Origin of the sequence: Paraburkholderia saeva (assembly GCF_907164555.1) — a bacterium.
In the GTDB taxonomy this organism is placed as follows: Bacteria; Pseudomonadota; Gammaproteobacteria; order Burkholderiales; family Burkholderiaceae; genus Paraburkholderia; species Paraburkholderia saeva.
The window spans coordinates 165633-221033 of sequence record NZ_CAJQZC010000006.1 but is presented as its reverse complement, the minus strand read 5'-3'; the positions used below and the strand labels follow the sequence as shown (position 1 = coordinate 221033).

Annotated in this window: 57 protein-coding genes and 5 tRNA genes (2 of these 62 running past the window's edge); 42 read left to right on the top strand and 20 right to left on the bottom strand. The window is 62.4% G+C overall.

What is annotated here, in order from left to right:
• Together LPA36_RS18100 and LPA36_RS18095 are read left to right on the top strand one after the other, a co-directional pair.
• A protein-coding gene (locus LPA36_RS18100; protein WP_228879490.1) for a lactate utilization protein B crosses the window boundary here: on the top strand, positions 1-666 show its 3' portion. It extends 726 nt beyond the left edge of the window; only the last 666 of its 1392 coding nucleotides appear in the window; its start codon lies beyond the left edge, outside the window; its stop codon occupies positions 664-666.
• Positions 653-1249, top strand: a complete 597-nt coding sequence (locus tag LPA36_RS18095) for a LutC/YkgG family protein (RefSeq protein WP_228879487.1) — start codon at positions 653-655, stop codon at positions 1247-1249. Before LPA36_RS18100 ends, LPA36_RS18095 begins: the two co-directional genes overlap by 14 nt.
• Before the next feature lie 103 nt (positions 1250-1352).
• Here LPA36_RS18095 and LPA36_RS18090 read toward each other — a convergent pair.
• The 3 genes from LPA36_RS18090 to fdxA all read right to left on the bottom strand — a co-directional run bounded on the left by LPA36_RS18090 (position 1353) and on the right by fdxA (position 2028).
• Positions 1353-1428 (bottom strand) — tRNA-Asn (locus LPA36_RS18090).
• A 76-nt stretch (positions 1429-1504) separates the two neighbouring features.
• Positions 1505-1580: transfer RNA gene (locus LPA36_RS18085), tRNA-Asn, on the bottom strand.
• Positions 1581-1704: 124 nt separating this feature from the next.
• The gene (gene fdxA / locus LPA36_RS18080; protein WP_228879485.1) at positions 1705-2028 is read right to left on the bottom strand and encodes a ferredoxin FdxA; all 324 of its coding nucleotides are present in this window, start codon (positions 2026-2028) and stop codon (positions 1705-1707) included.
• A 317-nt stretch (positions 2029-2345) separates the two neighbouring features.
• Between fdxA and pncB the strand changes: the two genes are divergently transcribed.
• The 5 genes from pncB to LPA36_RS18055 all read left to right on the top strand — a co-directional run bounded on the left by pncB (position 2346) and on the right by LPA36_RS18055 (position 8330).
• On the top strand, positions 2346-3542 hold the full coding sequence (gene pncB / locus LPA36_RS18075; protein ID WP_228879740.1) for a nicotinate phosphoribosyltransferase: 1197 nt from the start codon (positions 2346-2348) through the stop codon (positions 3540-3542).
• A gap of 112 nt (positions 3543-3654) precedes the next feature.
• A complete protein-coding gene (locus LPA36_RS18070; RefSeq protein WP_228879481.1) occupies positions 3655-4317 on the top strand; it encodes a LutC/YkgG family protein in 663 nt (220 codons plus the stop codon).
• A gap of 43 nt (positions 4318-4360) precedes the next feature.
• The gene (locus tag LPA36_RS18065; protein ID WP_228879478.1) at positions 4361-5791 is read left to right on the top strand and encodes a sodium:proton antiporter; all 1431 of its coding nucleotides are present in this window, start codon (positions 4361-4363) and stop codon (positions 5789-5791) included.
• 68 nt (positions 5792-5859) lie between these two features.
• Entirely contained in the window at positions 5860-6849 is a 990-nt protein-coding gene (locus LPA36_RS18060) for a 2-hydroxyacid dehydrogenase (RefSeq protein ID WP_228879475.1), read from the top strand.
• The gene (locus LPA36_RS18055) at positions 6846-8330 is read left to right on the top strand and encodes a DNA recombination protein RmuC (protein ID WP_228879474.1); all 1485 of its coding nucleotides are present in this window, start codon (positions 6846-6848) and stop codon (positions 8328-8330) included. The genes LPA36_RS18060 and LPA36_RS18055 overlap by 4 nt, the downstream gene beginning before the upstream one ends.
• Before the next feature lie 81 nt (positions 8331-8411).
• On the opposite strand, the gene LPA36_RS18050 is transcribed toward LPA36_RS18055, so the two are convergent.
• The 6 genes from LPA36_RS18050 to LPA36_RS18025 form a co-directional block, all read right to left on the bottom strand.
• A complete protein-coding gene (locus LPA36_RS18050) occupies positions 8412-8909 on the bottom strand; it encodes a GNAT family N-acetyltransferase (RefSeq protein ID WP_228879470.1) in 498 nt (165 codons plus the stop codon).
• Positions 8909-9184: a hypothetical protein gene (locus tag LPA36_RS18045; RefSeq protein WP_090529165.1), complete on the bottom strand. Its 276-nt coding sequence runs from the start codon at positions 9182-9184 to the stop codon at positions 8909-8911. Before LPA36_RS18045 ends, LPA36_RS18050 begins: the two co-directional genes overlap by 1 nt.
• A gap of 46 nt (positions 9185-9230) precedes the next feature.
• Positions 9231-10526, bottom strand: coding sequence for a molybdopterin molybdotransferase MoeA (moeA, locus tag LPA36_RS18040; RefSeq protein WP_228879467.1), 1296 nt, complete (start codon positions 10524-10526; stop codon positions 9231-9233).
• A gap of 90 nt (positions 10527-10616) precedes the next feature.
• Positions 10617-11231, bottom strand: coding sequence for a molybdenum cofactor guanylyltransferase MobA (mobA, locus tag LPA36_RS18035; RefSeq protein WP_228879465.1), 615 nt, complete (start codon positions 11229-11231; stop codon positions 10617-10619).
• A 13-nt stretch (positions 11232-11244) separates the two neighbouring features.
• On the bottom strand, positions 11245-12354 hold the full coding sequence (moaA, locus tag LPA36_RS18030) for a GTP 3',8-cyclase MoaA (RefSeq protein ID WP_228879462.1): 1110 nt from the start codon (positions 12352-12354) through the stop codon (positions 11245-11247).
• A gap of 203 nt (positions 12355-12557) precedes the next feature.
• Positions 12558-15806: an Rne/Rng family ribonuclease gene (locus tag LPA36_RS18025; protein ID WP_228879459.1), complete on the bottom strand. Its 3249-nt coding sequence runs from the start codon at positions 15804-15806 to the stop codon at positions 12558-12560.
• 746 nt (positions 15807-16552) lie between these two features.
• Between LPA36_RS18025 and LPA36_RS18020 the strand changes: the two genes are divergently transcribed.
• The 4 genes from LPA36_RS18020 to LPA36_RS18005 are packed head-to-tail and all read left to right on the top strand — an operon-like array spanning position 16553 to position 19651.
• Positions 16553-17602, top strand: a complete 1050-nt coding sequence (locus tag LPA36_RS18020; RefSeq protein ID WP_228879456.1) for an RluA family pseudouridine synthase — start codon at positions 16553-16555, stop codon at positions 17600-17602.
• The gene (locus LPA36_RS18015; RefSeq protein WP_228879453.1) at positions 17583-18242 is read left to right on the top strand and encodes an HAD-IA family hydrolase; all 660 of its coding nucleotides are present in this window, start codon (positions 17583-17585) and stop codon (positions 18240-18242) included. Before LPA36_RS18020 ends, LPA36_RS18015 begins: the two co-directional genes overlap by 20 nt.
• On the top strand, positions 18239-18631 hold the full coding sequence (locus tag LPA36_RS18010) for a Rieske (2Fe-2S) protein (RefSeq protein ID WP_228879451.1): 393 nt from the start codon (positions 18239-18241) through the stop codon (positions 18629-18631). Before LPA36_RS18015 ends, LPA36_RS18010 begins: the two co-directional genes overlap by 4 nt.
• Before the next feature lie 18 nt (positions 18632-18649).
• Positions 18650-19651 carry a S49 family peptidase gene (locus LPA36_RS18005; protein WP_228879448.1) on the top strand — a complete coding sequence of 334 codons (1002 nt, stop codon included), beginning with the start codon at positions 18650-18652 and terminating at the stop codon, positions 19649-19651.
• Positions 19652-19779: 128 nt separating this feature from the next.
• Here the strand turns inward: LPA36_RS18005 and LPA36_RS18000 are convergent, their stop codons facing one another.
• Together LPA36_RS18000 and LPA36_RS17995 are read right to left on the bottom strand one after the other, a co-directional pair.
• Positions 19780-20499 carry an SAM-dependent methyltransferase gene (locus LPA36_RS18000; RefSeq protein ID WP_228879446.1) on the bottom strand — a complete coding sequence of 240 codons (720 nt, stop codon included), beginning with the start codon at positions 20497-20499 and terminating at the stop codon, positions 19780-19782.
• Positions 20496-21116, bottom strand: coding sequence for a Maf-like protein (locus LPA36_RS17995; RefSeq protein ID WP_228879444.1), 621 nt, complete (start codon positions 21114-21116; stop codon positions 20496-20498). Before LPA36_RS17995 ends, LPA36_RS18000 begins: the two co-directional genes overlap by 4 nt.
• 209 nt (positions 21117-21325) lie before the next feature.
• On the opposite strand from LPA36_RS17995, the gene LPA36_RS17990 reads away from it, so the two are divergent.
• From LPA36_RS17990 to nagZ, 22 genes are all read left to right on the top strand, one after another.
• Positions 21326-21979: a DUF177 domain-containing protein gene (locus LPA36_RS17990; RefSeq protein ID WP_228879738.1), complete on the top strand. Its 654-nt coding sequence runs from the start codon at positions 21326-21328 to the stop codon at positions 21977-21979.
• A 106-nt stretch (positions 21980-22085) separates the two neighbouring features.
• Positions 22086-22265 carry a 50S ribosomal protein L32 gene (gene rpmF, locus LPA36_RS17985; protein ID WP_076785234.1) on the top strand — a complete coding sequence of 60 codons (180 nt, stop codon included), beginning with the start codon at positions 22086-22088 and terminating at the stop codon, positions 22263-22265.
• A 138-nt stretch (positions 22266-22403) separates the two neighbouring features.
• Entirely contained in the window at positions 22404-23534 is a 1131-nt protein-coding gene (gene plsX, locus LPA36_RS17980; RefSeq protein ID WP_228879442.1) for a phosphate acyltransferase PlsX, read from the top strand.
• Complete coding sequence (locus tag LPA36_RS17975; protein WP_228879440.1) at positions 23534-24523, top strand: beta-ketoacyl-ACP synthase III; 990 nt, start codon at positions 23534-23536, stop codon at positions 24521-24523. The genes plsX and LPA36_RS17975 overlap by 1 nt, the downstream gene beginning before the upstream one ends.
• A gap of 111 nt (positions 24524-24634) precedes the next feature.
• Positions 24635-25567, top strand: coding sequence for an ACP S-malonyltransferase (fabD, locus tag LPA36_RS17970; RefSeq protein ID WP_228879438.1), 933 nt, complete (start codon positions 24635-24637; stop codon positions 25565-25567).
• A gap of 94 nt (positions 25568-25661) precedes the next feature.
• Positions 25662-26411: a 3-oxoacyl-ACP reductase FabG gene (gene fabG, locus LPA36_RS17965; protein WP_228879434.1), complete on the top strand. Its 750-nt coding sequence runs from the start codon at positions 25662-25664 to the stop codon at positions 26409-26411.
• A 150-nt stretch (positions 26412-26561) separates the two neighbouring features.
• Positions 26562-26801: an acyl carrier protein gene (gene acpP / locus LPA36_RS17960; protein WP_014897657.1), complete on the top strand. Its 240-nt coding sequence runs from the start codon at positions 26562-26564 to the stop codon at positions 26799-26801.
• A 114-nt stretch (positions 26802-26915) separates the two neighbouring features.
• A complete protein-coding gene (gene fabF / locus LPA36_RS17955; protein ID WP_228879431.1) occupies positions 26916-28154 on the top strand; it encodes a beta-ketoacyl-ACP synthase II in 1239 nt (412 codons plus the stop codon).
• A 103-nt stretch (positions 28155-28257) separates the two neighbouring features.
• Positions 28258-28647, top strand: a complete 390-nt coding sequence (locus LPA36_RS17950) for a hypothetical protein (protein ID WP_228879428.1) — start codon at positions 28258-28260, stop codon at positions 28645-28647.
• 95 nt (positions 28648-28742) lie between these two features.
• Positions 28743-29342: an RNA polymerase sigma factor RpoE gene (gene rpoE, locus LPA36_RS17945; protein WP_096717241.1), complete on the top strand. Its 600-nt coding sequence runs from the start codon at positions 28743-28745 to the stop codon at positions 29340-29342.
• A gap of 81 nt (positions 29343-29423) precedes the next feature.
• The gene (locus LPA36_RS17940) at positions 29424-30050 is read left to right on the top strand and encodes a sigma-E factor negative regulatory protein (protein ID WP_228879736.1); all 627 of its coding nucleotides are present in this window, start codon (positions 29424-29426) and stop codon (positions 30048-30050) included.
• 3 nt (positions 30051-30053) lie between these two features.
• Positions 30054-31097, top strand: coding sequence for a MucB/RseB C-terminal domain-containing protein (locus tag LPA36_RS17935; RefSeq protein WP_228879426.1), 1044 nt, complete (start codon positions 30054-30056; stop codon positions 31095-31097).
• Positions 31098-31116: 19 nt separating this feature from the next.
• Positions 31117-32646, top strand: a complete 1530-nt coding sequence (locus LPA36_RS17930) for a DegQ family serine endoprotease (RefSeq protein WP_228879424.1) — start codon at positions 31117-31119, stop codon at positions 32644-32646.
• Positions 32643-32915: a glutaredoxin family protein gene (locus LPA36_RS17925; RefSeq protein WP_228879421.1), complete on the top strand. Its 273-nt coding sequence runs from the start codon at positions 32643-32645 to the stop codon at positions 32913-32915. Before LPA36_RS17930 ends, LPA36_RS17925 begins: the two co-directional genes overlap by 4 nt.
• A gap of 171 nt (positions 32916-33086) precedes the next feature.
• Complete coding sequence (gene lepA, locus LPA36_RS17920; RefSeq protein WP_228879420.1) at positions 33087-34880, top strand: translation elongation factor 4; 1794 nt, start codon at positions 33087-33089, stop codon at positions 34878-34880.
• Between the two features lie 18 nt (positions 34881-34898).
• The gene (gene lepB / locus LPA36_RS17915; RefSeq protein ID WP_228879417.1) at positions 34899-35792 is read left to right on the top strand and encodes a signal peptidase I; all 894 of its coding nucleotides are present in this window, start codon (positions 34899-34901) and stop codon (positions 35790-35792) included.
• A 153-nt stretch (positions 35793-35945) separates the two neighbouring features.
• Positions 35946-37118: a ribonuclease III gene (rnc, locus tag LPA36_RS17910; RefSeq protein WP_228879415.1), complete on the top strand. Its 1173-nt coding sequence runs from the start codon at positions 35946-35948 to the stop codon at positions 37116-37118.
• A 66-nt stretch (positions 37119-37184) separates the two neighbouring features.
• Positions 37185-38084 (top strand): GTPase Era, encoded by a 900-nt coding sequence (gene era, locus LPA36_RS17905; RefSeq protein WP_228879414.1) that lies wholly within the window; start codon positions 37185-37187, stop codon positions 38082-38084.
• Complete coding sequence (recO, locus tag LPA36_RS17900; protein ID WP_228879412.1) at positions 38071-38955, top strand: DNA repair protein RecO; 885 nt, start codon at positions 38071-38073, stop codon at positions 38953-38955. The genes era and recO overlap by 14 nt, the downstream gene beginning before the upstream one ends.
• A complete protein-coding gene (gene pdxJ / locus LPA36_RS17895) occupies positions 38952-39716 on the top strand; it encodes a pyridoxine 5'-phosphate synthase (RefSeq protein WP_228879410.1) in 765 nt (254 codons plus the stop codon). Before recO ends, pdxJ begins: the two co-directional genes overlap by 4 nt.
• Positions 39717-39756: 40 nt before the next feature.
• Entirely contained in the window at positions 39757-40167 is a 411-nt protein-coding gene (gene acpS, locus LPA36_RS17890; protein WP_228879407.1) for a holo-ACP synthase, read from the top strand.
• A 63-nt stretch (positions 40168-40230) separates the two neighbouring features.
• A complete protein-coding gene (gene nagZ / locus LPA36_RS17885) occupies positions 40231-41259 on the top strand; it encodes a beta-N-acetylhexosaminidase (RefSeq protein WP_228879405.1) in 1029 nt (342 codons plus the stop codon).
• 95 nt (positions 41260-41354) lie between these two features.
• Here nagZ and LPA36_RS17880 read toward each other — a convergent pair whose 3' ends face one another.
• From LPA36_RS17880 to earP, 4 genes are all read right to left on the bottom strand, one after another.
• Positions 41355-42737 (bottom strand): sigma-54-dependent transcriptional regulator, encoded by a 1383-nt coding sequence (locus LPA36_RS17880; protein ID WP_228879401.1) that lies wholly within the window; start codon positions 42735-42737, stop codon positions 41355-41357.
• Positions 42738-42910: 173 nt separating this feature from the next.
• Positions 42911-43120, bottom strand: a complete 210-nt coding sequence (locus LPA36_RS17875; RefSeq protein WP_228879395.1) for a CsbD family protein — start codon at positions 43118-43120, stop codon at positions 42911-42913.
• Positions 43121-43383: 263 nt separating this feature from the next.
• The gene (gene efp / locus LPA36_RS17870) at positions 43384-43941 is read right to left on the bottom strand and encodes an elongation factor P (RefSeq protein ID WP_228879392.1); all 558 of its coding nucleotides are present in this window, start codon (positions 43939-43941) and stop codon (positions 43384-43386) included.
• Between the two features lie 223 nt (positions 43942-44164).
• Positions 44165-45349 carry an elongation factor P maturation arginine rhamnosyltransferase EarP gene (gene earP, locus LPA36_RS17865; protein ID WP_228879390.1) on the bottom strand — a complete coding sequence of 395 codons (1185 nt, stop codon included), beginning with the start codon at positions 45347-45349 and terminating at the stop codon, positions 44165-44167.
• Between the two features lie 110 nt (positions 45350-45459).
• Between earP and uvrC the strand changes: the two genes are divergently transcribed.
• From uvrC to LPA36_RS17820, 9 genes are all read left to right on the top strand, one after another.
• Entirely contained in the window at positions 45460-47580 is a 2121-nt protein-coding gene (gene uvrC / locus LPA36_RS17860; protein WP_228879387.1) for an excinuclease ABC subunit UvrC, read from the top strand.
• A gap of 134 nt (positions 47581-47714) precedes the next feature.
• The gene (gene pgsA / locus LPA36_RS17855) at positions 47715-48308 is read left to right on the top strand and encodes a CDP-diacylglycerol--glycerol-3-phosphate 3-phosphatidyltransferase (protein WP_228879384.1); all 594 of its coding nucleotides are present in this window, start codon (positions 47715-47717) and stop codon (positions 48306-48308) included.
• Between the two features lie 125 nt (positions 48309-48433).
• Positions 48434-48509, top strand: a tRNA-Gly gene (locus LPA36_RS17850).
• Between the two features lie 64 nt (positions 48510-48573).
• Positions 48574-48649: transfer RNA gene (locus LPA36_RS17845), tRNA-Gly, on the top strand.
• A gap of 112 nt (positions 48650-48761) precedes the next feature.
• Positions 48762-48835: transfer RNA gene (locus LPA36_RS17840), tRNA-Cys, on the top strand.
• Positions 48836-49023: 188 nt separating this feature from the next.
• Positions 49024-50184 (top strand): site-specific integrase, encoded by a 1161-nt coding sequence (locus LPA36_RS17835; protein WP_228879379.1) that lies wholly within the window; start codon positions 49024-49026, stop codon positions 50182-50184.
• Between the two features lie 125 nt (positions 50185-50309).
• Positions 50310-51047, top strand: a complete 738-nt coding sequence (locus LPA36_RS17830) for a hypothetical protein (RefSeq protein WP_228879377.1) — start codon at positions 50310-50312, stop codon at positions 51045-51047.
• Positions 51044-51679 carry a hypothetical protein gene (locus LPA36_RS17825; protein WP_228879374.1) on the top strand — a complete coding sequence of 212 codons (636 nt, stop codon included), beginning with the start codon at positions 51044-51046 and terminating at the stop codon, positions 51677-51679. The genes LPA36_RS17830 and LPA36_RS17825 overlap by 4 nt, the downstream gene beginning before the upstream one ends.
• 10 nt (positions 51680-51689) lie before the next feature.
• Entirely contained in the window at positions 51690-52385 is a 696-nt protein-coding gene (locus LPA36_RS17820; RefSeq protein WP_228879371.1) for a hypothetical protein, read from the top strand.
• A 76-nt stretch (positions 52386-52461) separates the two neighbouring features.
• Here LPA36_RS17820 and LPA36_RS17815 read toward each other — a convergent pair whose 3' ends face one another.
• The 5 genes in view from LPA36_RS17815 to LPA36_RS17795 are tightly spaced (at most 10 nt apart) and all read right to left on the bottom strand, a layout consistent with a single transcriptional unit that may run on beyond the window.
• Complete coding sequence (locus LPA36_RS17815; protein ID WP_228879370.1) at positions 52462-52782, bottom strand: helix-turn-helix domain-containing protein; 321 nt, start codon at positions 52780-52782, stop codon at positions 52462-52464.
• A complete protein-coding gene (locus LPA36_RS17810; RefSeq protein ID WP_228879366.1) occupies positions 52779-53129 on the bottom strand; it encodes a hypothetical protein in 351 nt (116 codons plus the stop codon). The genes LPA36_RS17815 and LPA36_RS17810 overlap by 4 nt, the downstream gene beginning before the upstream one ends.
• Positions 53130-53139: 10 nt before the next feature.
• Complete coding sequence (locus LPA36_RS17805; protein WP_228879364.1) at positions 53140-53598, bottom strand: hypothetical protein; 459 nt, start codon at positions 53596-53598, stop codon at positions 53140-53142.
• Entirely contained in the window at positions 53595-54881 is a 1287-nt protein-coding gene (locus tag LPA36_RS17800) for a transcriptional regulator (protein ID WP_228879735.1), read from the bottom strand. Before LPA36_RS17800 ends, LPA36_RS17805 begins: the two co-directional genes overlap by 4 nt.
• A protein-coding gene (locus tag LPA36_RS17795) for a hypothetical protein (RefSeq protein WP_228879362.1) crosses the window boundary here: on the bottom strand, positions 54871-55401 show its 3' portion. 144 nt of this gene lie beyond the right edge of the window; only the last 531 of its 675 coding nucleotides appear in the window; its start codon lies beyond the right edge, outside the window; the stop codon is at positions 54871-54873. The genes LPA36_RS17800 and LPA36_RS17795 overlap by 11 nt, the downstream gene beginning before the upstream one ends.

The following is a 55401-nucleotide window of genomic DNA, read 5'->3' as shown; positions in this document are numbered from 1 at the left end:
ATTCCCCGGATTTCCGATCTGGGCATATTCGTGCGAATGCTCTCGCGCAGCGCGCTGGGCTCGCCCATCACGCAGTACACGTCGCACTTTCGCGCGCCGCGTCCGGGTACGGAGATGCACTTCATCCTCGTGGACCACGGCCGTATCGAACGGCTGGCGATGGAGGACTTCTGGTACTCGCTCAAGTGCATCCGCTGCGGCGCCTGCATGAATACGTGCCCGGTGTACCGGCGCAGCGGCGGGCTCTCGTATGGCGGCACGTATTCCGGGCCGATCGGCGCAATCATCAACCCGACGTTCGACCTCAAACGCTATAGCGCGCTGCCGTTTGCATCGACGTTAAACGGCAGCTGCACGAACGTGTGCCCGGTGAAGATCAATATCCACGAGCAGATCTACAAGTGGCGCGAAGTGATTGCGGTGCGCCACGAAGTGCCGTTCGTGAAGAAGGAAGTGCTGAAGATGGCGGGGCGGCTGCTTGCGAGCCCGACGCTCTACCGTGCGACGATCGCATCGCTGGGCGGCGCGCTGAGACGCCTTCCGAATTTCGTCCTGTATAACCCGCTCAATATCTGGGGCCGCCAACGTGAACTGCCGGACGCGCCAAACATGACTTTCCACGAGTGGTACAAGAAGAATCGCGGAGGCCGTGATGGCAACGCGTGACGATTTCCTCGCGAGGGTGCGCGCGGCGCAGCCGGCCGGCCGGCCGCGACCCGACGTACCGCTCTTCACGTCGCCCGGCGGCGACTTGCGCGAGCGTTTCACAGCGGCGCTCGCCCTGATGGGCGGAACCTGTGTAGAAGCGGCAACGGCTGCGGACGTACGCGCGCTGCTCGCCGGGCGTTTCGGCACGGACGCGGTGATCTGCAGCGCAACGCCCGAAGTGCAGGGCACGCGTGCGATGGACGCGGACACGCCGCCGGCTTCGCTGCAGGACGTCGACGTGGGCGTTGTGCGCGCCCGGTTTGGCGTCGCGGAAACGGGCTCGGTCTGGTTCAGCGAGAAAGAGTACGTGGTGAATGCGCTGGGTTATCTCGCGCAGCATCTCGTCGTGCTGCTCGACCCGGCACGGATCGTCGACGGCCTTCAGGACGTCTACCGTCAGCCGGATTTTCGCGACGCACGGTACGCGGTGCTCGTGACCGGCCCGTCGGCGACGGCGGATATCGAAGGCGTGCTGATCCGCGGCGCGCAGGGTGTGCGGTCGCTGACGGTGGTGTGGCTTGGCGGGGGTGCGTCGGATTGAATGTTCCGCCGCGCCCGGCAAGACCGGCGCGCGCGAAAAGTCCGAAGCGCAAACGGAGAGTGCCAAAACAAAAAGGCCCGCAAGAATGCGGGCCTTCGAATTTTGGCTCCCCGACCTGGGCTCGAACCAGGGACCTACGGATTAACAGTCCGGCGCTCTACCGACTGAGCTATCGGGGAACAGCAGTACAACCTGTTGCTGCGGTGCTACTTTACGTAAAAAAGCCCGTTATGGTTAACGGGCCTTTGCAATTCTTGGCTCCCCGACCTGGGCTCGAACCAGGGACCTACGGATTAACAGTCCGGCGCTCTACCGACTGAGCTATCGGGGAACAACAACAGCAGAGAAGCGAAATTGTATGGGGTGCTTCAGGGCCTGTCAATAGCTTTTGCTTATCCCGGTCGCGCGTCCGCTACGCGTCGCGTGCGGCGCACCGGGTCGCAGACCCGCGCCGCTCAACGCTCGAGCATCGCCAGCTTTTCTTTTATGTCCTTGAATTCGTCGGCTTCCGGCAGCGGCGCCCTGGTCTTCGTGATGCTCGGCCAGCCCTTCGCGAGGTCGGCGTTCAGCGAAATGAAGTCCTGCTGGTCGCCCGGCACGTCTTCCTCGGCGTAGATCGCGTTCACCGGGCATTCGGCGACGCAAACAGCACAGTCGATGCACTCATCGGGGTCGATCGCGAGGAAGTTGGGACCTTCGCGAAAGCAGTCCACCGGGCACACATCGACGCAGTCGGTATAGCGGCACTTGATGCAGCTTTCGGTCACAACGTGAGTCATTCAGGCAGCTCCTGCATGCGGTATCTGGGGAGGCGAAACGCCAAAAGCGCTATTGTAGCGTAACGTCAAGAGGCGCATAGGCTGGCGGACAATGGGGTTTATATCGTTTCGTGATTAGTTTATGAAGCGCGACGCCTGTCGCGCCCGCGAGCCCGGCCGCCCGCAGCCGCATGCTGGCCATCCGGCCGAGGCCCTTTGCCCCGTGTCGCGACGCGCATTCGGGTAACATGCGACAGGTCGGTCCGTCCGGGGCATACCGCGTTATGAAGCGCCGCCTCGCGGCCTTCTCCGATTACTGGCAGTCCGGCTTGCACAACATGATTATTAATTCGCTGCTCGATACTGATCTGTACAAGTTCACGATGATGCAGGTTGTTTTGCATCATTTCCCCGCTGCGAATGTGGAATACAGGTTCCGCTGCCGGACGCCAGACGTCGATCTCGTACCGTACATCGACGAAATCCGCGACGAGGTTCGCCAGCTCTGCCATCTGCGGTTTTCGGACGACGAGCTCGACTACCTGCGCCGCATGCGTTTCATCAAGGGCGACTTTATCGAGTTTCTCGCGCTTTTCCATCTGAGCGAAAAATACATTTCGATCAGGCCTTCGGAGAAGGGCAACGGCGAGATCGACATCGAGATAAAGGGGCCGTGGCTGCATACGATCCTCTTCGAGATTCCGATGCTTGCGATCGTCAACGAGGTGTACTTCCGCAACACGCAGCAGAAGCCGGATTACACGGTAGGCCGTGAGCGCCTGCGCGAGAAGATCCAGCTGCTGGGCGCGCGTCCGGAATTCTCGGATTGCAAGATCGCGGATTACGGCACGCGGCGCCGCTTCTCGAAGCAGTGGCACGAAGAGGTCATCCTCACGCTGAAGGATGGTCTCGGCGATCAGTTCGCGGGCACGAGCAACGTGTTCTACGCGTTCAAGCACGGCTTGACGCCACTCGGCACAATGGCGCATGAATATCTGCAGGCTTGCCAGGCGCTCGGGCCGCGGCTGCGCGATTCGCAGATCTTCGGCTTCGAGATGTGGGCGAAGGAATATCGCGGCGATCTGGGCATCGCGCTCTCCGACGTGTACGGCATGCAGGCATTCCTGCGCGACTTCGATATGTACTTCTGCAAGCTGTTCGATGGAGCGCGCCATGATTCAGGCGATCCGTTCGACTGGGGCGAGCGCCTGCTGAAGCACTACGAAGCCAACCGCTGCGACCCGCGCACGAAGGTTCTTGTGTTCTCCGATGCGCTCGATATCCCGAAGGTGCTTCAGTTGTACGAACGCTTTCGCGGGCGCTGCAAGCTTGCGTTTGGTGTCGGCACGAACCTCACGAACGATCTCGGCTATAACCCGCTGCAGATCGTGATCAAGATGGTCCGCTGCAATGGTCAGCCCGTCGCGAAACTCTCCGATTCGCCGGGCAAGAACATGTGCGACGACAAGGCCTATCTCGCCTATCTGCGGCAGGTGTTCGGCATCGAGTCGCCCGAGGAAGAAGCCGCGAAGTAACGCAGCGTCGACGTGCGCGACCATGGCCATCCGGCCAGGTGTTCGCGCAAGGGGCGGCCGGTATAATTCTCCCGATACCGCAAGGTCATGGTCATCGTTACGAGGATTGCACATGGACACATCGGTTGCCCGTCGCAACATTCTGGCTCGCATACGCGCCGCGCAGGGTCGTCCAGCCGAACCCGCCGCATCCGAGCGCGAAGCGGTGACAGACTATCTCGAACGCCATCCTGAAGGTCCGCGGCCGCCCATGCCGGGTGACCTTGTCACACGCTTTGTCGAAGAAGCCCGCAGGATGTCGAGCACGGTCGAAGAAGTCGCGACCTTGAGCGACGTGCCCGCGGCGGCACATCGCTATTTGCTGGAACACAATCTTCCGGTGCGGGCCATCGCGTGGGAAACGCTACGTGAGTTCGCGTGGGCGGAAGCCGGCATCGCGGTCGAATTCCGCAAGCCCGTAGACCTTGATCCTGTCGGAATCACAGGCTGCTTCTGCGCGACTGCCGAGACTGGCACGCTGGTGCTGCTGTCGGGTCCGCAGACGTACGCATCCGCTGCGTTGCTGCCGGAAACACATATCGCTGTCGTGCCCGTATCGCGCATCGTCGCGGGTCACGAGGATGCGTTCGGCCTGATCCGCACTGAACGCGGCGAGCTGCCGCGCGCGGTCAATTTTGTCTCCGGACCTTCGCGTACCGGCGATATCGAACAGACCATCGTGCTTGGCGCGCACGGTCCCTATCGGGTTCATGTGATCGTCGTTCGTGGCGCGTGAGGTGCCACGCGACCGGTCGCTCATCTCAATTCCGGAATCCCTGATGAAACGACATACCGCGTCTCGCGCGGGCATGGCACTTGTTGCCTTGCTGGTGGCAACGTGCCCACAACTTGCCGCCGCTGCCACACTCGACGGTGCAACGCTTTCCGCGTTATGGGGCGTGCCTTTTGCGGGCATGCTCCTTTCGATCGCGATGTTTCCGCTCGTCGCGCCCGCGTTCTGGCATCACCACTTCGGCAAGATCTCGGCGGCGTGGGCAGCCGTATTTCTGGTGCCGTTCGCCGTCGTTTTCGGCGCGGATGTCGCGTTCGGTACATTCGGGCATGCGCTGTTCGAGGAATACGTTCCGTTTATCGTGCTGCTGACCTCCCTCTATACGGTGGCGGGCGGCATCTGTGTGCGCGGCAATCTGCACGGATCGCCGCGCCTTAACACCGGCATTCTCGCGCTCGGCACCGTACTCGCCAGCATCATGGGCACCACGGGCGCTGCGATGCTGCTGATTCGCCCGCTTTTGCGCGCGAACGACAACCGGAAGCACGTGGTTCACGTCGTCGTGTTCTTCATCTTTCTGGTCGCGAATGCGGGCGGCTCGCTGTCGCCGCTCGGCGATCCGCCGCTCTTCCTCGGCTTTCTCAACGGCGTGAGCTTCTTCTGGACGACGACGCATCTCGCGCTGCCCATGTTGTTTGTCTGCATCGTGCTGCTCGCTATCTTTTTCGCGCTCGATTCGTACTACTTTCACCGTCGCGAAGAATCGCGCTCTGCGTTTCTGGATCCGACGCCCGATTTCGCGCCGTTCGGACTCGACGGCAAGATCAACTTCGTGCTCCTCGGTGTGGTGATCGCGCTCGTGCTGATGAGCGGCCTGTGGAAACCGGGCATCGAATTTGACCTCTTCGGTACGCACGTCGCGCTGCAAAACGCTGTTCGTGACGCGGCGCTGATTGTCGTGACGCTCGTATCGCTCGCCGTCACGCCGCGCGCCGCGCGCGAGGGTAACGACTTCAACTGGGCGCCCATCGAGGAAGTGGCGAAGCTCTTTGCCGGCATCTTCGTGACAATCGCACCCGTTATCGTGATCCTGCGTGCAGGCCAGGACGGCGCGTTCGCGGGTATCGTGCATCTCGTCAATGACGCTTCTGGCCAGCCGCACGATGCGATGTATTTCTGGGCGACCGGCATCCTGTCGTCGTTCCTCGATAACGCGCCAACCTACCTCGTGTTTTTCAACCTGGCCGGTGGCAACGCGCAGACGCTGATGACCACGGGCGCCACGACGCTCGCGGCCATTTCCGCGGGCGCGGTATTCATGGGCGCGAACAGCTATATCGGCAACGCACCGAATTTCATGGTCAAGGCGATCGCGGAATCGCGCGGCGTGCGCATGCCGGGTTTTTTCGCGTACGTCGGCTGGGCGCTGGTCGTGTTGATGCCAGTATTCCTCGTGAGCACGTGGCTGTTTTTCTGACCGTATAGAGACGTAACGAGGCCAATGCCGCGCGCAGACTGCGCGGGCGGCAAATCCGGAGAATGGCAATGCAAAAAATCCTGGTAGCACGTCCGATCTTTCCGGATGTGATCGATCGGCTCAAGCAGTATTTCGATGTGGACTGGAACAACGGCGACGTGCTCAGCGCTGAGGAACTCGCACGCCGCCTCGCCGACAAGGATGGCGCGCTGACAGCCGGCGACCCGGTGGGAGCTTCCACGCTGGCCGCCGCGCCGCGACTGCGGGTGGTGGCGAACATGGCCGTCGGCTATAACAACTTCGATATGGCCGCGTTCAATCGCGCGAACGTCCTCGGCACGAATACACCCGACGTGCTGAACGAGTCGACAGCCGATTTCGGCTGGGCGTTGATGATGGCCGCCGCGCGTCGCGTCACGGAATCCGAGCACTGGCTGCGCGCGGGCCACTGGCAGAAGTGGAACTACGACAGTTTTCTCGGCGGCGACGTGTATGGATCGACGCTCGGGGTGATCGGCATGGGGCGCATCGGGCAGGCGCTGGCACGTCGCGCGCGAGGCTTCAACATGAAGGTGATCTATCACAACCGCACGCGCGTCGCGGAGCAGATCGAGACCGAACTCAACGCACAGTACGTGTCGAAAGAAGACCTGTTGGGCCGTGCCGATCACGTCGTGCTCGTGCTGCCCTATACGAAGGACAGTCATCACACGATCGGCGCGGCCGAACTTGCGCTGATGAAGCCGACGGCGACGCTCACGAATATCGCGCGCGGCGGCATTGTCGACGACGCTGCGCTCGTCGAGGCATTGCGCGCGAAGCGCATCGCCGCGGCAGGCCTCGATGTATACGAAGGTGAGCCGAATCTGAATCCCGACTTGCTCACCGTGCCGAACGTGGTGCTGACGCCGCACATCGCGAGCGCGACGGAAGCCACGCGTCGTGCGATGGCGAATCTCGCGGCGGACAACCTGATCGCGGCACTCGGCGCGGGTCCGCGTGCCGGCCAGCCACCCAATCCGATCAATCCTGAAGTGCTGGGGAAAGCGCGTACATGACCACTCTTTTGCTCGCGGCCGTTGTCATTCTGGCGGTCGCGCTTGTCGTTGCCTTACTCGTGCTGATGCGTGGCCACAGCGGTACCGATACGCACGAATCGTTCACCGAACTCGGCAACCGGATCACCGACACCGCCGGCGCGCAGGCGCGCGCCTACGAACGGCTCGAACGGGAACTGCGCAGCGAGATCACGGAAACGGCACGCACGTCGCGGCTGGAACTGGCGGGCGGCTTCGCGCAGTTTCAGACAACGCTCGCGTCGCAGCTCACGAGTATCGCCACGGTCCAGAACAACCAGATCGACGGTTTCGCGCAGCAGCTCGTGAAGCTCACCGAGTCGAACGCGCAACAGCTCGAAGCGGTGCGTCAGAGTTTGCAGCAGCAGTCGTTGCAGGCGCGGGAAGAGCAGGGCGTGACGCTCAAGCGTTTCGGCGAAACGCTTACGATGCAACTGGCACAGCTGACCGAAGCGAACGACCGGCGCTTCGCCGAAGTGCGTGCGACGATCGAGCAGCGCCTGAAGGACATCGAGGCTAACAACTCGGCGAAGCTCGAGGAAATGCGCCGCACGGTCGACGAGAAACTGCACGCGACACTCGAGCAGCGCCTCGGCGAATCGTTCAAGCAGGTCTCCGACCGGCTCGAGCAGGTGCATCGCGGGCTGGGCGAAATGCAGACGCTGGCGGCGGGCGTCGGCGATCTCAAGAAGGTGCTGACGAACGTCAAGACGCGCGGCACGTGGGGCGAAGTGCAGCTGGAGGCACTCCTCGAACAGTTGCTGACGTCGGACCAGTACGCGAAGAACGTCGCGACGATTCCAAAGAGCGGCGATCGCGTGGAGTTCGCGATCAAGCTGCCGGGGCGCCACGATTCCGCCGACGGCGTCGCGATTCCGGTGTGGCTGCCGATCGATGCCAAGTTTCCGCGCGAGGACTACGAACGTCTGATCGAAGCGCAGGAGCGCGCCGATCCGGTGGCGGTCGAAGACGCGTCGCGCGCACTGGAAGCGCGTATCCGCGCGGAAGCACGGACGATCGCGGAGAAATACGTCTCGCCGCCGCACACGACTGATTTCGCGTTGCTGTTCCTGCCGACCGAAGGGCTCTATGCCGAGATTCTGCGCCGGCCAGGCCTGACCGATATGTTGCAGCGCGACTACCGCGTGACGATTGCCGGCCCGACCACGCTGACTGCGCTACTCAACAGTCTGCAGATGGGCTTCCGGACGCTGGCGATCGAAAAGCGCTCGAGCGAAGTCTGGCAGGTGCTGGGCGCGGTGAAAACGGAATTCGGCAAATTCGGCGATGTGCTGTCGAGAACAAAGGCGCAGCTCGAAACGGTCACGCGTTCGATCGAACAGGCTGAAACACGTACACGCGTGATGAACCGCAAGTTGCGCGATGTCGAGGCGTTGCCGGGCGAAGCGGCAAGCGGATTGCTTGGGGACACGCTCTCAGGCGCGGATGCAGACGAACCGTGATGTGGCATTTACACGCTGCGTCCGTTTGAAAACGCGCAGCGTGTGCAACCTGATTGACGTGGGCCGATACAGCCGGCCAGCTCAATCCGTCTTGATGCGACCCGGTGCGGCGAGTTTTTCGAGCGCGTCGCCCGTGATACGCACAATGCGCCAGTCGGGCATCACGCTCGCGCCCATCTTCTCGTAGAAATCGATGGCCGGCTGGTTCCAGTCCAGCACCGACCACTCGAAGCGCCCGCACTGACGCTCGACGGCCAGCGCGGCGAGGCGTTGCAGCATCGCCGTGCCGAGACCCGTGCCACGCTGCGACGGCTGAACGTAGAGATCTTCGAGATACAGCCCGCGGCGGCCGAGGAACGTCGAAAAGTTGTGGAAGAAGAGCGCGAAGCCCACGACGCGTCCGTCCGCTTCGGCCACGAGCGCTTCCGACGAAGGCTTCTCGCCGAACAGCGCATCGTGCAGGCCTTCTTCGGTTGCGACGAACAGATGCGTGAGCTTTTCAAACTCGGCCAGCTCGAAGATCAACGCAAAAATCGCGCTGATGTCGCTGGGCGTCGCTGAGCGGATGGTGGCAGCCATCACGCTTCTTCCGGTGCGTCGGAAAGGTGGATTTCGATGCCGCCGAAGCGCGACGCAACCCAGTTATACGCGTGGCACGCGATCCACAGCAGGATGAAACCGAGGATCGCGTTCAGCAGCAGGGCACTGAACACAGTGCTCAGTTCGACGGAGCCGTAGCGGAAGAAAGCGACCAGCACGCCCAGCAGCACGATCGGCACGCTGAACGTCAGATAAACCAGAATCAGCGCCTTGGCGGTCTGACCCGGCGCGATGAAGGAGATCTGCTTTTTCATTTGAATCAAACCTGCTAGTCGTGATGGTTTCGTTGATATGGAGTGTTCAGACGAGTCCGTCGAACAGCATGATGTCGACAGTGTCGCCTTCATCGATGTCAGCCTGCTCGTGCACGAGCACGAGGAAACAGTTCGCTTCGCTCATCGAACTGAGCACGCCGGAGCCTTGTGACCCGGTTGGTGTGACGCGCCACTGCCCGTGCGCGTCGCGCGTCGCGACACCGCGCTGGAACTCCGTGCGGCCAGCGCGTTTGCGGATCGCCTGCGTGCTGGTCGCCGAAATGACCGGTTGCGGTGGAACCGTTGCGCCGGACATGACGATGAGCGCTTCGCGCACGATCTGGTAGAAGGTCACCATGACCGCAACCGGATTGCCCGGCAGGCCGAAGAAGAGCGCAGGATGACCGGCGCCGGGCCGGCCGCCGGACCACACGCGGCCGAATGCCAGCGGCCGGCCGGGGCGCATCGCAAGACTCCAGAACGCGACGTCGCCGAACGTCCGCACGAGTTGCTTCGTGAAATCCGCTTCGCCGACCGACACACCGCCGGACGTCAGCACGACGTCCGCGCTTTCGGCGGCATTGCGTAACGCGGCTTCGAGCGCGGCGGGTTCATCGCGCACGACGCCAAGATCCAGCGCGGCGATGTTCATCCGGCGCAGCATCGCAAACAGCGTGTGACGGTTGCTGTCGTACACGCAACCCGGCTCGAGCGGTTCGCCGAGTGAACGCAGTTCGTCCCCGGTGGAAAAAAAAGCGACGCGCAGGCGTCTGCGTACCGCCACTTCGCCGATACCCAGAGACGCAAGCAGACCGAGATCGGACGCACGCACGATGCGACCCGCGCGCAGCGCGGGCTGGCCCTGAGCCAGGTCCTCGCCGGCGAGACGTCGGTTGGCGCCTCGCGTCAATGCGCCTGCGGCGAAATGAACCGTGTCGGCTTCGCGGGTGACGGCTTCCTGCGGCACGATCGTGTCGCAACCCGGCGGGATCAGCGCGCCGGTCATGACCCGCACGCATTCGCCGGCCTTGATCGCCCGCTCGAACGCATGACCTGCGAGCGCCTTGCCCGCCACCCGCAGCGACACCGTGCCGGCCTGTGCTTCGAGCGATGCGCCGTCGAACGCATAGCCGTCCATCGCCGAATTGTCGTGCGCCGGCACGTTGATCGGCGAAACGATGTCATCGGCCAGCACGCGGTCGAGTGCGTCGTGCAGCGGCACACGTTCGACTGCCGTCACCGGGCTCGCCCATTCGCGCACGATCGCCTGAGCCGAGGACACCGGCAGCGCGTGAGGGTCGTACTGGACGATACAACGGGAAAAGTCGTTAAGCGTGGTCATGGGTGGAGATGCGTCGCGGCCCGGATGCGTATCCGGCGACCGTCTCGTGACGCATGCGACCGGAGGCGGCTGTGGCCGCTGCACAAGGTCTTATGCCCGTTCGAGATCGGCGAGTTCCTGCAAGGAGTTGGCATTGTAAAACGCGCGCCCGTCGGTAAAGTCGACTTCAACGCTCTTGTGGCGCGCGTACCACGTGCGGACCTTGCGTTCGCCGGCCGCGAGGTATGCCGCGAGATCGTCGGCCAGCGATGTGCGCAACAGCGCGATAACCGGATGCAGCACGGCTTCCCCGTTGGCGTCGCGTGTCGTGACGGTCGCGATGTCGGCCGCATTCGCTTCGAGCGCGTCGATCAAATGCTGCGCGAGGTCTGCGGGCAGATTCGGCGTGTCGCACGGTGCGCTCAGCACAAAGCCGGTTTGCGCCGCGCGCAGTCCAGACAGCAGCCCGGCCAGCGGGCCCGCAAAGCCGGGCAGGGAATCGCCGATGACCGTTGCGCCGAACGCGGCGCCGAGTTCGGTGTACCGCTCGACGTGACGGTTGGCGCTGATCAGGACGGGCCCGGTCTGCGGCGCGAGGCGCCTCACCACATGCAGCGCCAGCGGTTCGCCGCGCAGCAGCTGCAGCCCTTTGTCGAGGCCACCCATGCGCGTGCCGCGTCCGCCTGCGAGCACGAGTCCGGTGATCTGTCCGATGGGGATCGACATGAACGCGACGGCCTCAGCCGCCGATGTACGACATTTCGACGCGCCGTTCTTCAGCGGCGTTGGGCGTCGCGCCCGCGCTGCCGCGCAACTGCGAGTAGCGATCGGCGCGCGTGTGCCAGATGCGGGCGACGGCGGTGGCGATCTCGGCATCGCTTGCGCCGTTGCGCACGAGCGCGCGCAGATCGTGCCCGGACGAAGCGAAGAGGCACAGATACAGCTTGCCTTCGGTCGAAAGCCGGGCGCGCGTGCAACTGCCGCAGAACGCCCGGGTGACGCTGGAGATCACGCCGACTTCGCCGCTGCCGTCGGCGTAACCCCAGCGCTGGGCGGTTTCGGCGGCACTGTGGGCTTCGAGCGGTATGAGCGGGAAATGCGCGGCGATACGCGCGATGACGTCCGCTGAAGGCAGCACTTCGGTCATGTTCCAGCCGTTCGACGTGCCGACATCCATGTATTCGATGAATCGCAGCACCGCGCCCGTGCCCTTGAAGTGCCGTGCCATCGGGACGATTTCGGTGTCGTTCGTGCCGTTTTTCACGACCATGTTCACCTTGACCGGCGCGAGTCCGACGTCGTGGGCGGCTTCGATGCCTTTCAGGACGTCGTCGACCGCGAAATCCGCGTCGTTCATCCGGCGAAACAGCGCGTCGTCGAGCGCATCGAGGCTGACCGTCACACGCGTCAGGCCGGCATCCTTCAGGCTGCGCGCCTTGCGCGCGAGGAGCGATCCGTTCGTGGTGAGTGTGAGGTCGAGCGGCCGGCCGTCCGCGGTTTTCAGCACGGCGAGGCGTTCGATCAGGAATTCGAGGTTCTTGCGCAGCAGCGGTTCGCCGCCGGTCAGGCGGATTTTCTCGACGCCATGTTCGACAAATACGCGCGCGAGGCGCTCGATTTCCTCGAACGTGAGCAGGGCGCCGTGGGGCAGGAACGGGTAGTCCTTGTCGAACACCGCGCGCGGCATGCAATAGACGCAGCGGAAGTTGCAGCGATCGGTCACCGAGATGCGCAGATCGCGCAACGGACGGGCGAGCGTGTCCGTCAGCTCGCCGCGCGGCGCGTGCGCGGGACCGGAGTAATCCGGCATCGCGCTGATATCGGCAACAGGGATGATGCGTCGGGACATGATCGCGTTTGTGTCGTCTGGATGTCCATTCTAGCGGAAAGACAGGTGCCCGCCGCCGCCGATCCGCCCGACTTCGGGACATACCTGGTATGGTCGCGGCGCCACTCGCTGGCGCCGTGGAACGGCGAGGGGTCTCCAGAAACAAAAAGCCCGCCGGTGAGGGCGGGCTTTTTGCTGCTTTTTGCCGCAACAGCCAGAATCGCTTACTGCGAATGCTTTGCCGTTTCGACCTGCTGCATCGGCGCGCTGTCAGCCGGCGGAAGCGGCTTGCGCTCACGTACGACGCGTGCCGGTTTGACGGATTGAGCGGCGGCTTCCTGAGCGGCGCGCAGCTTCTCTGCGTCGGTGTTCACCCACACGAGGCCGGCCTGTTCGAGCACCGGCTGGAGGGCTTCGGCGGACAGACCGTTCGGGCGCGATGCTTCGCGTGCCGCGGCCGGGGCCGCTGCGACAACCGGCGCTTCGACAGCGGCAGGTTGAGTCTCAGCGCGGGTCTCAGCCGGAGCTTCAACTTGCACTGCCGGTGCGATCGTCGCTTCGACAGCCGGCTCGTATGCCGGTGCCGGCGTCGGCTCGACTTGCGCTTCGACAGCGGGCGCAGCCGTGTAGGCCGCCGGTTCGACCTGCGTGGCCGGCTCACTGACAGCCGGCGTGACCGGTTCGACAGCCGCAACCGGTGCGAGAGGCTCCGCCGGGGTTGCCACAACTGCCGGTGCCACTTCCACAGGCGCCGTTTCGACGTATGTGGCAGCCGGCGCCTGAACTGCGGGCGCAGCCTGCGCGACGGGCGCTTCATCGACCGGGACGATCGTTTCCGACTTCGCTGCCTTTTCGACGGCGAGAGCGGGCGTTTCGGCCGAAGCATGCAGTTCGCTGACGACAGCCGTTTGTGTTGCAACCGCGGCAACCACCACTTCCACCGGTGTCACGTCCTTTGCTTCGCTACGTTCCACGCGCGGTTCCGGCGCACGCACCGGTGCGTCTTCTGCGACATTCGCGGTATCGCCTTCTGCTTCGGCAACGTCCGCAGCCAGGTTGACGTTCGAACCGTCTTCCTCACGCTCGCGACGACCACCACGACGGCCACGACGGCGACGACGGCGCTCTTCACCTTCACGTGCAACCGCTTCCTGATCGGCGGGCGTAACGCCTTCAGCGATACCTGCCTGAACCGGCAGCGCCGCTTCAAGCGCTGCTTCCTGATTCAGCGTTTCGCCTTCCTGCGGCTGACGGCTACGACGCTCGCCACGCTCTCCGCGCTCACGACGCTCGCCGCGTTCCTGACGCTCACCACGCGGTGCACCTTCGTTGGCTTCCACGCGTTCGCCACGTTCCTGACCACGTTCGCCACGTGCATCACGACCATCGCGGCCTTCACGGGCCTCACGCGGCTCGCGGGCATTGCGGGGTTCACGTGCCTCACGCGGTTCGCGCTGCTCGCGCGGTTCACGTTGTTCACGCGGCTCGCGTGCTTCGCGGCCTTCGCGTGCTTCACGCGGCTCACGACCTTCGCGTTCCTGACGTTGCGACGGTTGACCCTGACGGCTGCCGTTCGTACCTTCGGTGCGGCCAGCCGCATCGCGACCGCCTGCGCCGCCACGACGGTTACGGTTGCGATCGCCGCCGCGTTCGCCGGTACGTTCGCCACGTTCCGTGCGGTCGCCGCGTGCAGGACGCGCAGGCTTTTCGGCCTGGACGGGTGCCGGCGCCGGCGCCGCGGGCGCCACGCCGAACAGGTTTTTCAGCCAGCCGATGAATCCGCCGCCAGCCGGCGTCACCGCGACCGGCGCGGGCGTTGCTGCAGCCGGCTTCACCGGTGCGCTCGGCGCCGGCTTTTCGGGCGTGATGCCCTTGACCGCCGCTTCCTGCTTCGGCTTCACTTCTTCGGTGCGCTTGCTGTAACCGGTTTCCGATTCCAGTTCGCGAGCCGCTTCTTCCGCCATCTTCCACGAAGCACGCGGATCGTCGAGGCGCGCATCGTCGTGACGCAGGCGCTCGAGCTTGTAATGCGGCGTGTCGAGGTGCTTGTTCGGGATCAGAACGACGTTCACCTTGAAGCGCGATTCGATCTTGTTGATTTCCGCACGCTTTTCGTTCAGCAGGAAGGCGGTCACTTCGACCGGCACCTGGCAATGAATTGCCGCGGTGTTTTCCTTCATCGCTTCTTCCTGAATGATCCGCAGCACTTGCAGCGCGGACGATTCGGTATCGCGGATGTGCCCCGTGCCGTTACAGCGCGGGCACGTCACGTGGCTGCCTTCCGACAGGGCCGGACGCAGACGTTGACGCGACAGTTCCATCAGGCCGAAACGCGAGATCTTGCCCATCTGGACGCGCGCACGGTCGTGCTTCAACGCATCTTTCAGGCGCTGCTCGACTTCGCGCTGGCTCTTGGCCGATTCCATGTCGATGAAGTCGATCACGATCAGGCCGCCCAGGTCGCGCAGACGCAACTGGCGGGCCACTTCGTCGGCGGCTTCGAGGTTCGTGCGTGCCGCCGTTTCCTCGATGTCGGCGCCCTTGGTGGCGCGTGCCGAGTTCACGTCGATCGCGACGAGCGCTTCGGTGTGATCGATCACGATGGCGCCGCCCGACGGCAGCGGGACGGTGCGCGAATACGCCGTTTCGATCTGGTGTTCGATCTGGAAGCGCGAGAAAAGCGGCACATCGTCGTGATACCGCTTCACCTTGCTGACATTGTCCGGCATCACGATGTCCATGAAGGCGCGTGCCTGGTCATGGATTTCGGTGGTGTCGATCAGGATTTCGCCGATATCTGGCTGGAAATAGTCGCGAATCGCGCGGATAACGAGGCTGGATTCGAGATAAATCAGCATCGGCTGACCCGACGAGCCGCTTTGCGACGCGGCTTCGATCGCGCGCCACAGCTGCATCAGGTAGTTCAGGTCCCACTGCAGTTCTTCGGCCGAACGGCCGATGCCGGCAGTACGCGCGATGATGCTCATGCCTTCCGGCAGTTGCAGCTGCGCCATGGTTTCGCGCAGTTCCTGACGGTCGTCGCCTTCGATCCGGCGCGACACGCCACCGCCGCGCGGGTTGTTCGGCATCAGCACGAGGTAACGGCCGGCGAGCGAGATGAACGTGGTGAGGGCCGCGCCCTTGTTGCCGCGCTCTTCCTTTTCAACCTGAACGATCAGTTCCTGGCCTTCCCTCAGCGCATCCTGGATGCGTGCCGTGCGCATGTCGACGCCGTCACGGAAATACTGGCGGGCGACTTCCTTGAACGGGAGAAAACCGTGGCGGTCTTCGCCGTAGTTGACGAAACAGGCTTCGAGCGACGGCTCGATGCGGGTGATGACACCTTTGTAGATATTGCCTTTGCGCTGTTCGCGCCCGGCGGTCTCGATGTCGATATCGATGAGTTTTTGCCCATCGACGATGGCGACGCGCAGTTCTTCCTGCTGCGTCGCATTAAACAGCATGCGTTTCATTGAACGGCTCCAGAGCGGCTCTGCCTGCCCGCGTGCCGGTTGTCAGCCGGTACGTCGAGGACAGCGGCATGCCGCGCCTTATTGTGTTTTCACAAGCACGCTGGAGCGGGAACGATGGTGGGAGAATTGCCAGATACGGGGCCGGTCCGGCATACGGACACGGTGCCGCTGGGCACACGCGAATACGGCTTCAAATAACGGCACGACACGCCGCGGGTTCTGGCAGTCCGACCTGCATCGCCTTCATGTGTCCTTCCGGCGCGCCAGCTGTGCGCAGGACCATCCGGACGAAGGCTGCGGCCATGCCGCAGCGGGAAGCTTGCTCAAAACGCCCGACTTCCCACTCGGGGTGTCTCGCCTCATTTTGACGTCGCCATGTCCCGCACTATCTGCGGGACGCGCTCGGGCGCACGCCGTATATTCGCAACCAGGAGCATCACGCGGGGCCATCAGACTGCCCGCGACCTACGCTCACCGGATAAATTCTTTTTTGCCAACATTCCGTTACCGTCGGAACCGACCATGACCGAACGCGCCTGTGGGCGCCGTCCCTGCCGGGTGCGGGTTCCGTGCGTGCAACTCGCTGCATCTCATTTTCAGGGTGAGCAGCCAGACCCCGGCGCAAGTAAAATAACGGTTTATCGCTTGCACCTGCGCAATCCGCCCGCATTCCGGTGTGATACACCAGTTAAATGCACCGGTCCAATGCGCCGGCCTTGCAGACTGCTGGGCAAATTATATTCATAATGAAAGAGTTAGGCAAAATATCCCAGAAATCGCTCAATAGCGCGGTCGCAAGCGACCAGGTCTCGATGATCGAGATCGACGACGGCGCGGCCGGACAGCGTATCGATAACTTCCTGTTACGCGTCTGCAAGGGCGTGCCGAAAAGCCATGTCTACCGGATCCTGCGCAGCGGTGAAGTGCGTGTAAACAAGGGTCGGGTCGACGCGCAATATCGCCTGCAACTGGGCGATCTGGTCCGCGTGCCACCCATCCGGATCGCGCAGGGCACGGAAGCCGCCGCGCACGTGCCGATGCCTGCGGTCGACTTCAAGATCCTCTTCGAAGACGATCACATGCTCGTGATCGACAAGCCCGCCGGCGTTGCCGTGCACGGCGGCAGCGGCGTGGCGTTCGGCGTGATCGAGCAGATGCGTCAGGCGCGTCCGCAGGCAAAATTCCTCGAACTGGTGCATCGGCTCGATCGCGAGACATCTGGCGTGCTGATGCTGGCCAAAAAAAGGGCGGCATTGGTCAATCTGCACGAACAGATCCGCGAGAACCAGATGGACAAGCGTTACTATGCGTGCGTCCATGGCGACTGGGCGAGCGACTGGGGCCGTCGGCGGGCGGTGAAAGAGCCGCTGCACAAGTATCTGACCCCCGAAGGCGAGCGGCGCGTGCGGGTGCAGCCGGACGGGCTCCCGTCGCACACCGTGTTCAACCTGATTGACTGCTGGCCTTCATACGCGCTGCTTGAGGCGGAGCTGAAAACGGGACGCACCCACCAGATTCGCGTTCATCTGCAGCATCTGGAGCTGCCGATCGTCGGTGACGCAAAATACGGCGACTTCGCGCTGAACAAGGCGCTGGCGCGCGCGAATGCGAATCCGGGGTTAAAACGCATGTTCCTGCACGCTTACCGGCTGAAACTGCAGCATCCGGCCACCGGCGACGTCCTTCAGTTCGACGCGCCGCTGCCGGCAGAATGCCGGCGCTTCGTCGACCAGCTCACCGCATTACGAGATCAACCCCAACACGAGACGAACCCGCATGGCCCGAGAGCAATTTGACCTGATCGTATTCGACTGGGACGGCACGTTGATGGATTCGACCGTGCACATCACGCGCAGCATCCAGGCCGCGTGTCGCGACCTCGGCCTGCCCGTGCCCGCCGACGAGGCAGCGAGCTTCGTGATCGGTCTCGGCCTGCGCGACGCGCTTCAGATCGCCGCACCGACGCTCGATCCGGCCGACTATCCGCGGCTTGCCGAGCGCTATCGCTTCCACTATCTGGTCAAGGATCAGACGACCGAGCTTTTCGCGGGTGTGCGCGAGATGCTTCAGGAACTGCGCGATACGGGTTATCTGCTGGCCGTCGCGACCGGCAAGAGCCGCGTGGGGCTGAACCGCGCGCTCGACCAGAGCCGCCTGACGAGCCTCTTCGACGGCACGCGCTGCGCCGACGAAACGTTCTCGAAACCCCATCCCGCGATGCTCCACGAACTCACCCGCGAACTGGGGCAGGATCCGGTGCGCACGGTGATGATCGGCGATACGACGCACGATCTGCAGATGGCGATCAATGCGGGCGTGGCGGGCGTCGGCGTGGGCTACGGCGCGCATCCGGCCACTTCGCTGACGGCGCTGACGCCGAAATTCGTCGCGGACAGCGTGGGCTCGCTGTCGTCGTGGCTGCGTGAGAACGCATGAGCGACGCGACGCACGAAGCGGTCCGCATCTGCGCTTCCAGTGATCTCGTGGACGGCGGCGCCGGCGTGCGCCATGCCGCGACGTATGGCGGCGGCGAGGCGGTTGTCTTTTTCGTCCGCTACGATGGCCGCGCGTATGGATACCTGAATCGCTGCGCGCACGTGCCGATGGAGCTCGACTGGTCGGAAGGCCAGTTCTTCGAATCGTCGGGTTTATACTTGATGTGCGCTACGCACGGCGCGATTTATGCGCCGGATACCGGTCGCTGCGTCGGCGGTCCGTGCCGTGGCGGGAGGCTGCGTCCCGTCGAGGTCGACGAGCGCGATACGCCTGAAGGCCGCGCCGTGTTCTGGCTTCCGGACGAGGAACTGTGTCCGGTCACCCCTTGATTCTTCATTCTCCGACGCATGGCCGACAATCAAAATCCTGATCCCATCGAACCCACCGGTTCGAACCGCCGTCTGCCTGAATCGGAGTCGGGCTGGGAGCGCGCGGCGCTCGAACGCATCGCGCTCGCCGCAATCACCGAGCAACGCGCGGCCCGGCGCTGGAAGATCTTTTTCCGCTTCGTGTTTCTGGGTGTCCTCGCGCTGCTGGCATGGGGCGCGTTCGACTTCAGCGGCGAGCACGTGACGACAACCGGCCGCCACACAGCGCTCGTCACGCTGGACGGCGAGATCGCGTCGGATACGAACGCCAACGCGGACGACATCAATAGCGCGCTCGACAGTGCGTTCGACGACGACGGCACCGCCGGTGTGATCCTGCGCATCGACAGCCCGGGTGGCAGTCCGGTGCAGGCTGGCATCATCAATCGCGAGATCCGGCGTCTGCGGGGCAAATATCCGTCGATTCCGCTTTACGTCGTGGTCGACGACATGTGCGCTTCGGGCGGCTATTATGTCGCCGCTGCGGCCGACAAGATCTATGTCGACAAGGCGAGCATCGTCGGTTCGATCGGCGTGCTGATGGACGGTTTCGGCTTCACAGGCCTGATGGACAAGCTCGGCGTGCAGCGCCGCCTGCATACGTCGGGCGAGAACAAGGGCTTCTTCGATCCGTTCTCACCGGAAACGCCGAAGATGGACGCGCATGCGCAACAGATGCTCGACCAGATCCACGCGCAGTTCATCGATGCCGTGCGTCAGGGCCGCGGCAAGCGGCTGCATGAGACGCCGGAGATCTTCTCAGGTCTCTTCTGGACCGGCCAGCAGAGTATCGATCTGGGCCTCGCGGACGCACTGGGCGACACTGATTACGTCGCCCGCGAAGTGATCAAGGCGCCCGATATCGTCGACTACACAGTGAAGGAAAGCATCACCGACCGCGTCGCGAAGAAATTCGGTGCGGCAGTGGGCGCGGCAGGCGTGCACGCGATGATCGCCGGCGGCAAGTTCAACCTGCGCTAACGCCACGCGGCCGCTGGGGATTGACGCGGCAACGCAGTGCCTTGATGCGGCGTGACAGTTCGGGTCCAGCCCGCGGTAGTCATGCCGGGCTGGACTGAGCGGCACCATTGGCCGCTTTGACCTCTTGCCTAAACCGCCAGCAGCAGGAAAATCGCCGGCCGCTTGTGCAGGTCGAGGGCTGACGCCTTCTTCCAGTCCGCTACCGAGCGACTTGCGATGGTTTCTTCCGGCAGCGTCAGATCGACCGCGACGCAGACGAGGGTCGACGGCGCGCAGGTCGCGATCAGCGTATCCAGCAACGCGCGGTTACGGTACGGCGTCTCGATGAAAATCTGGGTCTGTTTCGCTTTGCGCGACTGCTGTTCAAGCTCGCGCAGGCGCTTCGCGCGCTCGGCTGCGTCGACCGGCAGATAGCCGTGAAACGCGAAGCTCTGGCCGTTCAACCCCGACGCCATCAAGGCCAGCAGGATCGAGCTTGGCCCGACGAACGGCACGACCTTGACGCCGCGCTCATGGGCGCGCCGTACAAGCAGTGCGCCCGGATCGGCAACTGCCGGACAACCGGCTTCCGAAACCAGTCCGGCATCCGTGCCAGCGAGGATGGGCGCAAGCAGCTTTTCGACTTCGCCGGGCGGCGTGTTTACGTTGAGTTCCCGAATCTCGATTTCCTGGATCGGTCGTTCGGTGCCGATCTTCTTCAGGAACGCCCGCGTCGTCTTGGCGTTTTCGCCGATGTAATAGTGCAGCGCCGCGGCCTGCGCCCGGACCGGCGCGGGCAGGACGGCGGCGAGCGCATCCGCGTCGCCTTCGCCGAGTGTGTTGGGAATCAGGTAGAGAACGCCGCTCATCGTGTGCCAAAAAGTGGGTAGCCGGCCGCCAGCAGCATGCCGGTGAGCGCGATCAGCGGCAGGCCGATCAGCGCGGTGGGGTCGTCTGAATCGATTGCTTCAAGAAGCGCAATGCCGAGGCCTTCCGATTTTGCGCTGCCCGCGACGTCGTAGGGGGTCTCTGCAAGCAGATACGCCTCGAGGTCGGTGTCCGGCAGGTTGCGAAAGCGCACGCGCGTGACGACATCGACGGCCTGGGCTGTGCCCGATCCGCTGTCGAAGAGGCAAAGCGCGCTATGAAACAGCACGTCGCGACCGCGCATGGCCTGCAGTTGCGCGAGCGCTTTTGCGTGCGTGCCCGGCTTGCCGATCTGCAGGCCATCGTAAGTGGCGACCTGATCGGAACCGATGACAAGCGTACGCGCCGCGGCCCCCGCCCCGGAGCCGGCGACGGCGCGAGCCTTGGCTTCGGCGAGCCGCAGGGCGGTGGTTTCGGGGCTTTCGCCCGCGAGCGGAGTCTCGTCGATATCCGGCACGACGACGTCGAACGGAATCCGCAGACGCTCGAGCAGCTCGCGGCGATAGCGCGAACTGGAGGCGAGAATCAGGCGGGGCGGGTGATCCGGGGAATCTGGCATGGTCGACCGAAGGCTGGAAAGGCGGGCCGCAAACCGGTTTTCGGATGCGGACTTAAGTGTTTGACTCGAAAAGACAAAACGGATATGATTTCGGGCTTTTCATCGGTATGTTATTTGCGCGCGCACCTTATTGCCTGGTATTGCATGGGTTCGCGCTGCACGACATGCCGGATCTTCCCGGTCGAAAGCCCGCCGACGCAGGAGCGCACATGACTGAACATCCTGGCAAACCTGCTGGTCCTGCTGCCATTCTCGACCCTCGCGAACTCGATCTGTTCGAATTTGCTCGAAGTGGCCGGCAGGCGGCGGGCGTGGTGCGCGTGTCGCAACTGTCGCGCATGTTAAACGAAGTCCCGGCCGAGGCGCCAGACCGCGATACCGCGTTCACCTGGCAGGCTGAAGGGTCGACCCAGCCTGAATTGCAGGATGACGGCACCGAGGGCCCGCAGCCGTATCTGCGGCTCGCGCTTCACGGTTCGGCCTGGCTTTTGTGTCAGCGTTGTCTGGCTCCGTATGATCAGACGTTTAACGTCGACGCGATATACCGGATAGTCAACACTGAGGAAGAAGCGGAAGAATTTCCGCTGGATGAGGATGAAGTCGAGGTGATCGTGGGCTCACGCCAGTTCGATCTCGTCGAGTTGATCGAAGAGGAATTGCTGCTTTCGCTGCCACTGGTGCCGAAGCACGATGTTTGCCCCGAGGTTCACGAAAGTCTCGTCTCGGGCGTAAGCGGTGCGGAAGGCGAGGGCGAAGAAGCGGCGCCGGGCGAAGCTGGTGAGGGTGGCGAACCCGCGCGGCCGAATCCATTTGCGGCGCTCAAAGGGCTCAAGCAGGGCGGCCCGGGCGGCGAAAAGCACTGAACAGTTGCATGGGAGCGCGACGGTAATTCGGCGTATCTGGCCAGTCGGCCAGTGGCGATTGCGCTGTCGGGCTGTGTTAGAATTCGGAAAATTTTTAGGAGTTATCATGGCAGTTCAACAAAACAAGAAGTCGCCGTCGAAGCGCGGCATGCACCGCTCGCACGATTTCCTCGGCGCAGCACCGCTGGCTGTCGAACCGAGCACGGGTGAAGTGCATCTGCGTCACCACATTAGCCCGAACGGCTATTATCGCGGCAAGAAAGTCGTCAAGACGAAGAACGACTAATCGTTCCCGACTCGTCGCTTCACCGCGTTGCGTTCAATGACGTGTCGCGTGGCGATCAGCTCGCTTGACATTTTCCCGGCTCGACAAAAAGGCGGCATTCAACTGCCGCTTTTTTGTGCCTGAAATTCGTCGCATTCCATGACTGTAAAGCTCACGATCGATTGCATGGGAGGCGACCACGGCCCGTCCGTGACCGTTCCCGCGGCTGTGAACTTCGTTCGTTCGCATCCGGACGCGCAACTGATGCTTGTCGGCATCGAAACCGCGATCCGGGTCCAGCTGAAGAAGTTGAAGGCGGCGGACGAACCGGCACTGACGGTCGTCGCGGCCACCGAGATCGTCGCCATGGACGATCCGGTCGAAGTCGCCCTGCGCAAGAAGAAAGACTCGTCGATGCGCGTTGCGCTGAACCGGGTCAAGGAAGGCGAAGCGCAGGCATTCATCTCCGCCGGCAATACAGGCGCGCTGATGGCGGTTTCCCGTTACGTGCTGAAGACGCTCCCGGGCATTGAACGCCCGGCGATTGCGTTCGCCCTGCCGAACCGCACCGGCTATACGATGATGCTGGACCTCGGCGCCAACGTCGACTGCGAGCCGCAGCATCTGCTGCAGTTCGCCGAGATGGGGCATGCGCTCGTGTCCGCGCTCGAAGGCAAGGAGCGGCCTACCATCGGCCTCCTCAATATCGGCGAAGAAGTCATCAAGGGCAACGAGACGATCAAGCGCGCCGGCGAACTGCTGCGCGCAAGCACGCTCAACTTCCGCGGCAATGTCGAAGGCGACGATATCTATAAAGGTACCGTCGACGTCATCGTATGCGATGGCTTCGTCGGCAATGTCGCGCTGAAGACGTCGGAAGGGCTCGCGCAGATGCTTTCCGATATCATCAAGGAAGAGTTTGGCCGCTCATGGCTCACGAAGCTGATGGCCGTTCTCGCGTTGCCGGTATTGATGCGTTTCAAGAAGCGTGTCGATCATCGGCAATACAACGGCGCTGCCCTGCTAGGATTGCGAAGTCTCGTGATCAAAAGCCATGGTTCGGCCGATGCCTACGCGTTTGAGTGGGCGATCAAACGCGGGTATGATGCCGTCAAAAATGGCGTGCTCGAACGCCTTGCATCCGCGATGGAAGAGAATGCGGGTCCTCTCGAACAGGCAGCACGTGGGGCAGCCCCCGGGGTGAACCCGGAGACGGGCGGTGCGAATCAGGTCGGCCCGATCGCGGGCCAGCCAGCCGATCCCTTTGCTGCGCAATCCTCGAAGGCATAATGGCTCAATCGACTATTTATTCCCGCGTGCTGGGCACCGGCAGCTATCTGCCGCCCGGACGCGTCACGAATCAGGATCTGGCTGAACGTCTCGCGAAGCAGGGTGTCGAGACGAGCGACGAGTGGATCGTCGCGCGCACGGGCATTCACGCCCGCCATTTCGCGGAACCTGATGTCACCACGAGCGATCTCGCACTGATCGCTTCGCAACGCGCGATCGAAGCGGCCGACATCGACCCGCAGTCCATCGATCTCATCATTGTCGCTACGTCTACGCCGGATTTCGTTTTCCCGAGCACGGCGTGTCTGTTGCAGAACAAGCTCGGTATCAGGAACAACGGCGCGGCGTTCGATGTGCAGGCTGTGTGTTCCGGCTTCGCGTATGCGGTTGCTACAGCCGACAGCTTCATTCGCAGCGGGCAGCACCGTACGGCGCTCGTGATCGGCGCCGAGACGTTCTCGCGCATTCTCGATTTCAACGACCGGACCACGTGCGTGCTGTTTGGCGACGGTGCCGGTGCGGTCATCCTGCAGGCATCGGAAGAGCCGGGCGTGCTGGCGAGCGCGCTGCATGCGGACGGCAGCCATTCGAACATCCTGTGCACGCCGGGTAACGTGAACGGCGGCGTGGTGGCCGGCAGCGCGTTCCTGCACATGGACGGTCAGGCCGTGTTCAAGCTGGCCGTGAATGTGCTGGAGAAGGTCGCAGTCGAAGCGCTCGCGAAGGCCAACCTCGCGCCTGAACAGATCGACTGGCTGATCCCGCATCAAGCCAACATCCGCATCATGCAAAGCACGTGTCGCAAGCTCGGCCTTCCGCAGGAGCGGATGGTCGTCACGGTCGGTGAGCACGGCAACACGTCGGCTGCATCGATCCCGCTCGCGTTTGACGTCGCGGTGCGCGACGGGCGCATCAAGCGCGGTCAGAACGTGCTGATCGAAGGCGTGGGCGGCGGCTTTACGTGGGGCGCATCGGTCATCCGCTATTGATCGACGGGTTTGCGGCCAGCGCGGCCTGTGTCGTATCGCGCTGCCGGCCGCGCCGTCTCGTGGCGATGTCGCGCGTGTGCGGCGCCACTTCTCACCGAATTTGAGGAAGATATGAAATTTGCGTTCGTTTTTCCTGGTCAAGGCTCGCAGTCGGTTGGCATGCTCAACGCGTTTGCCGATCACGCCATTGTGCGCGAGACGGTCCAGGAAGCCTCCGACGCGCTCGGTCAGGATCTCGGCAAGCTGATCGCCGAAGGCCCGGCCGACGATCTGAATCTCACCGCCAATACCCAGCCTGTCATGCTGACCGCCGCCTATGCGATCTATCGTGCGTGGCAGACGGCCGGCGGCTCGGCGCCGGCAATCGTCGCCGGGCATAGCCTCGGCGAATACACGGCGCTGGTGGCGTCGGGCGCGCTCGCATTCCGCGATGCTGTCCCGCTCGTGCGTTTTCGCGCACAGGCGATGCAGACCGCGGTGCCGGTCGGTCAGGGCGGCATGGCTGCGATTCTCGGTCTCGATGACGACGCAGTGCGCGCGGTGTGCGCCGAAGCGTCGTCGGCGGGTGTCGTCGAGGCAGTGAATTTCAACGCGCCCTCGCAGGTCGTCATCGCCGGTCACAAGGCGGCCGTCGAAAAGGCGTGCGAAGTCGCGAAGGCGAAGGGTGCAAAACGCGCGCTGCCGCTGCCGGTCTCGGCACCGTTCCACTCGTCGCTCCTGAAGCCGGCTTCGGACCAGTTGCGTGCGTATCTCGCGAATGTTGAAGTGCAGGTGCCGGTGATTCCGGTCATCAACAACGTCGACGTCGCCGTGGTTTCGGAACCGGCCGCCATCAAGGACGCGCTCGTGCGCCAGGCCGCCGGCGCGGTACGCTGGGTGGAATGCGTGCAGGCAATGGCGGGTCAGGGCGTCACGCACGTCATCGAATGCGGCCCGGGCAAGGTGCTGGCAGGTCTGACAAAGCGCATCGACGGTAACCTCGTCGGCGCATCGATCGTCGATCCGGCATCGCTCGACGAAGCACTCAAGCTCGCGACGGCCTAAGTCGTCCTGGCCACGGCCGGCAGGTGCAAGCCAGCGGCCGGGCAGCAGAATCATCGATTTCAGCCCGCACTTCGTGGGCAATCCGGACATCAAGATGGAAAAGACTCTCGACAAGCAGATTGCCATTGTGACGGGCGCCTCGCGCGGCATCGGCCGTGCGATTGCGCTCGAACTGGCACGCCAGGGTGCGACCGTGATCGGTACGGCCACGAGCGAAGCAGGCGCAACCGCGATCACCGAAGCATTCAAGGCCGAAGGCGTGAACGGCCGCGGTGCCGTGCTCAACGTCAACGACGCCTCGGCTGCGGAAGCGCTGATCGATGGCACGGTCAAGGAATTCGGCGCGCTCAACGTGCTCGTGAACAATGCCGGCATCACGCAGGACCAGCTGGCCATGCGCATGAAAGACGATGAATGGGATTCGGTGGTCGACACCAACCTCAAGTCGGTTTTCCGTCTGTCGCGCGCCGTGCTGCGTCCGATGATGAAGGCGCGTGGCGGCCGGATCATCAACATCACGTCGGTGGTTGGCTCGACAGGCAATCCGGGGCAGGTGAACTACGCGGCGGCGAAGGCCGGCGTAGCGGGCATGACCCGTGCGCTCGCGCGCGAAATCGGCAGCCGCAACATCACGGTTAACTGCGTGGCGCCGGGTTTCATCGACACCGACATGACGAAGTCACTGCCCGAAGAGCAGCAAACCGCGCTTAAAACGCAGATTCCGCTTGGCCGTCTGGGCAGCCCGGAAGATATCGCGCACGCCGTCGTATTTCTCGCTTCACCGCATGCTGGCTACATCACGGGCACGACGCTGCACGTGAATGGCGGCATGTACATGTCGTAAAAGTTTTCATTTTTCATCCGCGGCTTATACCTTTCGGGTAAACGTGCCGTGGGTGGTGGGTCAGCAACCGTGCGCGCCGCTTTTTTAGAGTGTCAAACCTGATAAAATGCGCGCACCTGCATTTTTGAACTTCTTTCCCTTGGAGGGGTAATGGACAACATCGAACAGCGCGTCAAGAAGATCGTCGCAGAACAACTGGGCGTTGCCGAAGCAGAAATCAAGACCGAAGCATCGTTCGTGAACGACCTCGGCGCTGACTCGCTCGACACCGTCGAACTCGTGATGGCCCTCGAAGACGAATTCGGCATGGAAATTCCGGATGAAGAAGCCGAGAAGATCACGACCGTCCAGCAAGCGATCGACTACGCCCGCGCAAACGTCAAGGCCTAAGGTCATTCGGACTTTTGGCGGGATTTTGCCAGGTTAACAGCCACAGGGTTCACAGGGCATGTTCCTGTGGCCGCTGTGGCTTTTGCTTTTGTCATCTATGAAAACGAGGTTACCGTGAGCCGTCGTCGAGTTGTTGTTACAGGCCTGGGGCTCATTTCGCCTGTTGGCAATAATGTTGCCGACGGCTGGGCCAATCTGGTCGCCGGCAAGTCCGGGATTGCCGACATCACGAAGTTCGATGCGTCGAACTTCTCGACCCGCTTCGCCGGCGAGGTCAAGGGCTTCAATATCGAGGACTACATCCCCGGTAAGGAGGCGCGCCATATGGATACATTCATCCATTACGGCATTGCCGCCGGCATTCAGGCGATGAAGGACAGCGGCCTCGAAATCACCGAAGAAAACGCGGAACGCGTCGGGGTGATCGTTGGCTCGGGCATTGGCGGCCTGCCGATGATCGAAGTGACGCAGACGGAACTGCTGAATCGCGGCCCGCGCCGGATTTCTCCGTTCTTCGTGCCGGCGTCGATCATCAACATGATCTCCGGCCATCTGTCGATCAAGTTCGGCCTTAAAGGCCCGAACCTCGCGATTGTCACGGCCTGTACCACGGGTCTGCACTGCATCGGCGAAGCATCGCGCCTGATCGAATACGGCGACTGCGACGTGATGATTGCAGGCGGCGCGGAATCGACGGTGTCGCCGCTCGGGATCGGTGGCTTTGCTGCGGCGCGCGCGCTGTCGCAACGCAACGACGATCCGGCGACGGCGAGCCGTCCGTGGGACAAGGACCGCGACGGTTTCGTGCTGGGTGAGGGCGCGGGCGTGATGGTGCTCGAGGAGTACGAGCACGCAAAGGCACGTGGCGCGAAGATCTACGCTGAAGTGTCCGGTTACGGCATGAGCGGCGACGCGTATCACATGACCGCTCCGCTCGAAGATGGCGACGGCGCTCGCCGCTGCATGCTGGCGGCGATGAAGAACGCGGGTATCAACGCGGATCAGGTGAACTACCTGAACGCGCACGGTACGTCGACACCGCTCGGCGACCTCGCTGAGACGACCGGCATCAAGCGCGCCTTCGGCGATCACGCGAAGAACATGGTCGTGAATTCGACCAAATCGATGACCGGGCATCTGCTCGGCGGCGCGGGCGGGCTCGAATCGGTGTTCACCGTGCTGGCCGTGCACCATCAAATCTCGCCGCCGACCATCAACATTTTCAACCAGGATCCGGCCTGCGATCTCGACTACTGCGCAAACACCGCGCGGGAAATGAAGATCGACGTCGCGCTGAAGAACTCGTTCGGGTTCGGCGGCACGAACGGCACGCTGGTCTTCAAGCGCGCCTGACGGCTTGACCGTTCACGTTGGGATAGCTGATCCGGCGTACAGTGCCGGATCAGCGCCGCCAGATGGAGCGCCAAAGCGCATTGCGCTGGGGCGCTCGCTGGCGATGCGCTGGGCAATCGCAATTTTCGTCGTAATCGCGTCTTCGGCCACTTTTACCTGTCTCGCGCCGCGTCTCGGTGCCGGGCGGGCGTTTCCTCTGGTTTTCGCCGTTTTCATGCTCCTCGTAATCGGCGCCCGCGGTTGGGAGCGCACCCAGGCGCAATGGCTGCGAATCGGAGCAAATGGCCTGTGGTTATGGCACGGGCAGGATGCTGCGCCCGTTGAGGCCCGGATAACCGGCTGTTCGCAATGGAGCAACCGGCTCCTCATTCTTGCGATTGCAGGAGAGAACGAGCGCCTCAATCCGTTGTTTGTTGCGGCCGATGCGGTACCGGCCAGCGTCTTCCTCGAACTGTCGGTCCTTGGCCGGCGGGGCTCTCCAGCTTCACTGTAAAGACTGTAACCACTGTTACCAGCGTAACGTGACACGATGATGGGGACGCTACAATGGTGCCCCGCCATGCGCCCCATAGTTAACGGATTTATCAGGTGAGCGAAAAAGAAATTGATCAGGTGCTGGTCGAGCGCGTCCAGAAGGGCGACAAGGCCGCGTTCGAGCTTCTGGTCACCAAATACCACCGCAAGATCATCCGGCTGATCTCGCGCCTTGTGCGGGACCCCGCCGAGGTCGAGGACGTCGCCCAGGATGCGTTTATCAAGGCGTATCGGGCACTTCCCCAATTTCGGGGCGAATCCGCGTTTTATACGTGGTTGTACCGTATTGCAGTGAACACGGCGAAGAACTACCTTGCGACCCAGGGCCGCCGTGCGCCAACTTCGACCGAAGCGGATGCTGAAGAAGCTGAAACTTTCTCGGATGCCGACCAACTAAGGGATATCAACACGCCTGAGTCGATGTTGATGAGCAAGCAGATCGCTGAGACGGTCAATGCTGCAATGGCGGTTTTACCGGAAGAGTTGCGCACCGCCATTACTCTTCGTGAAATTGAAGGTTTGAGCTACGAAGAAATCGCTGAGATGATGGGGTGCCCTATCGGTACTGTCAGATCGCGGATTTTTCGCGCTCGCGAAGCCATTGCGGCAAAATTGCGTCCGTTGCTTGACACACCCGAGGGCAAGCGCTGGTAATGGCCAGCCGGCCGGACGGGCAGGGGCGCAATATCTGGGTTAGGTGGTGTCACTATGAGTGTCAGTAAGATGGGGAGCATCATGGGGTCGGTCTCGATGCAATCGCAAGCAAGCTCGCGAGGCGAGCGTCTGTCCGCTTTTGTCGACGGAGAGCTGTCCGGCGAAGAGCATCTGAACAAATTTATCGCGGATCTGGATCGTGAAGACCGTGCGGTGTGGGCGGATTACCACCTGATCGGCGACGCGCTGCGTTCCGACGATCTCGCTGTGAGTCCGGCTGCCAGTCAGGCATTCATGGCGGGTTTTGCAGCACGCTTCGAGGCGGAAGCGCATGTGCTCGCGCCTGCGGCGATGCCGGTCGCGCAACGTCTGCTGGCACTGCGCCGCCGGGTTGTGCCAGCGTTCGCGGTAGCCGCCGCAGCGGCAACGCTCACGTGGATCGTCGTCCCGCAGCTGCAAGGCGTCGGTAATACGCCGGGCGGTGCGCAGCAAATGGCATCGGTATCGCCCGATTCCATGCAGCGTGTGGCGATGGCCTCGGTGCCGGTCGTGAATGTGCAACCGGCCGTGCAGGACGTAAACATCATCCGTGACGCCAATCTCGACCAGTATCTGGAAGCCCATCAGCAGTTTGCACAGCAGCCGGTTGTTCCCGGATCGATGCCGCTGATTCGTGCTGCCGCCGCCGTGACCTCGCAGGGCCAATAGTTGATGCAGACATTGCGGTTCAATAAAACGACAAACTGGGGGCGGCTGCCGGCATTTCTGTTCTGTGCAGCCGTACTGCTTTCGGCAACATCCCGCGCTTTCGCGCAATCCGGCGATTCTGCCGCCGACCACCGCACGGCGGCCGACTGGCTGAATCGCATCCATCAGGCGGCGCAGCAGCAGAATTACGAGGGCGCGTTCGTCTATCAGCGCGGTTCGTTCGTGCAGTCTTCGCGCATCTCGCACTATGCGACGCGTACCGACGGCGAATACGAGCAGCTGGAAAGCCTCGACGGCAAACCGCGCAAAATGCTGCGTCATAACGACGACCTCTATACGTTCGTGCCCGAACGTCATCTGTGCGTCGTAGAAAAACGTCAGAACAAGGATTCGTTCCCTGCGCTGCTATCCGCGCCGGGCGACCAGGTGCTATCGGTTTATGAACCAAAGCTGCTTGGTACGGATCGCGTGGCCGGAATCGACAGCCAGGTGATCGAACTCGATCCGAAAGACGCGTACCGTTACGCCTACAAACTGTGGGCCGACACGAAAACGGGGCTGCTGCTGCGGGCGCAGACGCTCGATCCTGCTGGTCAGGTGCTCGAGCAGCTGTCGTTTTCGCAGATCCGCATTGGGGTGCCGGTCGACAAGGCGGCCATCGTCAACGGCATTCACAACACGGCAGGATGGACGGTCGTGCATCCGCCGATTGAACCGGTCGACATGGAAGCACAAGGCTGGCAGATGCCGGCGGGGGCGCCGGGTTTCCGCAAGATTCGTGAGTTGCGCCGGCCAATGGCTGCCCGCGACGCCGGCGATCCAACCATCCCGGTCGATCAGGCGGTGTTCTCGGACGGTCTCGCGGCCATTTCGATCTTCGTCGAGCCTGTCGAAAAGAACACGCGAAAGGAGGGGTCGGGCAGCAGCGGAGCCACACATGTACTCGTGAAGCGCCACGGCGATTTCTGGATTACCTTGCTCGGGGAAGTGCCCCAGGCCACGTTGCAGCAATTTGCGTCTGCCATAGAATACAAGGCTACAAAGTAATCCTCCGGCTCAAGACCCTATGATGAACTTCTCGGTGCGCAATTTCCTTGCAGCCGCGGTGATGGCAGTTTGCCTGCCGCTCGTGCCGCACACGGCGCTGGCGGCGCCTGCAGCCAGTCTTCCGGACTTTACCGACCTCGTCGACAAGGTCGGGCCCGCCGTCGTGAACATCCGCACGACAGCGCGTGTGTCGAGTTCGACACGGGGGCTGCCACCGGGCATGGACGATGGCGACATGTCGGAGTTCTTCCGTCGCTTCTTCGGCATTCCGATGCCGCAGTCGCCGCAATCGCCAGGTTCGCCGCCGCGTGGCGGCGGTGGGGGCAGTGGTGGCGGTGGCGGAAGCCAGGGCCAGCAGGACGCGCCCGACAGCGGTGGCGATACAGAGCAGAACAGTGGCGTCGGTTCGGGCTTTATCCTGTCAGCCGACGGTTACGTGATGACGAACGCACACGTCATCGACGATGCCGACACGATCTACGTCACGCTTACTGACAAACGTGAGTTCAAGGCGAAGCTCGTCGGCGTCGACGATCGCACGGACGTCGCTGTCGTGAAGATCAACGCCGCGAACCTGCCGGCCGTCACGGTTGGTGATTCGAACAAGGTGCGCGTGGGTGAGTGGGTTGTCGCGATCGGTTCGCCGTTCGGGCTCGAAAACACGGTTACTGCGGGCATCGTGAGCGCGAAGGGGCGTGATACGGGCGACTATCTGCCGTTTATCCAGACCGATGTCGCGGTGAACCCGGGCAATTCAGGCGGTCCGCTCATCAACATGCAGGGCGAGGTGATCGGTATCAACTCGCAGATCTACAGCCGTACGGGCGGCTTCATGGGTATTTCTTTCGCGATTCCGATCGACGAAGCGATGCGCGTGGCCGACCAGCTCAAGACGACCGGCAAGGTGACGCGTGGCCGCATCGCCGTCGCGATCGGCGAGGTAACGAAAGATGTCGCCGATTCGCTCGGCTTGCCGAAGGCGCAGGGCGCGCTCGTAAGCAGCGTCGAGCCAGGCGGCCCCGCGGAGAAAGCGGGCGTGCAGCCTGGCGACATCATCCTGAAGTTCAACGGCCATCCGGTGGATACCGCGACGGATCTGCCGCGGATGGTCGGTGACACGAAGCCGGGTACGAAGGCGACCATCACAATCTGGCGCAAGGGTCAGACGCGCGACCTGCCGGTCACGATCGCGGAGATGCAGGCGGACAAGACCGCGAAAGCCGATACGAAGAAAACGCCCCCGCCGAAGCAGCGCGCGACGAACGCGCTCGGTCTCGCGGTCAGCGATATTCCGGCCGACCAGTTGAAAGCATTGAAACTGCGCGGCGGTGTGCAGATCGATGCGGCGGAAGGTCCGGCGGCGCGAGTCGGTTTGCAGAAGGGCGACATCATTCTGCGCGTCGGGGATACGGATGTGACGAACGCGAAGGAATTCGAAGACGCCACCTCGCATCTCGATCCGTCGAAGATGACCGCGCTGCTCGTGCGTCGCGGCGACAACACGCAGTTCGTCCCGATCCGTCCGCGATCGGCACCCGCGCAGAAGTGACGATGACGGCGCCACTCACGCTCTACGGGCGCCAGTGGTGCCATCTGTGCGACGACATGCTTGCCGCGCTCGAGCCTTTGCTGGCGGAGTTCGGCGCGGATGTCGACGTGATCGACATCGACGCTGACCCGGCGCTCGAAGCGGGTTACAACGAGCGCGTACCGGTTCTGGTCTGCGATGGCGTCGAACTGTGCCACTATCATTTCGACGAAACGCGAGTCCGCGCCGCGCTATTGGCGCGGGTTACGTCCGAGCGTTTGGCACATTGAAAGGGACCTGGAGTCCACACGCGCAAGCATGCGCCCTGGCCACCTGGCTGGCCATCCCGCAAAAAGCGCCGGGCGAAGGCCTTTTCGGCTAAAATAGTCCGGTTTTTCACCTACTTACAAGGCGTGCTCCGCAATCGTCCGAGCGCGCCTTTTTCGCTTGATCGGTACTGAATGGATCATATTCGTAATTTCTCGATCATTGCGCACATCGACCATGGCAAGTCGACGCTCGCCGATCGCATCATCCAGCTGTGTGGCGGTCTGTCCGACCGCGAAATGGAATCGCAGGTGCTCGACTCGATGGATCTCGAGCGTGAGCGCGGCATCACCATCAAGGCGCAGACGGCGGCGCTCTCCTATCGCGCGCGCGATGGCAAGGTGTACAACCTCAACATGATCGATACGCCGGGGCACGTCGACTTCTCGTACGAAGTCAGCCGCTCGCTGTCGGCGTGCGAAGGCGCGCTGCTCGTTGTCGACGCCAGTCAGGGCGTCGAGGCGCAAACGGTCGCGAACTGCTACACGGCCATCGAACTCGGCGTCGAAGTTGTGCCGGTGCTGAACAAGATCGACCTGCCTGCGGCCAATCCGGAAAGCGCAATCGAGGAAATTGAAGACGTCATCGGCATCGACGCGACCGACGCCACGCATTGCAGCGCGAAGACCGGCCTCGGCGTTGAAGACGTGCTCGAAGCGCTGATCGCGAAAGTGCCGCCGCCAAAGGGCGACACCGAAGCGCCGCTGCAGGCGCTGATCATCGATTCGTGGTTCGACAACTACGTCGGCGTCGTGATGCTGGTGCGCATCGTGAACGGCACGCTGCGCCCGAAAGACCGCATTCGCATGATGGCAACCGGCGCGCAATATCCGGTCGAGCACATCGGCGTGTTCACGCCGAAGTCGAAGAATCTCGATGTGCTGTCGGCGGGACAGGTAGGCTTCATCATCGCCGGCATCAAGGAATTGCCGGCCGCGAAAGTGGGCGACACCGTCACGCTCGTGAACCGTCCCGCACCCGAACCGCTGCCGGGCTTCAAGGAAGTAAAGCCGCAGGTGTTCGCCGGCCTCTATCCGGTCGAGGCAAACCAGTACGACGCGCTGCGCGAATCGCTCGAAAAGCTGAAGCTGAACGACGCTTCGCTGCAGTACGAGCCGGAAGTGTCGCAGGCGCTTGGCTTTGGTTTTCGTTGCGGCTTCCTTGGGTTGCTGCACATGGAGATCGTCCAGGAGCGGCTCGAGCGCGAGTTCGACATGGACCTCATCACCACGGCGCCTACGGTCGTGTATGAAGTCCTGCAGCGCGACGGCACGGTCATCATGGTCGAGAATCCGGCGAAAATGCCGGATCCGTCGCGGATCGAGGAAGTCCGCGAGCCGATCGTCACAGTGAATCTGTACATGCCGCAGGAATACGTCGGTTCGGTCATCACGCTTTGCACCACGAAGCGCGGCAACCAGATCAACATGCAGTATCACGGTCGCCAGGTTCAGCTGACGTACGAAATTCCGATGGGCGAAATCGTGCTCGATTTCTTCGACCGGTTGAAGTCGACGTCGCGCGGCTACGCGTCGATGGACTACGAGTTCAAGGAATATCGCGCGGCCGATGTCGTTAAAGTCGATATGCTGATCAATGGCGACAAGGTCGACGCGCTGTCGGTGATCGTTCACCGTTCGCAGAGCCAGTACCGCGGTCGCGAAGTCGCGTCCAAGATGCGTGAACTGATTCCGCGCCAGATGTACGACGTGGCCATTCAGGCCACGATCGGCGCGAACATCATCGCGCGTGAGAACATCAAGGCGCTGCGCAAGAACGTGCTGGCGAAGTGCTACGGTGGCGACATCTCGCGCAAGAAGAAGCTGCTGGAAAAGCAGAAGGCCGGCAAGAAGCGGATGAAGCAGGTCGGGTCGGTGGAAATCCCGCAAGAGGCTTTCCTCGCAATCCTGCGCGTCGAAGACAAATAAGAGAAGAAACGGAACCCCATGAATTTTGCGCTGATTCTTTTTGTGCTCGTCATCGTAACGGGCATCGCCTGGGTCGCAGACAAACTGGTTTTCATCCCGCAACGGCGCCGCGCCGCTGAGGCTGCGGTCGCCGAGTTCGACCGCCAGCAGGCACGCGTCGGCGAGCGTTTCGCCGACGAAAACGCCGCGCAAACGCGTGCGCGTCTGCGTGACGAAAAGCTGCGCCAGCCCTGGTGGCTCGAATATTCGGCCAGCTTTTTCCCGGTGATTCTGGTCGTGTTCGTCGTACGCTCGTTCGTCGTCGAGCCGTTCAAGATTCCGTCGGGTTCGATGGTGCCGACGTTGCTCGTCGGTGATTTCATCCTGGTGAACAAGTACGACTACGGTATCCGTCTGCCGATTACCAACACGAAGATCACGCAGGGCCGTCCGCTCGAACGTGGTGACGTCGTCGTGTTCCGTTATCCGAAAGACGAATCGGTCGACTACATCAAGCGCGTGATCGGCGTGCCGGGCGACATTGTCGCCTATCAGGACAAGAAGCTCACGATCAACGGCAAGCCGGTGCCCGAAACGGCGCTGCCGGATTACTTCGACGAAGAGCGCATCGGCTACGCGAAGCAGTTCGAGGAAGATCTCGACGGCCGCAAGAACGCGATTTTGAACAATCCGGCAGTGCCGCCGTTCATCATCGGCGCGGAAGATTATCCGTATCGCGACAACTGCACGTACAACGCACAGGGCGTGGTCTGCAAGGTGCCGGCGGGCAACTACTTCATGATGGGCGACAACCGGGATAACAGTGCGGACAGTCGTTATTGGGGTTTCGCGCCGGACAAGAACATCGTCGGTCGTGCGTTCTTCATCTGGATGAACTTCAGCAGCCTCAAGCGCATCGGTTCCTTCAACTGATTGCCACGCTTGCGAATCGCATCGCACGCCGCGCACAACGCGCGGCGTGTTAGCACGCTACTTTAAGAACGTGCGGTAACGTCGCTTCACCACGCTTTTTCGTCGGCCGTCCCGCGTTTTCGCCCGGACAGACGCCCGCGTTATACTCTGCACATGCCCCTATCTCCGTTGGAAAGCCGTTTGCGCTACGAATTTCGCAATGCGGAATTGTTGCGTCAGGCTTTAACTCACCGCAGTCACAGTGCTACGCATAATGAACGGCTCGAGTTTCTCGGCGACTCCGTTCTGAATTGCGCGGTGGCCGCGCTATTGTTCCAACGTTTCAGCAAGCTCGATGAAGGCGATCTGTCGCGGGTCCGTGCCAATCTGGTCAAACAGCAATCGCTTTACGAGATTGCTCAGGCCCTGAATATTTCGGAAGGTCTGCGTCTGGGCGAGGGCGAGTTGCGCAGCGGCGGCTTCCGCCGTCCGTCGATCCTCGCGGATACGCTGGAAGCCGTGCTGGGCGCGGTTTTCCTCGATGGCGGTTTTGACGCCGCGCAGACTGTCATCAAGCGTCTCTATGTGCCGATCCTCGATCACATCGATCCGCGCACGCTCGGCAAAGACTCCAAGACGCTGCTTCAGGAATACCTGCAAGGCCACAAGATCGCGCTGCCGACTTACACGGTCGTCGCGACGCATGGTGCAGCGCACAATCAGCAGTTCGAAGTCGAATGCACGGTGCCGAAGCTGGACGTCAAGGTGTCGGGCTCGGGCGCCAGCCGTCGAGCGGCCGAGCAGGCTGCGGCCAAGAAGGCGCTCGACGAGGTCATGGCGGCCGCGCCCGCTCTCGTCACGAAGCCAAAGCGTTCCAAGGGCGCCCGCGCCGCGAAGCACGCGGAGCCGGAGATCGTGCCGGGCGTCGCGGGCGTACAGACCGCGCTGGACCTGCGTGCGCCGGATCATCGCAAGTCGGAACGTGCCGAGCGTGCGGGACGCGGCGAAGCGCGAACGGCGCAAGGCGCAGCCGATGGCGCGACTAACACGAACGAAACCGCGAGCGCGCCGGCCCCGCTGCCGCTCGCCGTGATTCGCGCCGCCCACGTCGAATATAGCGAACACGCACAATCGCAGGACAAGGCCGATCGCGGCGAGCGTCAGGACAAGACTGACCGTGGCGAAAAAGCCACCGACAAAGCCGACGCCAGCCGCACCGCCTCCGACAGGCACACGCTTCGCAGCCGCGAACCTTCGTCGGGCGGTACCGGCGCACCGGATGAAGCCGAACTCGAACCCGGTGTGGCAGGCGCGGTGCAAACGCGCGCCGCTGACGCCGGCCATTGACACACCTAACGTGCGGCACAGGTCGACCCCTGCCGCGCGTCCACCCGAACCTGCCGTAGCCCGAATATGAACGCTCCCACTCCCCCTGGTTTTCGCTGCGGCATGGTCGCGATCGTTGGCCGTCCGAACGTCGGCAAATCGACGCTGATGAACGCGCTTGTCGGCCAGAAAGTCAGCATCACGTCGCGCAAGGCGCAGACCACGCGCCATCGCATCACCGGCATCCATACGCTCGAAGACGCGCAGTACATCTTCGTCGATACGCCGGGTTTCCAGACGAAGCACAGCGGCGCGCTGAACCGCTCGCTCAATCGCGCGGTCACCTCGACGCTGACATCCGTCGACGCGATCCTGTTCGTGATTGAGGCCGGCCGTTTCGGCCCGGACGACCAGAAGGTGCTCGACCTGATCCCGCCGTCGGTGCCGACGCTGCTGATCGCGAACAAGCTCGACCGTGTTTCCGACAAGGACAGCCTCTTTCCCTTCATGCAGCAGGTTAGCGCGCTGCGCGCGTTCAACGAGATCGTGCCGCTCTCGGCGAAGAATCCCGACGACATCAAGCGCCTGATGGCGACGGTGAAGCCGTTCCTGCCGGAAGGCTCGCCGATTTACGGCGAAGACGATCTGACCGATCGCAGCGAGCGCTTTCTCGCCGCGGAAATCCTGCGCGAGAAAGTCTTCCGCTGGACGGGCGACGAGCTGCCGTACACGAGCACCGTGCTGATCGACAAGTTCGAGACGGAAGGGCGTCTGCGCCGTATCTTCGCGACGATCATGGTCGAGCGCGACACGCACAAGGCGATGATCATCGGCCAGAAGGGCGCGAAGCTGAAGCAGATCAGCAGCGAAGCGCGTCTCGATATGGAAAAGCTCTTCGATGGCCCCGTGTATCTCGAGACCTTCATCAAGGTGAAAAGCGGCTGGGCCGACAACGAAGCAGGACTTCGCGCCTATGGGTACGAATGACGCCTGGGTGACGTTGCAACCCGGCGCCGACCCGGATGACGACGGCGAACCGGCTGCGCCGGCGCCCGCGCCTTCGCGGGCACGCAAATCTTCTTCTGCGAAAAGCAGCGGCGAAGGCAAGGCGCCCGCGCGCCGCGCTTCGCGTACGTCCGCATCCGATTACCGGGTCGCCGAGCAGCCCGCGTTTGTCCTCCATAGCTATCCATATCGCGAAACCAGCCTGATCATCGATGTGCTGTCGCGTGATCACGGCCGTCTCGCGCTCGTCGCGAAGGGCGCGAAGCGCCCGCATTCGGCGTTGCGCGGTGTCCTGCAAACGTTCCAGCCGCTTGCGTTGTCGTGGTCGGGCAAGTCAGAAGTGCGCACGCTGACGGGCGCGGAGTGGGTCGGCGGCATGCTGCCGCTGGCGGGCGATGCGCTCCTGTGTGGCTTTTACGTGAACGAGCTGCTCGTCAAATTCTGCGCGCGCGAAGATCCGCATCCGCAGTTGTTCCATCACTACGTCGTCACGATGACGCGTCTCGCGCATGATGAGCCGCCCGTGCAGGTGCTGCGTTCGTTCGAGCGCGTGCTGCTACGGGAAACCGGCTACGCGATGGCGCTGGATCGTACGGTCACGCGTCGCGCGGTGGTCGCGGAAGGGCGCTATGTGTTCGATCCGGAGCGCGGCGTGCGCGAAGCGTCCGACGATCTGCCCGCGCAATGGCCAGTAATCGCCGGACAGACATTGCTCGATATGGAGCAGGACGATTACCATCGTCCTCAAACGATCTCGCAGAGCAGGACGCTGATGCGGTTCCTGCTTAATACCTACCTCGCCGGCACGCCGCTCGCGACGCGCCAGATACTGATCGACCTGCAGAATCTATGAGCTTCTTTCTTGTGTCTCCTGGCGTGATCGACCTCGGTGTGAATATCGATCACGTTGCCACGTTGCGTAACGCGCGCGGCACGTCCTATCCCGATCCGATCCGTGCGGCGCTTGCCGCGGAGGAAGCGGGCGCCGATGCGATCACGCTGCATCTGCGCGAAGACCGCCGGCATATCGTCGACGCCGACGTGCGCACATTGAGGCCGCTTCTCAAAACGCGGATGAATCTGGAATGCGCCGTCACGCAGGAAATGCTCGACATCGCGTGCGAAGTGAAGTCGCATGACGTCTGCCTCGTGCCCGAAAAGCGCGCCGAACTGACGACCGAGGGCGGCCTCGACGTCGCCGGCCAGTTCGAAGCCGTGCGTGCGGCGTGCCGTCAACTGGCGGACGTGGGCTCGCGCGTGTCGCTTTTCATCGATCCGGACGAAACGCAGATCCGCGCGGCACATGAAGCCGGCGCGCCCGTCATCGAGCTTCACACGGGCAGTTACGCCGAAGCGCACGACGCGGGCGAACAGCAGCGCGAATATGAACGCGTGGTGCGTAGCGTTGCGTTTGGCCGCTCACTCGGCATCAAGGTCAACGCGGGTCACGGCCTGCATTACACAAACGTCCAGCAGATCGCGGCGATCGAAGGCATCGTCGAGCTGAATATCGGCCACGCGATCGTCGCGCATGCGATCTTCGCGGGCTGGGACAACGCCGTGCGCGAGATGAAGGCGATCATGGTCGCCGCGCGTCTCGGCGCGAGCGCGTGAAACACGACATTCTTTCGATCACTCACACGGCGGCCACGGCATGACGATTTACGGCATCGGTACCGACATCGTTCAGGTCAGCCGCGTGGCGGCGGTGATGGAGCGCACCAGGGGACGCTTCGCCGAAAAGGTGCTCGGCGCGGACGAACTGCGTATCTATCACGCCCGCCATGCGCGATCGGCGGCACGCGGCCTCGCGTTCCTGGCGACACGCTTCTCGGCGAAAGAGGCGTTTTCGAAGGCGATCGGTCTCGGCATGCGCTGGCCTATGACCTGGCGCGCGCTGCAGACGCTCAACGAGCCGAGCGGCAAGCCGATGGTTGTCGCATCGGGCGAGCTGGCCGAATGGCTCGACGCGCGCGGCATCACGGCGCGCGTGACGATCAGCGACGAGCGCGACTATGCCGTGTCGTTCGTGATCGCCGAAGTCGCGGATCCTGCCGTTTCCTGAACTTCACCCGAACCTTTCCAGCGCGTCGCTACGCCGCGCTTATCTCCTGTTGCCACAAATCAGATGAAACCAGTTCCTGGACCCGTGATGCTGGATGTGGTCGGCAAACAGCTGACCGCCGACGACAAGCGCCGTCTCGCGCACCCGATGACCGGTGGCGTCATCCTGTTCGCGCGGCACTTCGAGAGCCGCGCGCAACTGCATGCGCTTACCGACGCGATCCGTGCGGTGCGCGACGATCTGCTGATCGCCGTCGATCATGAAGGCGGCCGCGTACAGCGCTTTCGCACCGACGGCTTCACGGTGCTGCCCGCGATGGGCAAGCTCGGCGCGCTATGGGACAAGGACGTGCTCCACGCAACGAAAGTCACGACGGCAGTCGGCTACGTGCTCGCGTCGGAGTTGCGTGCGTGCGGCATCGACATGAGTTTCACACCGGTGCTCGACCTGAACTACGGCCAGTCGCAGGTGATCGGCGACCGTGCGTTTCATGGCGATCCACGTGTCGTCACGATGCTCGCGAAAAGCCTGAACCACGGGCTCGCGCTGGCCGGCATGGCGAACTGCGGCAAGCACTTTCCGGGGCATGGTTACGCCGAGGCGGATTCGCACGTCGCGATGCCGACCGACGACCGTCCGCTCGAAGCCATTCTCGCTGACGATGTCGCGCCGTACGACTGGCTCGGAATGGCGCTGGCGTCGGTGTTGCCGGCGCACGTGATCTACACGCAGGTCGACGCGAAGCCGGCGGGCTTTTCGCGTGTGTGGCTGCAGGACATCCTGCGCGGGCGTCTACGCTTCCAGGGCGCGATTTTCAGCGACGATCTGTCGATGGAAGCCGCACGCCAGGGCGGCACCTTGACCGAGGCTGCCACAGCCGCATTGCAGGCGGGCTGCGACATGGTCCTCATCTGCAATCAGCCCGAAGAAGCTGAAAAGGTGCTGGACGCGCTGCGCTTCACGCCGTCGAAGGAATCGCATCAGCGGCTAAAGGCGATGCGCCCGCGTGGCAAGGCACTCAAGTGGAGCAAGCTGATGGCCGATCCGGACTACCAGCAGGCGAGGACGTTGCTACGTAACACGTTCCCCTGAGGCCTCACTCGCGCGCCGAGAGAAACAGAAAAGCCCGCGTCAGCTGATTCGCTGACGCGGGCTTTTCTTCGTTGACTGCCGCGTGATCACAGGTACTAGTTCAGACGCATCCGCTGCAGCTTGTTGTAGAGCGTCTTCGGGCTGATGCCGAGCAGTGACGCCGCGCGATGCCGCGTGCCGCCCACGGCATCGAGCGTTGCGCGGATCAGCATCTCCTCGACGTCCGCGAGCGGCGTGCCGACGGTCACCTGCACGCGGCTGCCGTTGAGTTCGCGCGCGCCGGCTGCACCGGTTTCGTCGGCGTGCAGCGACTCGAGCACATCGCCCGACGCGATGTACGCGCGCTTCACGCGATCCTGCAGTTCGCGGACGTTGCCCGGCCAGTCATACGCGAGGCATTCGCGGATGAAATTCGGCGCAATCAGCTTTGTCGTGCCGGTGAGGCCGCGAGCGTGGGCCTCGCGATTGAGCTGGTCGACGAATGCCTCGGCGAAGAGCGCCGCATCGTCGCCGCGTTCGCGCAGCGGCGGCAGGGTGAGCGCGGCGGCGTCAAGACGCAGCCACAGGTCTTCGTTCAGCGAGCCATCGGCAACCGCCGCGCGCGGCACCTTGCGCGTCGATGCGATCAGCCGGAAATCCGTCACGAGCTGGTTCGTACCGCCCATGCGCATAAACGTCTGCGAATCGAGTGCGCGCAGCAGCGCTTCCTGCTGCGCCTGCGGCAGCTCGGAGATTTCGTCGATAAAGAGCGTGCCGCCGCTTGCCTGCTCGAAGAGGCCGGGTTCGCGCTGATCGGCGCCGTTGAACGCGCCGCGCTCATGGCCGAAAAGCTGGCTGTCGAGCGGGCGGTCGCCCGGGGCCGCGGTGGCCGTCCGGCAGTCGAACACGACGAACGGACCCTTCCGGCGCCGGCTCATCTCATGCAGGGTGCGCGCGGCCACTTCCTTGCCCGCGCCGGATTCGCCCGAGATCAGGACGGCCGCTTCTGTCGGCGCCGTGTGCTCGATCGTGTCGTAGACATGCTGGATCACGCTGCTGCGGCCGATCATCGAACCGAACCGGCCCATCTGACGCAACGTCGCGCGCAGCGTCTGGACCTCTTCGGTCAGTTCGTAAGGACGGGGGATGCGCGCTAGCAGGCTGCGCAAGCGCGGAATGTTGACGGGCTTCAGCAGATAGTCCCAGATACCGTGCCGCAAACCCTCGATCGCGCTCTCGACCGTTGCGTTGCCTGTCATCACGATGACGGGCAGTGCGCCGCCTGGCGGTTGCGCGGGCAGATGCTGGAGCAGGTCGAGCCCGCTGCCGTCCGGCAGGTTCAGGTCGACGAGAACGACATCGGGGATAAAGCGCGCAAGCGCGGCGCGCGCTTCGGCGAGCGTCGTGGCGGTATCGACGGAGAAACCGTCGGCGGCCAGGATGGCGGACAGCCCGGACAGGCTATTGGGATCGTCTTCGACAATCAGGGCGTGTGGCATGGCGGACGCACTTATTCAATTGACCGGAAACCCCGCCGACGCGCGGCCGGATCAGACGTGGCGTGCGTGTCGACAGGTACGATGGCAACTGCCTCGAATCAGGCAAACTTTACCGGCTCTGACCGTGACATGCAGTCAGGAACACTTGCTGGCTTCGCTCGACGTCATGGGCGTCAGAAGTCGCGCCGGTGGGCGTCGAAAAAACGACGTACTTCGCGCGCCGCTTCGTCGCGCGTCTTGCCATAGCGCTCCTGGATCAGCCCGGTGAGCTTTTCGGCACGCCCTTCGGCCTTCGTCAGCTCGTCGTCCGTGAGTTCACCCCAGGCGGTTTTCGCCTTACCGATCATCTGTTTCCATTTGCCCTCAGCGATGTCGTTGTTCATCTCGCACCTCCACTTGGAAAAGGGAAAGCTTTAAAGCTCACCCTGTTCCGTAGCAGAGAGCGTGCCAAAGGCAAAAATCCAGCTATATCAATGACATGGCTGCTCCGGGCAGATATCGGTTGCGCAGATACCGGAAAATTTGCGCGTCGGGCCGGTAAAGTTTGCTTAAACCATACACGGTCGTGCAAAAAAGAAAAAGCGCCCCGAGGGGCGCTTTTCGCGATTCGTCGCTTAAAAAGCGGCGAGGCAGATCCGGCGCGTGATTACGCGCGGCTGCGGTACTCGTGCGTACGCGTATCGATTTCGATCTTGTCGCCGATATTGCAGAAGAGCGGCACTTGCAGTTCGAAACCGGTGTTCAGCTTGGCCGTCTTCAGGACTTTGCCCGACGACGTGTCGCCCTTGACAGCCGGTTCCGTGTACAGAATTTCGCGAACGAGCGTGGTCGGCAGTTCGACCGAAATCGCCTTCTCGTTGTAGAACACGACTTCGCAAGCCATGCCGTCTTCGAGGTAGTGCAGCGCGTCGCCCATCATTTCGGCTTCGACTTCGAACTGGTTGTAGTCGGCGTCCATGAACACGTACATCGGGTCGGCGAAGTACGAGTACGTCACTTCCTTGCGCTCGAGCAGCACGACGTCGAACTTGTCATCGGCCTTGTAGACCGATTCCATGCCTGCGCCCGTCAGCAGGTTCTTGAACTTCATTTTCACGACGGCGGAGTTACGGCCCGATTTGTTGTATTCGGCCTTCTGCACGACCATCGCGTCTGCGCCGATCATCACGACGTTACCGGTGCGGAGTTCCTGTGCGATCTTCATAAAACTGTCCTGTACGAAATAAGTAGCTTCAACTTTTGTGCTCAACGGCATACGACGCAAACGCGTTCGGTGCCCGGCGCTTACCCGGGCGTGCTGTGCGCCTGCCTTGGATTTACCCATTCTGGCGCGTACGAATGGCGCCGATCGGGAAATGCGCCGGTTTCAGGCCTGGCGCGTCGCCGCAATCGGGCCGCGCTTGAGTCGTCGGCCGTTGGATAACCGCTTATTTTAACTGACTTTTTGCAAATTCGGCCAGATTTCCAGCGAGGTCGCCGACGCCGGCAAGTTCGTGCGCCCAGTCGGCGGCGCGCGCCTCGAAGGCGGCCCGGTGACGCTGGAATTCCGGCCAGTCCGGCGTGCCCACGCCGTTCCACGCGTGCCAGAAGCGGGCGAGTGCGTCGCGGGACGCCCTCGGCAGCGGTCCGGCATAGTGGGCGAGGGCGGCGTCGAGCTTGGGCAGGTGGGCGTCGTCTGTCTGCGGATAAATGTGCCAGATGAACGGCCTCGCCGCCCATTGCGCACGCACAAACGAATCTTCACCGCGCACGAAGTTGATGTCGCTTGCCCACAGCAACGCGTCATAGCCGCGCTGGTCGGTGAAGGCGAGCGCGTGGGCGGTGAGGCCGCCGCGCTTCGCGTGGGTGCCCGCCACGAACGACGGCAACCCGAAAAAGCGCGCGAGTGCGCCCGAAATGCGGCCTTCCGGGACGAGCAGGACGATTTCGTTCGCGCTGTCGCGCCATTGTTCGAGGAGGCTGTCGGCTGCCGGATTTTCGTAAGCGAAGAGCGAGATGACCGTCGTGTCGGGCGCGGGCGGCGGCGCACCCGTCGCCTGCTGCCACCAGGCGGCACGTGCGGCACCGGACGATTCGAACGCAATGCGGGCTGCGTCGAGCCCGCGTTCTTTCAGGACGCCGCCGGTACCCGGGCCAAGCCCAGGGAAAAAGAACGTCTTTCTGAGTGCATGGCGCGGATGCTGCGATGGGCGCAGGTGAAAATCGGCGACCCAGTCCTCGGCGCTCAGGTATTCGAGGTTCAGCCATACCGGCGCGCGCTCGCGCCCGGCCATCGCCGTGACGTACACGGCGGGCAGTTCGCAGCCGAACGCCTCGATGACGACATCCGCGATTTCGAGCGTATCGCCCGCGTGCGACGGCGCGTGCCAGTGCTCGACCACGATGCCTTCGACGGACTGGCGCGCCTCTTCGGCGACGAGCGAAGGGCACAGCTTCTGGAACGCGTGGAGGTCGTCGACGAAGACGCGCACCTGCCAGCCATATTCCCCGGCGAGCTGCCGTGCGAGTCGCCAGCAGACGCCGATGTCGCCGAAATTGTCGATGACCGCGCAGAAAATATCGCACGCGATGCCGGCGGGCGGAGGAGCACTGAAGGAAGTCGGAGAGGACATGGCGGCCGGCGGACGTTGTTCGGACGCGCGCGGAATGTTCTAAACTGGCGATTCTAAAGCACTCACCCCCGTTTCCGCGTGTTCGCGCGCGGCGCCCAGCCTGATCCTGCATGACCGAATCCGACGCTTTCGAGCCCAAGAAAATACTCGCCCAACTGCCGCATCTGCCGGGCGTCTACCGCTATTACGACGCGCAGGGTGCCGTGCTGTATGTCGGCAAGGCGCGCGACCTGAAAAAGCGCGTGTCGAGTTATTTCACGAAGACGCTGCTGTCGCCGCGCATCGCGATGATGGTGACGCGCATCGTGCGTATCGAGACGACGGTGACGCGTTCAGAGGCCGAAGCGCTGCTGCTCGAAAACAATCTGATCAAGGCACTCGCGCCGCGCTACAACATCCTCTTTCGCGACGACAAGTCCTATCCGTTCCTGAAACTGACGGGCCACAAGTTTCCGCGCATGGCGTATTACCGCGGCGCCGTCGACAAGAAGAACCAGTACTTCGGGCCGTTTCCGAGTGCGTGGGCGGTGCGCGAAAGTATCCAGATCCTGCAGCGCGTGTTCCAGCTGCGCACCTGCGAAGATTCTGTGTTCAACAACCGGACGCGGCCCTGTCTGCTGCATCAGATCCAGCGGTGCACGGCGCCATGCGTCAACGCGATCAGCGAAGAGGATTACGCGCGCGACGTGGCGAACGCGTCGCGCTTTCTGCTCGGCCGGCAGAAAGAAGTGATGCAGGAACTCGAACAGAAGATGCATGCGTTCGCCGTCGATCTGAAGTTCGAGCAGGCCGCCGCGGTGCGTAACCAGATGAGCTCGCTCTCGACCGTGCTGCATCAGCAGGCGATCGAAACCGGCAGCGAGAGCGACGTCGATATTCTTGCGGTCGTCGCGCTGGGTGGGCGCGTGTGCGTGAATCTCGCGATGGTGCGCGGCGGTCGCCATCTCGGCGACAAGGCGTATTTTCCGACGCACGTCGAGGCCGCGCTGACCGCTGGCGAAGGCGGCCTCGCTGCGGAAGATGTCGACACTGACGTCGTGTCGACCGCGCCCGCTGCCGGGATCGAAGCCGATGCTGCGGCTGTGTCCGATGCGCTCGTGATCGCGCAGGCGCTTCCCGCCGAAGCTGATATCGATGCTGAAACAGCCGACGCGCCCACAGGCAGTGACACAAGCCGCATTCCGGGCATCGAAGCCGACGTGCTCGACGCGTTTATCGCGCAGCATTACCTCGGCAACCGGATTCCGCCGGTGCTGGTCGTAAGCCACGCGCCTGCCAGCCGCGAGCTGATTGGTCTCTTGAACGAACAGGCGGGCCACAAGGTCACGCTGCTTCGCCAGCCGCAGGGGCAGAAGCGCGTCTGGCTCGCGATGGCCGAGCAGAACGCGCGGCTCGCGCTCGCGCGGCTGCTGTCGGAGCAGGGCTCGCAGCAGGCGCGCACGCGCGCACTGGCCGACACGCTCGGTCTCGAATGCGAAGACCTCGCGCATCTGCGCATCGAATGTTTCGACATCAGCCACACGATGGGCGAGGCCACGCAGGCGTCGTGCGTCGTGTATCACCATCACAAGATGCAGTCGGGCGAGTACCGGCGCTACAACATCACCGGTATCACGCCGGGCGACGATTACGCCGCCATGCGTCAGGTCCTGACGCGCCGCTACGAGAAGATGGTTGCGCAGGCCGCGCAGAACGCCACCGACGAAGCGGCCACGCTGCAACCCGAAGACGCCGCCGATCCGGCCGTCACGCCCGATGCCGCGGAACCCGTCGCGGCAGGCGGCACGTTGCCGACGATCGTGCTGATCGACGGCGGCAAGGGTCAGGTCGAAATAGCGCGCCAGGTATTTACGGAGCTCGGGCTCGATACGGACATGCTTGTCGGGGTCGCGAAAGGCGAAGGGCGCAAGGTCGGGCTCGAAACGCTGATCTTCGTGGGTGGCAGGCCGCCGCTCGAACTCGGCAAGGAAAGTGCCGCGCTGATGCTCGTCGCGCAGATCCGCGACGAAGCGCACCGCTTCGCGATCACCGGCATGCGCGCAAAGCGCGGCAAGACGCGGCAGACCTCACGCCTCGAGGAACTCGAAGGCGTGGGCGCGAAACGTCGCCAGCGGCTGCTCGCACGGTTTGGCGGCTTGCGCGGTGTGGTGGCGGCGAGCGTCGACGACCTCGCAAGCGTCGAGGGCATTTCGCAGGCGCTTGCCGAGCAGATTTACCGTCAACTGCACTGACCCCACGACCCGCATTCGCGCTGCGAAACCGCGTGGCTACGGGCTGAAGCGGGCGCGCGTCGCGCCCCATTGCTTGTGGCATGTCCAGTGACACGGCACAATTGCATCTCCCTTGTCTGACGTGGCCCCCGCCCATGCCGTTTAATTTTCCGATTTTCCTGACGTGGCTGCGGATCGTGCTGATCCCGCTCGTCGTGGGCGTCTTCTATCTGAGCGACTCGATGATGAGCCTCGCGCACCGCAATCTCGCGGCCGCGGTGATCTTTATCCTGGCGGCGCTGACCGACTGGTTCGACGGCTATCTCGCACGCAAATGGAACCAGACGTCGGCATTCGGCGCATTCCTCGACCCGGTCGCCGACAAGCTGATGGTGACCGCCGCGCTCCTCGTCCTCGTGCAACTTGCCCGGCTCGACGCGGCGATCGCGCTCGTGATCGTCGGGCGGGAAATCGCGATTTCCGCGCTGCGCGAGTGGATGGCGCAGATCGGCGCGTCGAAAAGCGTCGCGGTGAATTCGCTTGGCAAGTTCAAGACCGCGTGCCAGATGGTCGCCATTCCGATGCTTCTGTTGTGGGAGCCGGTGCCGCTCGTCGCGGGGCTGTCGATCGATACGCGCGTGTGGGGCGGCTGGCTGATCTATCTCGCCGCCGTGCTGACAATCTGGTCGATGCTGTACTACATGAAGCTCGCATGGCCGCAGATTCGTGAGCGGGGCGGGATCGTTTAAGTCATGTGCAATCTCTCGTCGGAAAGGGGTTGACACGTTTCAGAGCCTTGTACATAATCTCGTCTCTCCGGTGCAAGCGGTTTTGCAGCGGAAGGCAGTAATGAGTAGCAAAACAGCAGCACAACGCGGGAGTAGCTCAGTTGGTAGAGCGCAACCTTGCCAAGGTTGAGGTCGCGAGTTCGAGCCTCGTCTCCCGCTCCAGATTTTTGAAGCAGCGTTTTGCAGTAGTGAAAATGGCAGGGCGTTGTTGGCAATGAAGTACAACGCGGGAGTAGCTCAGTTGGTAGAGCGCAACCTTGCCAAGGTTGAGGTCGCGAGTTCGAGCCTCGTCTCCCGCTCCATACACAAGGGGAAGCAACGCTTCCCTTTTTGTTTGGAAGGCCGGTTGGCCATCGCAGTATTCTGCGAATCGTCAAGATGCAGTGCGGTTTTGCGATTCAGTAGTCCGCTTACGGCGCGATAGCAAAGCGGTTATGCAGCGGCCTGCAAAGCCGTTTAGGCCGGTTCGACTCCGGCTCGCGCCTCCAGCAGTTGATGTACAGAAAAGCCCCGCCAGTCGGGGCTTTTCGTTTTTCTGGCCCATGGTTTTATGCCTTTCCATCTATGGAAATGTGTCGTCTAAAGTGGTACAAAGCCCTCTCTAACCACTCGATAAAAACGCTGAACCACTCGCAAATCGGCTCATTGGCCGTTTGCGTCAGTTTGGCGCGGGGCTATGGCCACAAAAAGAATGCGTCCCTCAGGGACGTGGGAATACATCGTCCGGCGGAAGGGCATTCTGCCAAAGCCACTTTCCCTCACCTTCGATACCGAGGCGGAGGGCGATGTTTATGTCCGACGTCTTGAGCAGATGCTCGACGCCGGCATCCTGCCCGAGGACCTCGTTGAGCGTCGAAGTGATCTGATCACGGTCGACGACGCAATCCGTTCGTACATGACTAAGGTTTCCCTTCCATCGTCGGACGCATCGTTGCTGAATGCGCTGGTTGGTCGCTGGCGAAGCCATCCTCTCACGGGCGTCGACTACCAGTGGGCGGAAGGCTGGGTCAAGACAATGAAGCGGAAAGACATCTTAGCCCCGTCCACGATTCGGCACTACGTCGGTGCGCTTGCCCGTTGTTTCGACTGGGTCGTGCGATCGGGCTCACCGTCACTGGCGACCAATCCTCTTCGGCTGCTTCCGAAGCGCTACGCCACGTACACGGACGAAGACACCGCGGCCGTCCGGGTGCAAGACAAAGCACCGAAGGAAGACATCCACCGAGATCAGCGTCTTATGCCCGACGCGGAAGCAGTAGTCAGGCGCATCCTCGCTGGCGAAAAGCCAGAAAGCCGTCAGCGCGGTCCCGAATTAAATTACCGGCCGGCGATGGTCTTTCTTTTCGAACTCGCCATCGAGTCCGCTATGCGAATGCGCGAGATGTACACGCTCGAACTCGGTCAGGTCGATGTTGATAGGCGGACTGTGTTTCTCGATAAAACGAAGAATGGCAGCAAGCGACAGGTACCGTTAACAACGGTCGCGATCCGCGCGTTCGAAAACTATGTCGACGCTGTCAAAGACGAAGATCCAGAGATGAGCGGATTCGAGTTTGACGGCGGCCGGCTGTTTCCTTGGTGGGACGGGTCACGCGATCGTAAGGTGCTGGCAGGTGTATCCGTTCGATTGTCCGGGCAGTTTGGGCGAATCTTTGATGCAGCGGGATGCGGGCAGGTGACGTTTCACGATTTGCGTCATGAGGCGACGTCAAGGCTTTACGAAAAGACGAATTTGTCCGATATACAGATTGCAAAGATCACTGGCCATACTGACATCAAGATGCTGATGCGATATTCGAATCTACGCGGAAGTGACCTGGCCGAACGGCTTTGGTAACAGCGTTGCTTTGTATGCACCAGCGTACGGTGGATATGCCCGATAGGCAGTAACACTATGAATATTGGGGAATATCCGGGCACATTGGCGCGCCGTGTACAATCGTCGAAAACTAGGAGATCTTCATGGCATTGCCAGAACTGGCGGGATGGCGCGCAGAGGCGGTGCGCGCGACGTTCATCGCGAACGCCCCTGTCACGGCCAATGGTAAGGGATGGTGGCAGGCGTTCACGGGAACGGCGCCAGACACCGTTCTCTCGAAGCCGAATGCCGCAGAGCATTCGGAGTCTGGCCCATTTGGCGTTGGCCGGCTCGAAATGAAAGTTGCATTCAACCGCGTCGACTGGGTGTATATGCCGATTGCGGAGCCGGGACCCTCCGTACCATCCCTCGGCGAGGCACAAGAGATTATGCCTGCGTTGAACGAAGCGTTGGCAGCTTGGCTTGCGTCCGACGACACACCCTTCGTCCGAACCGCCTACGGCGCTGGCCTTTTGTATCCGGCGTCCGATGTTATAGAGGGCAACCGAGCGATGCTTGCGTACCTGCCATTCATCTCAATGAATCCAGAGTTGGGTCGCGATCTGTTCTTTCAGACGAATTTCCCTCGGCCATCGAGCGTCCTCGACGGCGGCGTCGTAAATCGCATCAGCAAACTCATGAGTGCGACTGCGCAGGTGATCAACATTGGTGGCAGTGGCCCGGTCCCGACCATCCAGTCGCATTATTTTGCTCGAGTAGAACTTGATTTGAGTACGACCGCTGACCGCACGGAAACGATCCCCGTCGATAAGCGTTCGACGGCGTTCAACGAGCTGGTGACATCTGCAATAGAAATGATGACCCATGGAGTGCAGCCATGATGCAGCTCGAGGTCGCTTCACCGTCGCAGAGTGAAAGCCCTCCGGCTAGTCCACGTTATGTTTTCATGACGACGGACACTGGCACGGTTGACATCGATCGAGATTCGAGCGCTTACATGACGAGTGTCCAGCGATGGTTTCAGCACCATCGAAGAGCTGTTGATCCCGGCGCGGCCGCTGCGCTACTCTGGTCGACGGCGGTTGAGCCGTCGTTCGGCGATGGACCTAGATGGGAAACGCCACATTCGCATGTGCGACACCCGCATGTGTGGAACACGCATATCGTTGCATCACTTGGAAAAGCGATGCCGCGGGTGAAGGACGAAGTCCAACACACAGCCGAAATCGTGTCCTCTTGGGAGCGAAGTGGAAACGGCCAATATGCGTCTTTCTATGTGGTTTATTTCGTCGAGCAAAGTTTTCGGCTGCGGGCATACGAGCAAGTCAATCGCCTCCTTGAGGAGATCGATATTGCTCCGCTGACGGAGTGGTCATTGATTGCGTTGTTGCGCTCGTCATTTTCGGCTCGCTCTTTCCTTCCCGCTTGGCCTCGTCTCTTGATGGCCGTGCATGAAAAGCTTCAGGCACAGGGCAAGGACACCAAAAAACTATTGCGCGGCCTGAACCGCTAAACGGTCATTGATGGCAGTCACTCTTTATAAGGTCGACGAAAAGTTGCCAGAGGATGTCGCGCTTGCGATCGTAATAGGTGGCGAACCGATAACAGGGGCGCAAGGTCAGCGACATGCTGGTTTTGTGGTCAAGGCGAACGACCACAACCTATGGCTCTTCGATCTCGCGTGGCACAACATGTGTCGAAAAAGCCCGATCGACCCGGGCTATGCGTACGTAATTGCTGAGTTTCTCGACCCCTTTGCCGCCAACGCGATCATTGGTTTTCTCGCCAACGTCTATGACGCAAACAAAGATCGGTTCACATACGCGATCGGTTGGGACGATAAAGGCGGATACTTCGAGAAAGGAACGGGAAAGCCTCTTAAGACTGGACTCGGCGAAGGGCTGACTTGCGCTACGTTCGTCCTGGAAGTATTGGCGCGATACGGCTTCGATTTGGTCGATACAAGCACTTGGCCGTTGACTGAGGAAAACGCTCAATGGCAAAGGATGATTCTTGATCGGCTAATGCAAACGAGACCGACTTCGATCGACGACTTCGTCGTTCAGTTGGGCCGGGTTGGTAATGTGCCGCGCTTTAAGCCGGAGGAGGCGATTGGCGCCGCGAACTACTTCGACGAAGATCCATTGCCTTTCGACATTGTGTCTCCTGCCGGAGCTGAGGCGGTGGCTGAACTCAAGCGTCTCGGCTTAGACGGGTGACCTGACGCTGAGCGTTCTTCTCTAGGAGTTCGTGAGTCGCTGTCTATCTAGGGGCGACAGCGAGCCCCATGTCGACTTATACGGGTATCGAATGCTCGGGAAGGGGCGGCAGGCTTCGGGCGCGACGTCCGGGTCGACGACGGTCCACCACGGGTATTTGCCGAGCGATCGCTCGGGCGACGCGATCATCTGTTTCCGGCTCGTGCGCGCCTTGCAGGCGAGCCAACGACTGCTCCTGCGTTTTCTTCCTGAGGAAGGCGACGACGTCGTCTTCCAGAAACACCCAAGCCCGGCCGATTTTGGCGCCCGGTAGCTCGCCGGTGCCGGCGAGCTTCATCGCTGTGTTGCGGTCCACCTTCAGGAAGTCCGCGCACTCAATCAGATCAAACGTTCTCATGCGCTCACGCCTCCAATGTGTCGAGCGGCGGCTTGCTGGAAGCCCGCCAAAATTTCCATCGCCCGAAAATTCGTACGCGCCATCGCCGGTGCTTGCCCGGCGATGCACCAGTGCTCGTCCAAACGTCGGCGCACGCTCATCGCTCGGTAGTGCTCGATGTGTGCACCTTCGAGGAGCGCAGTAAGTGCGGCCTCGATCGCGGCCTGCGCTGATCTGAGTGCCATGATGATTCGTTTCTTGGGCATCGCCCCTTCGACCTGCAAAATTGCTTGGTCGCGGAAGCGCTGAGTGTGGCCGTTGACCACGACGGACACGTAACGTGTTGGGTTATCAGTGACGTAGCTCATGATTGTTCGCTTATTCGGACGGCGGCGACCGCATCGCGCGGTCGAGCATCATCAAACCTGTTTCGAGTTGAACGCCAGCGGCACTGGCCCACGTGCGGGCATCCTGCGCAGCTTTGTGCCGGCTATAGCTACCTGTCTCGTCGCGCATGAGGTCGAGCAGCTCGATGTCGGCGCCGAGCGCGATCACGTCGATCAACTGGCGGATCTCGATGCGCACGGCGTCGATCCGCGCGGCGGTGGCCAGTCGGGAATCCGACTGGCCTCCCTTCTTCTGGATAGATTTGCGCCGCGCAAGCGGCGCTTCGTCCTTCTGGATCGCTTGGGCGGGCGCTAGCCCGTTGCCGTCGACGTCGTCGTTCGATGCATGCGCCGGGACGGCGCCAGCGAGGGAAAGCCGCGGGCGATTTTCCGCGTGTTCCCGCTCACGCGGCAGCGGATGTGGGGTAGAAATGGCCGGGCGAACCGTCATTTAGCCGCCTCCTTCGCCATGTCCTCGGTCCAGTCCGGGTCCGGCATCGTCCAGAGCTTGTCGAGCCACTTGCGGACTGTCGCGAGCTCTTTGGCACCCTTGACATTGGGCCGCTCAATCAGGGCCGTGAATTCGCTGACGGCCGCACGTATGGCTTGTCCGCGCGTCGGGAACGTCGCATCGAAGTGGCGCATCGAGGGCAAGCCAGTCTTCATGCAGTGACCGATTTGTGCGCTGATGCTGTAGATCCAAACACCGTCATCGGGCTGAGCTAGATGGATCTCGGCCGGGTGAGTTCCGTAACGGGTTTTTATAGGCGCGCGAATGTTTTCGCAGTCGACAAACGCACCATGTTCGTTGGGCGTGTGGATCGGGTGCTTTGTGCGCTTCGTTGACACCGCGTCGAGCAGATCCGCGTGAGGAGTGAGTGCTGCGTGCACACCAGCAATCGTGCCTGGCGAAAGCTTCCCGAACACCGGATCGTGCAGGACCGACTGCAGGGCTTGCAAAAGTTGCTTTGCCTGCAGGTCGGTGATCTTCCCGGACGCGCGAGCGGCGGGCGCCTTGTCCAGATGCTTCTTTGTCACCTTGCTTTTGCCCGTCGACTTCACTTGCTCTGCGGCTTTGGCGATGCGCTCGAGCGCCTTCTCTGGACCGTGCTGGCGGATCTGCTCGATGGCGACCGTTCCCGACACGGTTCCAGTGCGCACGAGCTTGTGAATCTCCGCAGGAGCGCCGGCAAGCAGCATCACGTCACGAATGGTTTGCTGCGTGATTTCGAGCCGTTTGCAGATCGTGGCGTCGTCGATGCCGTGCTGCTCGCGTAGCTCGGTGATCTTCTCTGCGAGGTCGAGCGGCGAGTTCGCCTTGCTTTCATTGCTCGTCAGGCCGCCGAAAATCATGTTGACGCGATCGACCGTCTTCGCATCCGCGATCACGATGGGGATCAAGCCCGGGTCAAATCCGTTGTCGATTGCGATACCGATACCGTGGAAGCGATGCTGGCCTTTCCACAGGTACACGAGGTCCTCACCATTGACCTTGCGGATATAGCAGTGCAGCGGCTGGCTCTTGTCGTATCCGTTCGTCTGGATTAGCTTCGCAAGATGCTTCGCCCACGCGTTGTCGAGCGGGCGAACGTTGTCGCGAGGGTCGAAGTGAATCTCGTCGTACGGCAGCATCCACAGATCAGCGGACTTGCCGCCGGCCGCTTTAACCGCGGCCTTGGTGTTGCCGGTGACGATGGGCTCGTCGAGCGGCAGTGCGCGGGTCTCAGGCATGATTGGCCTCCTTCGCGGGAGCCGTCTCACGCCCTTTGGCCTCGGCTTTCAGCGCGGCATAGGCGATGCAGTCCTCGGCGCTGTCGGCGTGGTAGCCAGGGCGTTGGAACAGACGCACGTCTTTCAGCAACTGCAGCAGCAACCAGCCTTCGGCTTCGGCGAGATTCCGGCCGGTGATCGCGTTGAATGCGATCACGGTCGTGCCCATGCTGCGCTCGCCTTCCGGCTTGTCGTACTGTGCCGCACGATCGCGCATGTGTTCCTCGGCTGCCGCGAGCAGACCGGGTGCGGACGGCAGGGCGACACGCCGACGGTTGTCGTTTTCGACGGAGACGCGGATCGGTTGCACACAGTGGTCGCCGGCCGTGCGGATGCCGGCGACGTCGGCCATCGTCGGTTCGCCGCGCTCCGTCCACGCTTTGGCGGGAACATCGGCGACACCGTTCGGCCGTACGTTCGCCGTCAGCCAGTAGGCAAGCTCGCCCGATTTCGTTTCGAGGCCGCGCCGGAACACCTCCGTGCT

Excerpts from the sequence above, each read along its gene's own strand:
- LPA36_RS18095 (WP_228879487.1), top strand. The coding sequence starts at position 653 with ATGGCAACGCGTGACGATTTCCTCGCGAGGGTGCGCGCGGCGCAGCCG.
- fdxA (WP_228879485.1), bottom strand. The coding sequence starts at position 2,028 with ATGACTCACGTTGTGACCGAAAGCTGCATCAAGTGCCGCTATACCGAC.
- pncB (WP_228879740.1), top strand. The coding sequence starts at position 2,346 with ATGATTATTAATTCGCTGCTCGATACTGATCTGTACAAGTTCACGATG.
- LPA36_RS18070 (WP_228879481.1), top strand. The coding sequence starts at position 3,655 with ATGGACACATCGGTTGCCCGTCGCAACATTCTGGCTCGCATACGCGCC.
- LPA36_RS18065 (WP_228879478.1), top strand. The coding sequence starts at position 4,361 with ATGAAACGACATACCGCGTCTCGCGCGGGCATGGCACTTGTTGCCTTG.
- LPA36_RS18060 (WP_228879475.1), top strand. The coding sequence starts at position 5,860 with ATGCAAAAAATCCTGGTAGCACGTCCGATCTTTCCGGATGTGATCGAT.
- LPA36_RS18055 (WP_228879474.1), top strand. The coding sequence starts at position 6,846 with ATGACCACTCTTTTGCTCGCGGCCGTTGTCATTCTGGCGGTCGCGCTT.
- LPA36_RS18050 (WP_228879470.1), bottom strand. The coding sequence starts at position 8,909 with ATGGCTGCCACCATCCGCTCAGCGACGCCCAGCGACATCAGCGCGATT.
- LPA36_RS18045 (WP_090529165.1), bottom strand. The coding sequence starts at position 9,184 with ATGAAAAAGCAGATCTCCTTCATCGCGCCGGGTCAGACCGCCAAGGCG.
- moeA (WP_228879467.1), bottom strand. The coding sequence starts at position 10,526 with ATGACCACGCTTAACGACTTTTCCCGTTGTATCGTCCAGTACGACCCT.
- mobA (WP_228879465.1), bottom strand. The coding sequence starts at position 11,231 with ATGTCGATCCCCATCGGACAGATCACCGGACTCGTGCTCGCAGGCGGA.
- moaA (WP_228879462.1), bottom strand. The coding sequence starts at position 12,354 with ATGTCCCGACGCATCATCCCTGTTGCCGATATCAGCGCGATGCCGGAT.
- LPA36_RS18025 (WP_228879459.1), bottom strand. The coding sequence starts at position 15,806 with ATGAAACGCATGCTGTTTAATGCGACGCAGCAGGAAGAACTGCGCGTC.
- LPA36_RS18020 (WP_228879456.1), top strand. The coding sequence starts at position 16,553 with ATGAAAGAGTTAGGCAAAATATCCCAGAAATCGCTCAATAGCGCGGTC.
- LPA36_RS18015 (WP_228879453.1), top strand. The coding sequence starts at position 17,583 with ATGGCCCGAGAGCAATTTGACCTGATCGTATTCGACTGGGACGGCACG.
- LPA36_RS18010 (WP_228879451.1), top strand. The coding sequence starts at position 18,239 with ATGAGCGACGCGACGCACGAAGCGGTCCGCATCTGCGCTTCCAGTGAT.
- LPA36_RS18005 (WP_228879448.1), top strand. The coding sequence starts at position 18,650 with ATGGCCGACAATCAAAATCCTGATCCCATCGAACCCACCGGTTCGAAC.
- LPA36_RS18000 (WP_228879446.1), bottom strand. The coding sequence starts at position 20,499 with ATGAGCGGCGTTCTCTACCTGATTCCCAACACACTCGGCGAAGGCGAC.
- LPA36_RS17995 (WP_228879444.1), bottom strand. The coding sequence starts at position 21,116 with ATGCCAGATTCCCCGGATCACCCGCCCCGCCTGATTCTCGCCTCCAGT.
- LPA36_RS17990 (WP_228879738.1), top strand. The coding sequence starts at position 21,326 with ATGACTGAACATCCTGGCAAACCTGCTGGTCCTGCTGCCATTCTCGAC.
- rpmF (WP_076785234.1), top strand. The coding sequence starts at position 22,086 with ATGGCAGTTCAACAAAACAAGAAGTCGCCGTCGAAGCGCGGCATGCAC.
- plsX (WP_228879442.1), top strand. The coding sequence starts at position 22,404 with ATGACTGTAAAGCTCACGATCGATTGCATGGGAGGCGACCACGGCCCG.
- LPA36_RS17975 (WP_228879440.1), top strand. The coding sequence starts at position 23,534 with ATGGCTCAATCGACTATTTATTCCCGCGTGCTGGGCACCGGCAGCTAT.
- fabD (WP_228879438.1), top strand. The coding sequence starts at position 24,635 with ATGAAATTTGCGTTCGTTTTTCCTGGTCAAGGCTCGCAGTCGGTTGGC.
- fabG (WP_228879434.1), top strand. The coding sequence starts at position 25,662 with ATGGAAAAGACTCTCGACAAGCAGATTGCCATTGTGACGGGCGCCTCG.
- acpP (WP_014897657.1), top strand. The coding sequence starts at position 26,562 with ATGGACAACATCGAACAGCGCGTCAAGAAGATCGTCGCAGAACAACTG.
- LPA36_RS17950 (WP_228879428.1), top strand. The coding sequence starts at position 28,258 with ATGCGCTGGGCAATCGCAATTTTCGTCGTAATCGCGTCTTCGGCCACT.
- LPA36_RS17940 (WP_228879736.1), top strand. The coding sequence starts at position 29,424 with ATGGGGTCGGTCTCGATGCAATCGCAAGCAAGCTCGCGAGGCGAGCGT.
- LPA36_RS17935 (WP_228879426.1), top strand. The coding sequence starts at position 30,054 with ATGCAGACATTGCGGTTCAATAAAACGACAAACTGGGGGCGGCTGCCG.
- LPA36_RS17930 (WP_228879424.1), top strand. The coding sequence starts at position 31,117 with ATGATGAACTTCTCGGTGCGCAATTTCCTTGCAGCCGCGGTGATGGCA.
- lepA (WP_228879420.1), top strand. The coding sequence starts at position 33,087 with ATGGATCATATTCGTAATTTCTCGATCATTGCGCACATCGACCATGGC.
- lepB (WP_228879417.1), top strand. The coding sequence starts at position 34,899 with ATGAATTTTGCGCTGATTCTTTTTGTGCTCGTCATCGTAACGGGCATC.
- rnc (WP_228879415.1), top strand. The coding sequence starts at position 35,946 with ATGCCCCTATCTCCGTTGGAAAGCCGTTTGCGCTACGAATTTCGCAAT.
- era (WP_228879414.1), top strand. The coding sequence starts at position 37,185 with ATGAACGCTCCCACTCCCCCTGGTTTTCGCTGCGGCATGGTCGCGATC.
- recO (WP_228879412.1), top strand. The coding sequence starts at position 38,071 with ATGGGTACGAATGACGCCTGGGTGACGTTGCAACCCGGCGCCGACCCG.
- pdxJ (WP_228879410.1), top strand. The coding sequence starts at position 38,952 with ATGAGCTTCTTTCTTGTGTCTCCTGGCGTGATCGACCTCGGTGTGAAT.
- acpS (WP_228879407.1), top strand. The coding sequence starts at position 39,757 with ATGACGATTTACGGCATCGGTACCGACATCGTTCAGGTCAGCCGCGTG.
- nagZ (WP_228879405.1), top strand. The coding sequence starts at position 40,231 with ATGAAACCAGTTCCTGGACCCGTGATGCTGGATGTGGTCGGCAAACAG.
- LPA36_RS17880 (WP_228879401.1), bottom strand. The coding sequence starts at position 42,737 with ATGCCACACGCCCTGATTGTCGAAGACGATCCCAATAGCCTGTCCGGG.
- LPA36_RS17875 (WP_228879395.1), bottom strand. The coding sequence starts at position 43,120 with ATGAACAACGACATCGCTGAGGGCAAATGGAAACAGATGATCGGTAAG.
- efp (WP_228879392.1), bottom strand. The coding sequence starts at position 43,941 with ATGAAGATCGCACAGGAACTCCGCACCGGTAACGTCGTGATGATCGGC.
- earP (WP_228879390.1), bottom strand. The coding sequence starts at position 45,349 with ATGTCCTCTCCGACTTCCTTCAGTGCTCCTCCGCCCGCCGGCATCGCG.
- uvrC (WP_228879387.1), top strand. The coding sequence starts at position 45,460 with ATGACCGAATCCGACGCTTTCGAGCCCAAGAAAATACTCGCCCAACTG.
- pgsA (WP_228879384.1), top strand. The coding sequence starts at position 47,715 with ATGCCGTTTAATTTTCCGATTTTCCTGACGTGGCTGCGGATCGTGCTG.
- LPA36_RS17835 (WP_228879379.1), top strand. The coding sequence starts at position 49,024 with ATGGCCACAAAAAGAATGCGTCCCTCAGGGACGTGGGAATACATCGTC.
- LPA36_RS17830 (WP_228879377.1), top strand. The coding sequence starts at position 50,310 with ATGGCATTGCCAGAACTGGCGGGATGGCGCGCAGAGGCGGTGCGCGCG.
- LPA36_RS17825 (WP_228879374.1), top strand. The coding sequence starts at position 51,044 with ATGATGCAGCTCGAGGTCGCTTCACCGTCGCAGAGTGAAAGCCCTCCG.
- LPA36_RS17820 (WP_228879371.1), top strand. The coding sequence starts at position 51,690 with ATGGCAGTCACTCTTTATAAGGTCGACGAAAAGTTGCCAGAGGATGTC.
- LPA36_RS17815 (WP_228879370.1), bottom strand. The coding sequence starts at position 52,782 with ATGAGAACGTTTGATCTGATTGAGTGCGCGGACTTCCTGAAGGTGGAC.
- LPA36_RS17810 (WP_228879366.1), bottom strand. The coding sequence starts at position 53,129 with ATGAGCTACGTCACTGATAACCCAACACGTTACGTGTCCGTCGTGGTC.
- LPA36_RS17805 (WP_228879364.1), bottom strand. The coding sequence starts at position 53,598 with ATGACGGTTCGCCCGGCCATTTCTACCCCACATCCGCTGCCGCGTGAG.